The sequence below is a fragment of the Pseudomonas sp. FFUP_PS_473 genome (genome assembly GCF_002858665.1).
GTDB lineage: Bacteria > Pseudomonadota > Gammaproteobacteria > Pseudomonadales > Pseudomonadaceae > Aquipseudomonas > Aquipseudomonas defluvii.
In genome coordinates this window covers 57672-115342 of the sequence record NZ_PJQQ01000014.1, presented here as the reverse complement: position 1 = coordinate 115342, position 57671 = coordinate 57672, and the positions used below count along the sequence as shown (strand labels likewise).

The window sequence follows — 57671 nt, the reverse complement described above, 5'->3', positions numbered from 1 at the left end:
TGAATCCAGACGCAGTCACCACTGGTCATCCTGAACCGGTCGTCGTACTCTGCCGACATGTTCGATTTCGCCCGTCTACTGACAGCGCTGTTTCTAGCTTGCCTGAGCACTTTCGCCCTGGGCGAAAAGCTGCGTATTGTTACCGACCCTTGGCCACCCTATGCCTACCAGGAAGGAGAGGAGATCAAGGGGATCGACTACGAGGTGACGGCCGAAGTCTTCAGGCGCCTGGGTGTCGAGGTGGAGTGGCAGTTCCTGCCCTGGAAGCGCTGCCTGAACATGCTGGAACAGGGGCAGGCAGACGGCGTGCTGGATATTTTCCAGACCCGTCAGCGTGACAGCCTGCTGTTTTACCCCAGCGAACCGCTGTCGACCGTAGAGTTCGCGCTGTTCTATGCCAAGGCTCGCCCGCACGTGGTGAACAGCCTGGACGACCTCAAGGGGCTTACTGTCGGCACTTCGCCCGGCTACACCTACGACCCGACCTTCACGGAGTCAACCGCGTTCAACCGCGAGCCCGCCCCCAGCCACGAGGCCAACTTCGGCAAACTGCAACTTGGCCGTATTGACCTGCTGATCACTGATCGTCGGGTCGGCCGCTACCTGATTGCCACCCTGGGCCTGGAGCAGGAGGTCGGTGAGCTGCCCTTGGTCGTCAGCCAACAGCATCAGTACCTCGCCGTACGTCGAAATGTCGGCATGGACCTTCTGGCGCAACGCTTCGCGGCTGAGCTACGGCGCTTCAAGAAGGAGCCTGCCTATGCCGCGCTGTCAGCCCGTTATGACAGTGCCGCAATAAAAAATCAGCCCGCCGTTGAGCAGCAGGAACGCAGCACTCACTGAATGCTCTGTTATACTCGGGCATTCCCGCCAGGCTTACGCCCGGACGCTCGACCTTGAAACAGCCATCCTGACCGGTAGAACCGCGCGTTTAGACACCCGCTCGCCGCTCCCGGATGCACATTGAAGGCCAAGCAGGACCGGACGCGATAGCATCTGCAGATGCCCGTCGCGCCAGGCAAGATCATCCCAATGGGCTCAGCCCCCACTAGAACAGGATTTCTCATGTCCTTTGCTTCCCTCGGTCTCTCCGAGGCTCTAGTCCGCGCTATCGAGGCTGCGGGCTATACCCAGCCCACTCCGGTGCAACAGCGGGCGATTCCCGCCGTGTTGCAAGGTCGCGACCTGATGGTGGCGGCGCAGACAGGTACTGGCAAAACCGGCGGTTTCGCACTGCCAATCCTTGAACGCCTGTTTCCCGGCGGCCACCCCGACAAATCCCAGCGTCACGGCCCGCGCCAACCACGTGTTCTGGTGCTGACGCCAACCCGTGAACTGGCCGCACAGGTACACGACAGCTTCAAAACCTATGCCCGTGACCTGAATTTCATCAGCGCGTGCATCTTCGGTGGTGTTGGCATGAACCCGCAGGTGCAAGCCATGGCCCGCGGTGTCGATGTACTGGTGGCCTGCCCTGGCCGCCTGCTGGACCTCGCCGGTCAAGGCAGCGTCGACCTGTCGCACGTCGAAACCCTGGTGTTGGACGAAGCCGACCGCATGCTCGACATGGGCTTCATCCACGATGTGAAGAAGGTCCTGGCCCGTTTGCCGGCCAAGCGCCAGAACCTGCTGTTCTCGGCCACCTTCTCCAAAGACATCACCGACCTCGCCGACAAGCTCCTGCACAACCCGGAGCGTATCGAGGTCACCCCACCGAACACTACCGTCGAGCGGATCGAGCAGCGGGTCTATCGCCTGCCGGCCGGCCACAAGCGTGCGCTGCTGGCCCACTTGATCACCGTCGGCGCCTGGGAACAGGTACTGGTCTTCACCCGCACCAAGCATGGCGCCAACCGCCTGGCCGAGTACCTGGAGAAGCACGGCCTGACCGCCGCCGCCATCCATGGCAACAAGAGCCAGAATGCCCGCACCAAAGCCTTGGCCGACTTCAAGGCCGGCACTGTACGGGTCATGGTTGCCACCGACATCGCCGCGCGCGGCCTGGACATCGATCAACTGCCTCACGTAGTCAACTTCGAGCTGCCGAACGTTGAAGAGGACTACGTACACCGCATCGGCCGTACCGGTCGTGCTGGTCGCTCGGGCGAGGCCATCTCGCTGGTCGCACCCGACGAAGAGAAACTGCTCAAGAGCATCGAACGCGTTACCCGCCAGAAAATCGCCGACGGCGACCTGATGGGCTTTGATGCTTCGGCCATTGAGGCCGAGAAACCCGAAACCCGCGAGCGTCCACAAAACACCCCACGCACTGGCCGTGGCCAGCGTGCCGATGGCACCAACACCGGCAGCGGTGGCCGCAAGGACAAGGGTAAGGATAAAGGCAAGGAAAAGGACAAGGCCGGCGAGAAGTCCGCTGAAAAGGCCGCTGGTGGACGCCAGGAACGCAAGCCACGCGACAAGAAACCGCGCCCGGCTCAAGCCGCTGGCCAATCGGCTATTCCTCCAGTGCCCGCCAACCGCGATCCGGAAGAATTCCTGGACGACGAAGTCGATAATTTTGGCAACCGTGCCGACTACGTCAGCCCTTACCAGAACAAGGGTGGCCAGGGCCGCAACCGTCGCCCAGGCGCTCCAGCCAACAGCAACGGCGGGGCTGCCCAGCCACGCGGTGGCCAGGGCCGTAGCAACAACCCTCGTAGCGGTGGTGCAGCCAATGCAGGCGCCAACGGCGAGAAGCGTGGCGGTGCACGTAACGGTGCGGGCTCGGGTGGCCGTGACGGCCAGCCACGCCGTGACGGTGCCAACCGCAACCGTCGCCCTGCCCGCGAAGAGTCTTCGCGCCAGGAACCGGCCGTACGCAACCCTCGTGAAGGTCAGCCGCAACCGAAGATCATCCACAAGGAATCCAAAGTGGATCGCTTCCCGACCGCCGAGCAGTTGGAACAACTGCCAAGCCGTCCACGTGGCGAAAAACCGGCGCTGCTGACGCGTAACCGCTGATTCAGACGCCAACAAAAACGCCGCCCCATGGGGCGGCGTTTTTGTTGGTGCAGTAACCCGATTACTTCTGCTTCACGCCTTCCAGCGAGATGTCCAGGTCCAGAGTCTGCGAAGCTGGGCCCGGGCCCTTGATGCCGAAATCGTTCAGGTTCAGCGTAGTGGTGGCATTGAAGCCAGCACGCTCGCCGCCCCATGGGTCTTTGCCTTCACCGTTGAAGGTTGCCTTGAACACTACCGGCTTGGTCACGCCGTGCAGGGTCAGGTCACCCGCGACATCAGCGGTTTTCTCACCGGTCGACTTGACGCTGGTAGAGACGAACTTGGCATCAGGGAATTTGCTGACGTCGAGGAAGTCCTTGCTGCGGATGTGCTTGTCACGCTCGGCATGGTTGCTGTCGAGGCTGGCGGTTTTCAGGTCAACGGCAATTTTGCTGGCTTCTGGCTTGGCGCTGTCCCAGCTGAAGGTACCGTCAAAGTCCTTGAAGGTGCCATGGATGAAACTGTAGCCAAGGTGGCTGATTTTCCAGTCGACGAAAGCGTGCTGGCCTTCTTTGTCGATTTTGTAATCAGCAGCCATGGCCTGACCAGCCGACAGCAGTGCAGTACCAAGCGCCAGTGCGGCAAAAGTCTTTTTCAACATGCGTCTGTATCCTTTTTGCAGGTTAGGTTGAACATCAAGCTTTGCGGCCCAGCATGCGGACAAGGGTCGCGTCACGGTCTATAAAGTGGTGTTTAAACGCCGCCAGGGCATGCAAACCGGCAAAGATCACCACGCCCCATGCCACGTAGAAGTGGATTTCGCCGGCAAGGTCCGCCTGATCAGGCAGATTGCTGAGCAATGCAGGGACCTCAAACAGGCCGAATACCGGAATGCCCACGCCATCCGCGGTGGAGATCAGGTAGCCACTGATCAGAACAGCGAACAGGCCCAGATAGAGGAGACTGTGGCCAGCCTTGGCAGAAACCCGGGTAAATGTGCTGTAACTGGCCAACGTCGGCGGTGGCGGGCTGACAAAGCGCCAAATGACCCTTAGCAACATGATCGCCAACACAGTCAAGCCGATACTCTTGTGCAGATCGGGCGCGGTGTGACGCCAGGCGCTGTAGTAATCAAGGCCGACCATCCATAGGCCCAGGCCGAACAGGCCGAACACTGCCAATGCCACGCCCCAGTGCATGACAACACTGACCAAGCCATAGCGAGAAGATGAGTTTCGCAACTGCATTGCCGAATTTCCCTGTAAGAACTGTTGCCAAGACTAACGAGTTATCTATCGAATTAAAGCGGAAAATTTCGCTTTGAAATATCGAGAAAAACGATTGTTAGCGTGGAACGCTGGCATTAAGGAAAGATTAACGCTAGGCACTAGCGCTAATGGCAACGGGCGTGGAGAGGCATCAGAACGAGGCCGGCATGGGGATTGCCGGCAAGGCCGGCTCTTGAACGAGCCGGCCGCTACATCGGTAACAGGCTACTGAGCGCTGGCCTGAGTGTTGGTGGTCTTTTTCTTCACGGGCTCAGCCTTGGCAGCGGTTTTTTTCACCGGTGCCGGCTTGGCTGCTGTCTTCTTGGCTACCGGCTTCTTCGACGGCGTAGCCTTGGCAGGGGCAGCCTTGGCGGGCGCAACCTTGGCCGGTTCCTCTTTCGCTACAGGAGCCACAGGCGGCGCCACTGGGGCAGGTGCAGCCACTGGAGCCGGCGCTGGAGCAGCCTGCACAGCCTTCACCGCAGGTGGTGCTGCCGGTTTGTCAGCGCCACCGAACAGACGCGAGAAGAAGCCTGGCTTGCTCTCCTTGGCCGCGACGGCGCCTGCCGTTGCAGCTGCAGCGCCAACGGCTGCGGCTTTAAGCGGGTCGACGGTTTTACCCGCAGCCAGGTCCTGTACCTGGTTGGCCGCGCGCTGACCGCTGCGCAGGGCACCTTCGAGCGTGCCGGGGTACAGCGCATCGGTGTGCTCACCCGCGAAGGCGATGCGCTGCATAGGGCGCTCCCACAGGCGCCAGTACTTGCTGATCTGCCCCGGACCAAACGCCAGGTAGGAGCCGCCAGTACCCGCGTCGGTGCTGTAACGACGCACCTCATAGCCGGTAAACGCTCCTCGCGCCTGTGGATAAAACGCGTGCAGGCGGATCAACACCTGATCGACCATCTGTTTGTCGCCGAACGCCTGAAGCAGGCGAGCGTTGTCACCCGACAGGTTGATCACTACGTTGGCACCGCCCTTCAGCGCAGGTTCGATCCAGAGCATGCCAAGGCCGGTGTTGCTGTAGATTTCACCGGACATCCGCGCACGGCTTTCCCAGACTGGCGTCTTGAACTTCAGCATCAGCTGATCGCGCCAGCCGTAGTTGGTGCCCTTGATCGCCGCCAGGTGCAGGTTGTCCAGGCCCGGCGTCATTTGGATCTTGGCCAACGCCCGCAATGGCACGGCCAGGACCACGTAATCCGCCTGGTAACCGACACTGCCGACCTTGACGGTAACACCGTCTTTGTCTTGGCTGATCGCCGTGACCGGCGAACTGGTCTTGATGGTTTTCAGCTGTTTGACGAACGCCTGGGCCAATACCGGGCTGCCGCCAGGCAGGCGGGCGGCACGCAGGTCACGGTCGTTGACGCCACGATAGACTCGATTCTGCTGGGCGAAATACAACAGCGACAGGCGCGATGGTTCGTCATAACGGGTACGGATCTGCTGGTTGATCAACTGCCGCGCGGTAGCGGGCAGTTGCAGCTTGTCCAGCCAGGTGGCGACGTTCATCTGATCCAGGGCGAACAGGGTGCTATTGCCCGCCGGGTTTTCCGGGTCGTTGATCGAACGGGCCAGGTCGTCGAGGGTTTTCTCATAACGCTTGATGGCCTCGGCGGTGGCCGGCTGCTTGGTTGCCAGGTCCGCAGCGCTGAAGTACTCGCCGTCGATCAGGTAGCCCGGCGTACGAACGAACTCGGGCGCCGGCAGGGTGCTGAGCTTGAAGGTGTCCAGGTACTTGTTGAGGATCGGCTGTGCCTTGCTGTTGCCAATCCACTCGCTGGTGGCCAGGCCTGAACGCCCACCCATGCTGGGTTTGGCTTCCAGCAAGGTCACCTGCCAGCCCTTGCTTTGCAATTCATAGGCAGCGGTCAGGCCCGCCAGGCCACCGCCGACGACAATCGCCGTCGGCTGCTTGGCGGCCGCCAATGCCCCCGTACTGAACAGCCCAATCATTACTAACGCGCACGCGCGCAGCCAACCAGCAGACATTTGGCGAACTCCGGATCAAAGGCAGATAAAAGTGGGGGTGAGCACCCCAAGAAAGCTGCGTGAAGGATACGCCAGCATGGTCGGCCTCGCCAGCGAGCCAGGGCAGGATCACGCACTATGGGTTGTTCTCCTCCAACGCTTTGCATAGGCTTGCGCGCATACCCGAATACGCATCGCCAGGAGAGAGCCGATGGGCCTGAATCAACAGTGGATGCAACGTGACCTCAAGGTCCTGTGGCACCCCTGCACCCAGATGAAAGACCACGAGCAACTGCCGCTGATCCCGATCAAGCGCGGCGAAGGCGTCTGGCTCGAAGATTTTGAAGGCAAACGCTACCTGGATGCGGTCAGTTCCTGGTGGGTGAATGTGTTTGGCCATGCCAACCCACGCATCAACCAGCGCATCAAGGATCAGGTCGATCAACTTGAGCACGTGATTCTGGCCGGTTTCAGTCATCAACCGGTCATCGAACTTTCAGAGCGCCTGGTCAAACTCACGCCTGACGGACTCAATCGGTGTTTTTACGCCGATAATGGGTCTTCCTGCATCGAAGTCGCACTGAAAATGAGCTTTCACTACTGGCTGAACCAAGGCCAGCCGGAGAAAAAGCGCTTCGTCACCCTGAGCAACAGCTACCACGGCGAAACCATCGCGGCCATGTCGGTCGGTGACGTCCCGCTGTTCACCGAAACCTACAAGGCGCTGTTGCTCGATACGATCAAAGTACCAAGCCCAGACTGCTATTTGCGCCCAGAAGGGGTCAGTTGGGAGGCGCATTCGCGCACGATGTTCGCGGCCATGGAACAGACCCTGGCCGAACACCATGCGACCATCGCGGCAGTCATTGTCGAGCCCTTGATTCAGGGGGCCGGTGGCATGCGCATGTACCATCCGGTGTACCTCAAGCTGTTGCGCGAAGCCTGTGACCGCTACGGGGTTCACCTGATCCACGACGAGATCGCCGTAGGCTTCGGCCGTACCGGAACGATGTTCGCGTGCGAGCAGGCCGGCATCCGGCCAGATTTCCTCTGCTTGTCCAAGGCCCTGACCGGTGGCTATCTGCCGCTGGCCGCCTGCCTGACCACCGACCAGGTGTACAACGCGTTCTACGACGATTACCCGACCCTGCGTGCGTTCCTTCATTCGCACAGCTATACCGGCAACCCGCTGGCCTGCGCGGCGGCCCTGGCGACCCTGGATATCTTCGAGCAAGACAACGTCATCGAGAACAACAAGGCCCTGGCCCAGCGCATGGCCAGCGCCACGGCACACCTGGCCGATCATCCGCATGTGGCCGAAGTGCGCCAGACGGGCATGACCCTGGCCATCGAAATGGTTCAGGACAAGGCCAGCAAGACGCCTTACCCGTGGCAGGAGCGGCGCGGCCTGAAAGTCTTCGAGCACGCGCTCAGCCGCGGCGCACTGCTGCGCCCACTGGGCAGCGTGGTGTACTTCCTGCCGCCGTATGTCATCACCCCGGAACAAATCGATTTCCTTGCCGAAGTCGCCAGTGAAGGCATCGACCTCGCCACGCGTGACAGCCTGAGCGTTGCCGTGCCCAGTAACTTCCACCCAGACTTCCGCGATCCGGGCTAGCGCACACCCTGGGGGCCGGCCCTACCGGCCTTCGGGGGTGAGCAATGCGCCAATCGCCCGTTTTGATTCAGAGACCGACATGAGACTGTCCCGTTTTTTCATTGATGCCCCGCTGAGCCTTGGCGAGCATGACCTGCCTGAAGCCCAGGCCCATTACATCGGCCGCGTACTGCGCATGGCCACTGGCGACGCTGTACAGCTGTTTGACGGCAGCGGCCAGGAATACCTCGGCGAGTTGCTGGAAGTCGGCAAGAAAAACGTGCGCGTGGTGCTCAGCGAAACCCTGCCGGGCCAAGCCGAGTCGATGCTGCACGTCCATCTGGGCCAAGGCCTGTCACGCGGCGAGCGGATGGACTGGGCAATCCAGAAGGCCACCGAGTTGGGTGCCAACGAAATCACCCCGATTGTCAGCGAGCGCTGTGAAGTCCGCCTCAAGGACGAGCGCGCCGACAAGCGCCTGGCCCACTGGCGCCAGGTAGCGATCAGCGCCTGTGAACAGTGCGGTCGCTCACGCCTGCCGGTCATTCATGCCCCTATGCTGCTGGCCGACTGGCTCAAGCAACGCGACGAAGCGCTGAAGCTGGTCCTGCACCCAGTCGCCGAGCCAATGATCAGCCACGCCAGACCCGAGCACCTGGCCTTTTTGATTGGCCCCGAAGGCGGCCTCTCGGAGGCGGAAGTCGAACAGGCCAAGAGCACCGGATTTCACGCCGCCCGCCTGGGCCCACGGGTACTGCGCACGGAAACCGCACCCGTGGTAGCACTGGCCGTTGCCCAACAACTGTGGGGTGATTTCTAAAGCACGTAGAAAAACACCGCGACAAAATGCATCAGGCTGCCGGCGATCACGAACAGATGCCAAATGCCGTGCCAATGGCGAAAGCGGCTGTCATAGGCAAAGAAGATGATCCCGATGGTGTAGAACGCCCCACCACCGGCCAGCCAGGCAAACCCCGCAGTGCCCAGGCTGGCCAGTAGCGGCTTGACCGCGACCAGCACGATCCATCCCATCACCGCGTAGATGACGATCGACATCACCCGCGCCTCGGAGCGCGGTTTGATTTCCTGCAGCATACCGATCACTGCCAGCCCCCAGACGGTGCCAAACAGGCTCCAGCCCCAGGGGCCACGCAAACTGACCAGGCAGAATGGCGTGTAACTGCCCGCAATGAGCAGGTAGATCGACAGATGATCAAGCTTGCGCATGACCGTTTTGGCCTTGCCGCGTACGCTGTGATAAAGCGTGGAGATGCTGTACAGCAACAGCAAGGTGAAGCCGTAGATCGTCAGGCTGACAATTTTCCAGGGGTCGCCTTGCAGTACCGCAATCCCTATCAGCCATGTCGCGCCGACAGCGGCCAGTAGCGCGCCGACGAGGTGGGTCCATGCATTGAAGCGTTCACCATGGTACATGTGGCGCTGCCCTCCAAGGTCCTCTTGCAGGCTCATGCTACACAGGCATTCGCCTCAAACCACCCCCGCCTCTAGTAGTAGACGCTCCAAGGCGACCAGATCCGGCACCCGCGCCACCAACTCACCGACCTGCACGGCCGCCAACTCCAGCGGGGCCAACGGCACATCAACGTAGTTGAGCTGGCTGTCCAGCTTGCAGGAGCGCGGGATGCCCTGCACCAGTAACGCCATGAAACGCAGGCGGCTGTCGCCCAGCGAGTTGAGCACGACGATCCGTGCCCGCTCGCCCACCTGTGTAGAGCCGCCACACGCGGCCTCGAAACTGATCAGAGGCAAGCGCTGATTGCGCCAGTCGATCCACCCCAGGTGCCAGTCGAAACCCTCCAACACCTGCATGCCAGGACGATAGCCAATCAGCTCGGCCACCGCGACGTTCGGCAACACCAGGCTGCGATCACTCAGCGGCAGTAGCAGACCGGTCAGGCTGCTACGCCCCCCGTTGCGGACGGGTTGTTCAAGCATTGTGCGTACTCCACTGGGCAATACTCTGCAGCAGCACCGACTCTTGATACGGCTTGCCCATGTATTCATTCACGCCAATGGCCATCGCCCGGTCACGGTGCTTTTGCCCGGTACGCGACGTGATCATGATGATCGGCAGGTCCTTGAGCCGCGGGTCCTGGCGAACCCGGGTCGCGACCTCGAAGCCATCCATGCGCGGCATTTCGATGTCGAGCAAGACCACGTCCGGGCGGTGCTCCTGCAACAACGCCATGGCATCGACGCCGTCCTTGGCGGTCAGGACGTTCATGCCGTGGCGCTCAAGCAGGCGCCCAGTGACCTTGCGCACAGTCACCGAGTCATCCACGACCAACACCAGCGGTGGGCGCATGACGGTACGCTCGGCCAACGTATGCAGTGAGCCACGCTCGGCACTTGGCAGTTGGGCGGGTCGCAACTGCTGCGCGCGCAATTGGGCGAGCAAGTCGAGAATCAGCACCACTCGCCCATCCCCCAGGATGGTCGCCCCGGACAGCCCTTGAACCGAAGCGAACTGCGGCCCCAGGCTCTTGACCACGATCTCGCGACTGGCGGACAGGGCATCGACCTGAACCGCAAACTGCTGTTCTTGAGAATGCACCAACAGCACGGGCAGGGGCAGGGTCTGGCCGAGCAAGCGAGGTGGCGGCAGATCCTCCAGAAGCCCCCCCAGGTAGTGCAGTTCATAACGGTGCCCAGCGTACTCATAACGCGGAGGATCCAGCTGGTAACAGGCTTCGAGCTCGGCCGGAGGCACCCGGACGATACCCTCGATGGTGTTCAGCGGGATCGCATACTGCTCATCGCTACTGTGCACCATCAACGCCCGGTTGACCGACACGGTAAACGGCAAGCGAATCAGAAAGCGCGCACCTTTACCCGGGATCGAGTCGATGATCATCGACCCGCCCAGTTGCTTGACCTCCTCATGCACCACATCCATCCCCAGCCCTCGCCCGGAGATCTGGGTGATTTTTTCAGCGGTGGAGAACCCTGGCTGCAAAATGAACTGCATGACCTCGTGATCACTGATCTCGGCGGCCGGGTCCAGCAGCCCGCGCTTGATGGCCTTGCGGCGCACGGCCTCCAACGACACACCGGCACCGTCGTCCGACATCTCGATGACGATATCGGCACCTTCATGCAGCAGGTTCAAGGCAATCAGCCCTTGCTCCGGCTTGCCCGCGGCAAGGCGCACCTCCCGGGGCTCCAGGCCATGGTCGACTGCGTTGCGCAGCATGTGTTCCAACGGTGCGACCATGCGCTCAAGCACACTGCGATCCAACTCGCCTTCGGCATTGCCGACCACTAGCTCGACCTGTTTGCCCAACTCGCTGGCGACCTGGCGAACCACCCGCTGCAGGCGCGGTACCATGCGCTCGAACGGCACCATGCGGGTGCTCATCAGACCTTCCTGCAGGTCGGTATTCACCCGTGCCTGCTGCTGCAACAGGGTCTGCGCCTCTTGGGCGCGGATACTCAAGGTCTCTTTCAGGTCGAGCAGGTCCGAAGCCGACTCAAACAACGCACGGGACAACTGCTGCAATTGCGAGTGACGGTCCATTTCCAGCGGGTCGAACTCTTCATAACCCAGCGGCTCACCTTCGCTCGGCTGCGCACCGAGCGCGCGGCCCTGGGTTTCGCTGTCGAGCCGACGCAACAGGTCACGCATCCGCTCCAGCGTGGTTTCCATTTCACCCAGGGCCGTTTGCGCATCATTCACCTGCTGCTCGATACGCCCGCGAATGATTGAATTCTCACCGGCGAGGTTGCCCAGGTCGTCGAGCAGCTCAGCAGCCACTTTCACCTGGTCGGCCGCCGGTCGTTCAGGCGTCGGGGCAGGCGCCTCGGCTACCACGCTGTCGCTTTGTGGTTGGCTTTCGCTGACCGCAGCACTGGTGAAATTACGGATGTAGTCGATCAGTGCGGTGGGGGCAGGCAGCGGTTGCTGCAGGCGCACGGCATCGAGCATGTGTGCCAGGCGGTCATGGCAATTCTGCAGCAGGCTGAACAGCGCCGCACTGGGCTGAAGATGACCGGCGGCCAACTGCTCAAACAGAAACTCCAGTTCATGGGCGAGGTCGCCAATCGGTGCGATCTCGACCATCCGCGCGCCCCCTTTCAGGGTGTGCAGATCGCGTAACAGGTTCTCCACTTCCAGCGTATTGCGTGGCTCAGCCTGCCAGCGCAACAAGGCTGCCCCAGAGCTTTCGACGATATCGAAACCTTCCTCCAGGAAAATCTCCAGCAGCTCCTTGTCGCCCTCTTCTGCCGGCTTCTGTGTCACCGGCTGAACCGGCGCAGGCCCGGCGTCCTCCTGACGGAACTCACGCAATGCCGTGAGCGCGTCAAGCGCCGATAACGGCATCTGGCCCTGTTGTAACTGGTCGAGCATCCGGGCCAACAATGCGTGACTGTCGAGCAGCAGTTCAAACAGCGCTGGCGATGCATTGAAACGCCGATCCACCAGGCCCTCATAGAAGCTTTCCAGTGCCTGGGCCAGTTCGGCTACGGCACTGACGCCAGCCATCTGGGCGCCACCGTTGAGGGTATGCCAATCGCGTTGCAGCGATGACAGCGCGGCGCTGTTTTCAGGCTCGACACGCCAGCGTGCCAGGGTTTGATCAGCCCCCTCGAGAATATCCACGGCCTCTTCGAGGAACAGTTGCACCAGCGTTTCGTCGGGTAACTGCTCGGCCAGGGCCGCCGTCGCCTCGCCCAACTCATGCACCTGCGACTGCCCGTCGGCGCTACGAACCAGGCCCATGGCGGCAGGGTCCAGCCCCTCCTCCAACAGTTCACGCAAGGCGTGCAGGTGCTCAGGGCTGGCCTGAACTTCCTGGCCCGCAGCGATCTGGTCGAGCATGCCGATCAGCGCCTCATGGGCATGCTGCGCCTCCTCGAAGAAACGCGGGCTGACCACAACACTGCTTTCCTCAACAGCGCCGTAGAGATCGAGCAAGGCCTCGCAGAGCTCATCCACCTGCCAGAGGTCCGCCAGGTGTGCGCTCTGCCCCAGCGTGGTCAATTCGTCGAGCAGGGCGCTCAGCTCCTGACGCTGCTCGGGGTGTTCCTGCCAACGCAGCAGCAACGACTCGGCATCAAGCAGAATGTCCATGCCCTGCGCCAGGAAGCTGGCAATCAACTGTGGGTCACGCTTGACCCGCAGGCCTGCACTAGGCGCCTCCAGCAAGGCCCGCAAACGGGTCTTCACCGCCTGATCTACCTGTTCGATCAGCAGCTCGGCACCCATGATCGGTGCCAACGGTGTGCTGTCGAGCTGCTCCAGGCCCCGGTGCAACAAGGCATCAGCGGTTTGCAGCAGGTAGATCTCGTCCAGATCAACACCCAATTGATGAGCCTTGTACTCACGTACGAGCAGGTCAAGGGCAGCCGCCAGCTCAGCAATCGGCACCACCCCCGCCATTGCCGCGCTGCCTTTGAGGGTATGCAGGGCCCGTTGCAGGTCGTCACTGACCGGCAGCGGCAGTTGCTCATCGGCACTCTGCAGGAACGCATCAAGGCTGGCCAAATGGGCCTGCGCTTCATTGCGGAAGATCTCCAGCAACTGCGGGTCAATGGCCTCGGCGTTGTCGGTCTGCGGTACATCGTTCATGGCCAAGGCATGCAAGTGCAGTGATAACTGCTCCACCGTCTCGTTCATCAGTGGCCGGCCTTCGGCGTATTCGGCCAGTAACGCTGGAAACAGCGCCAACGCCTGCTCCAGGCTTGCCAGTACCGGCTCCCCCGGCGCCACACGGCCTTCGAGCATGCGGTTAAGCAGATGTTCTGCCGACCACGCCAGTTCAGCCACGACCATTGCATGCACCATCCGCCCGCTACCCTTGAGGGTATGAAAGCCTCGACGCAGCTCGACCAACACCGGTCGCAGGCGCGTATCACTGCGCCACTGGACCCACTGCTCATTCAAGTGCTGAAGAACATCCTCGGCCTCTTCGAGAAACACCTCGCGAAGCTCGTCATCGATTGTCGCGACGTCTGCCTCGACCGGTGCCGACATCTCGACACGCGGTGACTCGAGCACATACCCCAGCACCGTGAAACTACGCTCAGCCTGCTCAAGGAAGCGCTCGACCTGCGCCTGAGGATCAGCGCTCAGGTACTGCAGGTAACATTCAAGGTTGCAGATGGCGTCGGCGAAAGGCTCCAGGGTACTGGCATCCGGCAGTTGCTCACTGCCGAGCAAGCGGCTTTCGACATAGTCGCCACAGTAGCGCAACAAGCGCGACGCACGCGGCAGCATGAGCATCGCCAGGGCACCACGAACTTGCGTGAAGAGCCCTGGCAATGGCTCCAGGCGCTGGCGCTCCCAACCGCCCTCCAAGGCATCGGCGATCAGTTCCTTGGCTTGCTGCAGCACCCCATGAGATTCATCAAAGACCACTTGGCGTACTTCAGCCAGATCGGCACCCGGCGGCTGGGCCTGCCCAGGCGAATCAATCGAACCGACCATGCCGGCCAGCGTCGCCTCGACATACAGCAACGCACCCGCCACATCCATCAATACGGCATCGTCCGGGGCGCGCTGCCCGCGTGCCAGCCCCTGCAAGACCGAAACCTGATCGATGATGACCCGGCGCGGCTGGCCAAAACCAAGCACCGCGAGGGTATCGGCCGTCTGTCGCAAGGGCGCCAGCAGCGCCTCCAGCTCATCGACCTGCTGACGGTCGCCGCGCACAAAGAGGTCCAGGCGCTCCTTGGCCCATCGCAAGTCTTCACAGACAGCGGCGACCACCGAGCGCAAGGCATCACGGTCCGAGCCGATCTGCAAGCGGTCGCGCAGCCCACTCAGGGACAACTCCAGGTTGCCTTGCCCCTGGGCAACGTCAGGCTCGCTCGGCGGCACATCATTCAACGGGGGTTGCAGCAGCGGCTCGGCACCGCGAGCCGTACGCAATGGGTTGAGCAGCGGCAGGAGCACCAACGGAAGGTCACGCCCGGCAGCACGCAGACGCTCCAGGTACAGGGGTAACTGATCCAGCCCCCGGAACAAGGCGCCCAGCGCTTCACCACGGGCAGCCACGCGCCGTTGCTGCAAGGCCAAGCTTAGTTGCTCCACCTCCTCGGCCAGCAGCACAGCCCCCTGCAATTCGAGCATCTGCAAACAACCCACAACCTGATGTATCGGCTCGACAACGTCGGCCAGTACCTCGATATCCCCCGGTTCAGCGGCAAAATGCTCCAGCGCCTTGCGCGCAGCACCCAGGCACTCGGCAATGGCGGCATTGACCCAGACCAGGGCAACAGTAGCGTGACGATCAACCATAAGCCCTCCAGTAGTCAGGGTCAGCGAGCCGGCGGTAAGGTAAAACCCGACACCGAACGCCGCATTTCACTGGCCATACGGGCCAGATTGCCAATGCTCTCGGCCGTCGCGGTCGAGCCGGACGAGGTTTGCGAGGTGATCTGCTGAATCACCGCCATGGTATGGGAGATCTGCCCAGCCGAAGACGTTTGCAACTGGGCGGCATCGGAGATGCTCAGAATCAGCTCGGCCAAGGTCTGCGACACCCCTTCGATTTCTGCCAGGGCCACCCCGGCATCCTGGGCCAGGCGCGCACCACGGACCACCTCGGCGGTGGTCTGTTCCATGGAAATCACCGCTTCGTTGGTATCGGCCTGAATCGCTCGCACCAGCGCCTCGATTTGCCGTGTCGCCGAAGACGAACGCTCAGCCAAGCGCTGCACTTCATCAGCGACCACGGCGAAACCACGTCCAGCCTCACCGGCCATGGACGCCTGAATCGCAGCGTTGAGCGCAAGAATGTTGGTCTGATCGGCAATGTCATCGATCAGGCTGACGATATCGCCGATTTCCTGAGAAGACTCGCCAAGGCGCTTGATGCGCTTGGCGGTGTCCTGAATCTGCTCACGGATGTTGTCCATGCCGTGGATGGTGTTGTGAACCACCTCGTTGCCCTTGTTGGCAATCGCCACCGCTCGCTCAGCCACTTTGGCCGACTCATAGGCGTGGGTCGAAACCCGATCGATCGACTCAGCCATGTCACCGACGGCCATCGACGCATCACTGATCTGCTGAGCCTGGTGCTCGGACGCCTTAGCCAACTGACGGGCTGTGGTCTGAGTATCCTGCACCGCGCTGGCAACTTCCTCGGCACTTTGGTTGATCGTCGCCACCAGGTCGCGAAGCTGGTCGATCGAGTAATTGATCGAGTCGGCAATAGCTCCGGTAAAGTCCTCGGTGACCGAGGCAGTGACGGTCAGGTCGCCGTCGGCCAGGTCTTCGATTTCATCCAACAGGCGCATGATTGCCTGCTGGTTGCGCTCATTTTTTTCTGCCGTCTCATGCAGTTGGCGATGGGTTTCACGCACCATCACCAGGCCGATCAGAATGATCGAGGCCAGTGCCAGCAAACCCAGCGCGTAGCCGCCAACGGTGTCCAGCGTGCGCCCTGCGGCCAGGTTCTCGAAGCCATTGGCCAGACGCGAGGCCTCATCGAGCAAGGTCTGCGACAGGTTGAAAATGTTGCTGGCCGCTTCACGCACCCGGAACAACTCGGGGGACGTCTCGAGAATTTCGTCCACGGAGCCCGCGACGAACTGGAACAGTTCAGCGATTTCAGTCAGGCGAGCACGGGCATCGGGGTCTTGAACACGGGTCAGTTGAATCGACGGGTTGCCCGCCAGCATGCCCTCAAGGACCTGACCAAAGCGCGTCGCATCGCGCCCAAAGGCATCCGCGGCCTGAACGGAGGTGTCATCGCCGGCCAGCACTGTATTGACCGAGCCGAGAATGCGTTCGGCCAACAGCGCCTGGCGCTGGGCTACCGCAACCTGGCTGGCCGGGGCGCCGTTCTTGAGGAGGATCTCCACGACCTTCTCGTATTCGACCTGCAACTGCGGAACCGTCTCGGACAGGGTTGCCGCCACCTGGTGCAGCGACAATACGGTCTGCTCACTGGCCAGGATCGTATCGGTGTATTTGCGCAGGTTTTCCCAGTCACTCAGCACGGCCTCCATTTCGCTACGCACGGCAGGCGGAGCGGAGGGCAGGCCGGTGGCGTGATCGCCCTTCTTCAAATAGCCCCAACGCTGCTCAAAGTCATTGCGTGCATCACTCAACAACTTGAAGGCCCGCGCCTTGCCCGCAGCCGCTTCAGTGGCGTTCTTGGCAATACGCTGGGACAACACGCGCAACTCGCCGGCATGCCCGATGTACTGCTTGTCGTAATTGGCCTGGGTATTGAGGTAGGCGAAATTGGCGAACAACAGGATGATCGACAGGATCAGCACGATAAACAGCACGGCAATCTGCGCGCTGCTGCGAGAGCCTTGTACCGAGGGAAAGGTCTTGGTCACGGGTTCGACATTCCTTTACAGCGCCACATCGAGAAAGCCCGTTGCCTGCGACAGGGCAAATGGACTGAAGATTCCCCAGCAACGCTCACGTTGAAAGTGGCCCTGGACAAAGGGCCCTGCCCCGGCCAACAGCGGCGACGGCACGGAGAGGTCCAGGCTGCGCAGCGGAAAGTGCTGCAGACCGGCAACTTCGTCGACCAGCAGCCCGGCAAACACCTCCTGATGATCCAGCACCAGTACGCGGCGCTGCTTGCGCAAACCGCTCTGGGCCAGGCCGAAATACCCACACAGGTCCATCACCGGCAACAACCGCCCACGCAGGTTAGCGACGCCAAGCACCCAGGGCTTGACCCCGGGGATACGGCTGAGGCGAGGCTCCTGCAGCACTTCGGCAACTTCCTGCATCGGCGCGACAAACCACTGTTCAGCAATACGAAAGCCGATCCCGCTCCAACTCTGCAGGCGGGTCTCCTGTAACGGCAGGTCGGCCGCCAACAGGCGGCAGCGGCGGTCGATGTCCAACAGCAGTTCAAATGCCGTCAGCGACTCGCCCTTGGGCCGGGTGGTCAACCCTTGAGTACGCCGTCGAGGGTCTTGATCAGGGTCTGCTCATCCACCGGTTTGGTCAGGTAGTCGCGGGCGCCCTGACGCGTGCCCCAGACCTTGTCGGTTTCCTGGTCCTTGGTGGTCACGATAATCACCGGGATACCACTGGTCTCAGGGTCCTTGCTCAGTTGGCGGGTCGCCTGGAAGCCGTTCATGCCTGGCATGACGATGTCCATCAGTACCGCGTCGGGTTTTTCCTGGCGCGCCAGCGCCACACCGTCGGCGCCATTTTCAGCCTTGAGCACCTGATGCCCGTGTTTTTCGAGCATTCCGGTCAGTTTGTACATTTCAGTCGGCGAATCATCGACGATCAGAACTCGGGCCATGCTATTCCCCATCGAAGGAAAGGATGCCGCGCCAGGTGCGCAGCATCAGGGTGCGTGTTGTGCTTCTGCGGCGAAACCCGGCACATGCGCCTTGATCGCGTCCAGCAGTTCTTCCTTGCTGAAAGGCTTGGTCAAAAACTGATCAGAGCCGACAACCCGGCCGCGGGCCTTGTCGAACAGCCCATCACGGGATGACAGCATGACCACCGGCGTATCCTTGAACATACTGTTGTGTTTGATCACTGCGCAGGTCTGGTAACCGTCCAGGCGCGGCATCAACACATCGACGAAAATGATATCGGGATGGTGGTCGACAATCTTGGCCAGGGCGTCAAAACCGTCAGTGGCGGTAATGACGGTGCAACCGGCTTCGCCGAGCAACATCTGCGCGGTACGACGAATCGTCTTCGAGTCGTCGATGACCATCACCTTCAATGCCGCTTCGGGCTGTCCCATAATTGCTCTACCATCGCCTGGAAGGGCCGTGCAGGCCACATGCCAGGCCTTTTTAGCACACTCTCAAGGTGCATTCCATCGGCCTGCGCCGGGGTCGCCCACGATGCGTTTTCCGCTTGACCGCCAGCGTCGCCGGCGCCACCCTGACGCCACTTTTCATTTGAGCCACTGCGGCCTGCTGCCGCCGAGAGGATATACCCCATGAGCGTTCGCCTCGGGATTGTCATGGACCCCATTGCGCGCATCTCCTACAAGAAGGACAGCTCGCTGGCCATGCTGCTGGCCGCCCAGGAACGCGGCTGGTCGCTGTTCTACATGGAGCAGCAGGATCTTTACCAACGCGAGGGCCAGGCCCGGGCACGGATGCGCCCACTGCGCGTGTTTGCCGACCCCGAGCATTGGTTCGACCTGGAAGCGGAAACCGACGGCGCCCTGAGCGACCTGGACGTCATCCTGATGCGCAAGGATCCGCCCTTCGACATGGAGTTCGTCTACAGCACCTACCTGCTGGAGCAGGCCGAGGCCGCGGGCGTGCTGGTGGTCAACCGCCCACAGAGCCTGCGTGACTGCAACGAAAAGCTGTTCGCCACCCTGTTCCCGCACTGCACGCCGGCGACCGTGGTCAGCCGCCGCCCGGATATCCTGCGCGACTTTGCCACCGAGCACGGTGACGTCATCCTCAAGCCGCTGGACGGCATGGGCGGTGCGTCGATTTTCCGCCACCGCGTGGGTGACCCCAACCTGTCGGTGATCCTTGAAACACTGACGGCCCATGGCACCCAGCAGATCATGGCGCAAGCCTACCTGTCGGCCATCAAGGATGGCGACAAGCGCATCCTGATGATCGACGGCGAGCCAGTGCCCTACTGCCTGGCACGGATTCCGGCCAGCGGTGAAACACGCGGCAATCTGGCTGCCGGCGGACGTGGCGAAGCCCGCGAGTTGACCGAGCGCGACCGCTGGATCGCCGCACAGGTCGGCCCAACCCTGCGCGAGAAAGGCCTGCTGTTTGTCGGCCTGGACGTGATTGGCGAGCACCTGACCGAAATCAACGTCACCAGCCCGACCTGCATCCGCGAAATCGATAACGCCTTCGGTACCCGGATTGGCGTGCAGTTGATGGACGCCATTGATCGCAAGCTCAAGGCACGCTGACAGTCGAGGCAGGGAAACTGCGCAGAGTGGGTTATGATGCCGGTCCTTTTTTCGACCTGGCCGCCCGCTTTGCCGGTTTCACCCCGGCTGCTGGATAACCCATGACGCTCCCCGCCGACATCCCCGCCGATTTTGCCCCGCCCCGCGTTCGCCCGGCGGACCGGCTCGGCTTTACCCTTTTTCTGGCGGCGCTGCTGCACTTGGCGCTGATCCTGGGCCTGAGTTTTACCTTTGCCAAACCCGAAGAAATTCGGCGGACCCTGGAAATCACCCTGGCCACGTTCAAGAGTGAAGCGCCCCCAAAGAAAGCGGACTTCCTGGCTCAGGACAACCAGAAAGGCAGCGGCACCCTGGACAAGAAAGCAGTGCCCAAGACCACTGAACTGGCGCCCTTCCAGGACAGCACGATCAACAAGGTAACGCCACCGCCTGCCGCACGGCAGGAAGTGCTGCCGCAGCCGACACCGCCCAAGGCCGTGGTCACCACCCAGGCCGCCAAACAGCAGAAAGTCGAAACCCGGCCCAAGGAAGTCAAACCGCAACCAAAACCCAAGGTGGCGGTACCGGAATTCGACAGCTCGGAACTGTCCAGCCAGATCGCCAGCCTTGAGGCCGAACTGGCCCATGAACAGCAGGCCTACGCCAAGCGCCCACGCATTCATCGGCTCAATGCCGCCTCGACCATGCGCGACAAAGGCGCTTGGTACAAAGAGGAATGGCGCAAGAAGGTCGAGCGCATCGGCAACCTCAATTACCCCGACGAAGCGCGCCGCCAGCAGATCTATGGCAGCCTGCGCCTGATGGTCTCGATCAACCGCGACGGCTCGCTCTATGAGGTGCTGGTACTGGAGTCGTCCGGGCAACCGCTGCTCGATCAGGCAGCACAGCGTATCGTGCGCCTGGCGGCGCCATTTGCGCCCTTCACCGGGGATCTTGCCGACATCGACCGGCTGGAGATCATCCGCACCTGGCGCTTCGCCCGCGGCGACCGCCTTTCGAGCAATTAAAGGGCGTGCCTCAGGCTTGTCAGTAGGGCGCCTCAACGCCACACTAAGGGTCATGAAGAACATCGCCCCGACCTACCTCAAGCACCAGTTTCTGATTGCCATGCCGCACATGGCCGATCCGAACTTTGCCCAGACCCTGACCTACATCGTTGAACACAACGAGAGCGGCGCCATGGGCCTGGTGGTCAACCGGCCACAGGAGTTGAACCTGGCCGATATCCTCGAGCAACTGCGACCGGACACCGAAACGCCGACGCGCTGCCTGCAGATACCCATCTACATGGGTGGCCCGGTACAGACCGACCGCGGTTTCGTGCTCCACAGCCGCGGCCCGACCTACCAGGCAACCATCGAGCTCGAAGGCTTGTCGCTGTCCACCTCGCAGGACGTCCTGTTCGCCATTGCCGACGGTACAGGCCCGGAAAACAGCCTTATCACCCTGGGTTATGCCGGCTGGGAAGCCGGGCAGCTTGAGGCGGAGCTCGCGGACAATGCCTGGCTCAATTGCCCATTCGATCCCGAGATCATCTTCGGCCTGACCAGCGACCTGCGCCTTGAAGCGGCCGCAGCCAGCCTGGGGATCAACCTCAGCCTGCTGACCAGCCAGGCGGGGCACGCCTGATGAGTGCACCAAGACTACTGCTGGGTTTTGACTATGGCAGCAAACAGATTGGCGTGGCCGTTGGCCAGATGATCACCGGGCAAGCCCGCGAACTGTGCACGCTGAAAGCGCAGAACGGCGTGCCGGACTGGACCCAGGTGGAAAAACTGATCAAGGAATGGCAGCCCGACGCAATTGTCGTCGGCCTGCCGTTGAACATGGACGGCACGCCCAGCGAAATGAGCGCCCGCGCCGAGAAATTCGCCCGCCGCCTGAATGGCCGCTTCAACCTGCCTGTGCACACCCACGATGAACGCCTGACCACCTTTGAAGCCAAGGGCGAGCGCATGGCCCGTGGCGGTCAGCGCGGCAGCTACCGCGACAACCCGGTCGACGCCATTGCCGCCGCCCTGCTGCTGCAAGGGTGGCTGGAAGCCAATGCCGGGCTGATGCAACCCTGATCACGGATTCAAGCCGGACCGTACTAGCGCCCGGCCTCTTGAGGAGCAAGCATGAGCCTACCCAATCCCGCCGAACTGATCCGGCAGATGGCCAGCGACCTGCAGGCGCATCTGGCCCGCCGTAACATCACCGAGCCGCGCTACATTGGCATCCGCACGGGCGGTGTATGGGTTGCCCAGGCCCTGCTTGAAGCCCTTGGCCAACAGGACGCCGCGCTCGGCACACTGGACGTATCGTTCTACCGCGACGACTTCAGCCAGAACGGCCTGCACCCGCAAGTGCGTCCGTCAGAGCTGCCCTTCGAGATCGAAGGCCAGCACCTGGTGTTGGTGGATGACGTGTTGATGAGCGGTCGTACCATCCGCGCCGCCCTCAACGAACTGTTCGATTACGGCCGTCCAGCCAGTGTCACCCTGGTCTGCCTGCTCGACCTGGACGCTGGCGAACTGCCGATCCGTCCGAATGTGGTCGGTGCAACCCTGTCCCTGGCTGCCCATGAACGGGTAAAATTGCTCGGCCCCGCCCCGCTCGCCCTAGAGCGCCAGGACCTCGCCACCGTTTCCGCACTTTAAGAGTCCCCCGCGATGACGCCAATCGACGCCAAGCGCCCGCTGCAGCTCAATGATCAGGGCCAGCTGCGCCACTTTCTCTCGCTCGACGGTTTGCCCCGCGAACTGCTGACCGAAATCCTCGATACCGCCGACTCCTTCCTGGAAGTCGGTGCCCGGGCCGTGAAAAAGGTCCCATTGCTGCGCGGTAAAACCGTGTGCAACGTGTTCTTCGAGAACTCCACCCGTACCCGTACCACCTTCGAGCTGGCTGCCCAGCGACTCTCGGCGGACGTGATCACCCTGAACGTGTCGACCTCCTCGACCAGCAAGGGCGAGACGCTGTTCGACACGCTGCGCAACCTCGAGGCCATGGCGGCCGACATGTTCGTGGTCCGTCATGCCGACTCCGGTGCTGCACACTTCATTGCCGAGCACGTGTGCCCGGACGTGGCGATCATCAACGGTGGCGACGGCCGCCACGCACACCCGACCCAGGGCATGCTCGACATGCTGACCATCCGTCGGCACAAGGGCAGCTTCGAGAACCTCTCGGTGGCTATCGTTGGCGACATCCTGCACTCGCGGGTCGCCCGCTCGAACATGCTCGCGCTGAAAACCCTGGGCTGCCCGGACATCCGCGTGATCGGCCCGAAAACCCTCCTGCCAGTGGGCATCGAGCAGTACGGCGTGAAGGTCTACACCGACCTGGAGCAAGGCCTGAAAGACGTCGACGTGGTGATCATGCTGCGCCTGCAACGTGAGCGCATGCAGGGTGGCCTGCTGCCGAGCGAGGGCGAGTTCTACCGCCTGTTCGGCCTGACCACCGCACGCCTGGCCGGCGCCAAACCGGACGCCATCGTCATGCACCCGGGGCCGATCAACCGTGGGGTCGAGATCGAATCGGCCGTGGCCGATGGTGCCCACTCGGTCATCCTCAATCAGGTCACCTACGGCATTGCCGTGCGCATGGCCGTACTGTCCATGGCCATGAGCGGCCAGACCGCACAACGTCAATTCGAGCAGGAGAACGCCCAGTGACCCTCAGCATTCTCGGCGCCCGGATCATCGACCCGGTCAGCGGCCTGGACCAGGTCAACGACCTGCACATCGACGCGGGCAAGATCGTTGCAATCGGCGCCGCCCCGGCCGGCTTCAACGCTGCGCGCAGCCTGGATGCCCAAGGCCTGGTGGCTGCGCCGGGCCTCGTCGACCTCAGCGTCGCCCTGCGTGAGCCGGGTTACAGCCGCAAAGGCACCATTGCCAGTGAAACCCGTGCTGCTGCAGCCGGTGGCGTCACCAGCCTGTGCTGCCCGCCACGGACCAAGCCAATACTGGATACCTCGGCAGTCGCCGAGCTGATTCTCGACCGCGCCCGTGAAGCCGGACATGCCAAAGTGTTCCCGATCGGCGCCTTGAGCAAAGGCCTGGAAGGCGAGCAACTGGCTGAACTGATAGCCCTGCGAGATGCGGGCTGCGTGGCCTTCGGCAATGGCCTGAGCGGCTTTGCCAACACTCGCACCCTGTGCCGCGCGCTGGAATACGCCGCCACCTTCGACCTGACGGTGATCTTCCACTCCCAGGACCGCGACCTGGCCCAGGGCGGCCTCGCCCATGAAGGCGCAATGGCCAGCTTCCTCGGCCTGCCGGGTATTCCCGAAACCGCCGAGACCGTGGCGCTGGCGCGTGACCTGCTGCTGGTTGAACAAACCGGCGTGCGCGCACACTTCAGCCAACTGACCAGTGCCCGCGGCGTCGAGCTGATTGCCCAGGCCCAGGCCCGGGGCCTGCCCGTGACCGCCGATGTCGCCCTGTACCAGTTGATCCTCACCGATGAAGCGCTGGTGGACTTCTCCAGCCTTTACCACGTCCAGCCACCGCTGCGCACCCGGGCCGACCGCGAAGGCCTGCGCGAGGCCGTGAAAGCCGGTGTAATCCAGGCCATTTCCAGCCATCACCAGCCTCACGAACGTGACGCCAAGCTGGCACCGTTCGGCGCCACCGAGCCAGGTATCAGCAGTGTCGAACTGCTGCTGCCGCTGGCCCTGACGCTGGTCGAAGACGGCCTGCTGGACCTGCCAACCCTGCTCCAGCGCCTGTCCAGCGGCCCGGCGCACGCCTTGCGCCTGCCGGTTGGTGAACTGAAGGTGGGGGCAGCAGCCGACCTGGTGCTGTTCGATCCGAAGGCCTCGACTGTCGCGGGCGAACAATGGCGCTCCAAGGGTGAAAACTGCCCGTTCATCGGCCACTGCCTGCCAGGCGCCGTACGTTACACCCTGGTCGACGGGCATATCAGCCACGAAGCCTGAGCCTGCTGACACCTCAGGCTGCTGAAGAACCCCCGCTTTTTAGCGGGGGTTCTTTTTTAAGCCAACGACAGCGTAAGACCGTAGCGCCCCCTGACCGACTCGCCTGAGACGGCACATGGGAAGCCGGCAAGACCCGCCAGCAAAACAACCGCTCATCCGTAGCAGTTGAAATACCCGTCATCACCCCCATATGAGTCTGCATCGGCATTTTCGCCCCGCTGCGTGGAGACTCTCCCCTTGACCACCATCGTTTCAGTACGTCGCCACGGCAAAGTCGTCATGGGCGGCGACGGCCAGGTTTCTCTCGGCAACACCGTGATGAAAGGCAACGCGAAGAAAGTTCGTCGCCTGTACCACGGCCAGGTGCTCGCTGGCTTCGCTGGCGCCACCGCCGATGCGTTCACCCTGTTCGAGCGTTTTGAAGGCCAGCTGGAAAAGCACCAGGGCCACTTGATCCGCGCGGCCGTCGAACTGGCCAAGGAGTGGCGTACCGACCGCTCCCTGAGCCGCCTGGAAGCCATGCTCGCGGTCGCTAACAAAGATGCCTCGCTGATCATCACCGGCAACGGTGACGTGGTTGAGCCGGAAGATGGCCTGATTGCCATGGGCTCCGGCGGCAACTTTGCCCAGGCCGCCGCACGCGCGCTGCTGATGAAGACCGACCTGTCGGCCCGCGAAATCACCGAGACGGCCCTGGGTATCGCCGGCGATATCTGCGTGTTCACCAACCACAACCTGACCATCGAGGAAGAGGACCTGGCGGAGTAACCAGCTGTTCTGGCGCCCAGCATTTCATCGCTGGGCTTTTCCACGCTGAACTCATCGTTAAAGGACCACCTATCACCATGTCCATGACCCCCCGCGAAATCGTCCACGAACTTAACCGCCATATCATCGGCCAGGACGATGCCAAGCGCGCCGTCGCCATTGCCTTGCGCAACCGCTGGCGCCGGATGCAGCTGCCTGCTGAGCTGCGCGTCGAAGTGACCCCGAAGAACATCCTGATGATCGGCCCGACCGGCGTCGGTAAAACCGAAATCGCCCGGCGCCTGGCCAAGCTGGCCAACGCACCGTTCATCAAGGTCGAAGCGACCAAGTTCACTGAAGTCGGCTATGTGGGCCGAGACGTCGAGTCGATCATCCGCGACCTGGCCGATGCCGCCATCAAGCTGCTGCGCGAACAGGAAATGGTGCGCGTACGCCATCGCGCAGAGGACGCCGCCGAAGAGCGTATCCTCGACGCCCTGCTGCCACCGGCCCGCACAGGTTTCAACGAAGACGCCGCCCCGAGCCAGGACTCCAACACCCGTCAGCTGTTCCGTAAGCGCCTGCGTGAAGGCCAACTGGACGACAAGGAAATCGAGATCGAAGTCGCCGAGGCGATGGGCGTCGACATTTCTGCGCCGCCGGGCATGGAAGAGATGACCAACCAGTTGCAGAACCTGTTCGCCAACATGGGCAAGGGCAAGCGCAAGAGCCGCAAGCTCAAGGTCAAGGAAGCCCTGAAGCTGGTGCGCGACGAAGAAGCCGGGCGCCTGGTCAACGAAGAAGAACTCAAGGCCAAGGCCCTGGAAGCCGTCGAGCAGCACGGCATCGTGTTCATCGACGAAATCGACAAAGTCGCCAAGCGTGGCAACGTCGGCGGTGCCGATGTATCCCGTGAGGGCGTGCAACGCGACCTGCTGCCGCTGATTGAAGGCTGCACGGTGAACACCAAACTGGGCATGGTCAAGACCGACCACATCCTGTTCATCGCCTCGGGTGCGTTCCACCTGAGCAAGCCAAGCGACCTGGTTCCCGAACTGCAAGGCCGCCTGCCGATTCGTGTCGAACTCAAGGCCCTGAGCCCGCAAGACTTCGAGCGCATTCTCAGTGAGCCACATGCGTCGCTGACCGAACAGTACCGCGAACTGCTGAAGACCGAAGGCCTGAACATCGAGTTCACCCCGGAAGGCATCAAGCGCCTTGCCGAGATTGCCTGGCAGGTCAACGAGAAGACCGAGAACATCGGTGCCCGTCGCCTGCACACGCTGCTGGAGCGTCTGCTGGAAGAGGTGTCGTTCAGCGCTGGCGACCTGGCCAGTGCCCACAGCGAAACACCGATCCAGATCGACGCCGACTACGTCAACAGCCATCTGGGCGAATTGGCGCAGAACGAAGACCTGTCTCGTTATATTCTGTAAGCCTCACCCTCTTACAGGCAGGGCCGTTCGCGGCCCTGATCGCTTATGACTCGACTCCCCACCGCAATCAATCTGCACAAAGCCTCCAAGACCCTGAGCCTCAGCTATGGGCCCAACGAGGTCTACCACCTGCCCGCCGAGTTCCTGCGCGTGCACTCCCCCTCCGCCGAGGTCCAGGGCCACGGCACCCCCATCCTGCAATTCGGCAAGCTCGGGGTCGGCCTGAGCGCGATCGAACCGGCCGGCCAGTACGCACTGAAACTGACCTTCGATGACGGCCACGACAGCGGTCTGTTCACCTGGGAATACCTGGAGCAACTGTGCCTGCGCCAGGAACAGCTCTGGGCCGAGTACCTGGAGGAACTGGCCAAAGCCGGCAAATCCCGCGACCCTTCCGAGTCTGTCATCAAACTGATGCTCTAATCAGGCACTCTTGCGTTTTAGAGCGCATTTTCTAATTTGATCTGCTTGAATGCCTCTGCACAGCCAATGGATGGCTGGCGTGCGCAACACCTTAACGTCGGGTTACCAATGGATCTGGCAAGTTCCCTGCATCGGTTTTTTTGCAGGCTCTAGTCGAGATGCCGAAGTCGCGAGCGAGCGCAGGCTGTCTTCTCACGCAAAGACCACCCGCACGACGCGCCTTCGTTTTCATCCAGACACGCTGTACGCAGTTCGTTATCACTGGTCACCCGAGCAGTAGTACCGGCCTCTCCTGTGCCACCGCCACAGCCAAAACCGGTACTCGTCTCAGGACAACGGAGCGTCGTAGATGAGCAACAAGAACAACGATGACCTGCAGCGCCAAGCCTCGGAAAACACCTTGGGCTTAAATCCTGTAGTGGGCTTGCGCCGTAAGGATTTGCTGACTTCTGCCCGTATGGTGCTGCGCCAGGCCATCCGCCAGCCGCTGCACAGTGCCAAGCATGTCGCGCACTTCGGCATGGAACTCAAGGATGTCCTCTTCGGGAAGTCCAGCTTGCAACCGGAGAGCGATGATCGTCGCTTCAACGACCCGGCCTGGAGCCAGAACCCGCTGTATCGCCGCTACCTGCAGACCTACCTGGCCTGGCGCAAGGAATTGCACGACTGGATCGGCGACAGCAATCTGTCGGAACAAGACATCAGCCGTGGCCACTTCGTCATCAACCTGATGACCGAAGCCATGGCCCCGACCAATACGGCTGCCAACCCGGCTGCGGTGAAGCGCTTTTTCGAAACGGGCGGCAAGAGCCTGCTGGATGGTTTGTCCCACCTGGCCAAGGATCTGGTGAACAACGGCGGCATGCCCAGCCAGGTCAACATGGACGCCTTCGAGGTTGGCAAGAACCTGGGCACCACTGAAGGCGCCGTGGTGTTCCGCAACGAAGTACTGGAACTGATCCAGTACCAGCCAACGACCGAGCAAGTGCTTGAACGCCCGCTGCTGGTGGTACCGCCGCAGATCAACAAGTTCTACGTCTTTGACCTGAGCCCGGAGAAAAGCCTGGCACGCTTCTGCCTGCGCTCCAACGTGCAGACCTTTATCGTCAGTTGGCGAAACCCGACCAAGGCTCAGCGCGAATGGGGCCTGTCGACCTACATTGATGCACTGAAAGAAGCCGTCGACGCCGTGCTGGCGATTACCGGCTGCAAAGACCTGAACATGCTCGGCGCCTGCTCCGGTGGGATTACGTGCACCGCGCTGCTCGGCCATTATGCGGCGCTGGGCGAGAACAAGGTCAATGCCCTGACCCTGCTGGTCAGCGTACTCGACACCACCCTCGACAATCAGGTCGCACTGTTCGTCGACGAGCAGACCCTGGAAGCCGCCAAGCGACATTCCTACCAGGCCGGCGTACTGGAAGGCCGCGACATGGCCAAGGTATTCGCCTGGATGCGGCCCAACGACCTGATCTGGAACTACTGGGTCAACAACTACCTGCTGGGCAATGAACCTCCCGTGTTCGACATTCTGTTCTGGAACAACGACACCACGCGCCTGCCGGCTGCCTTTCACGGCGACCTGATCGAAATGTTCAAGAACAACCCATTGACCCGCGCCGATGCACTGGAAGTGTGCGGAACCCCTATCGACCTGAAGAAGGTCACCAGCGACATCTACAACGTAGCCGGTACTGCCGACCACATCACACACCATGGCAGTCCTGCTACAGATCCGCACAGCTGTTCGGCGGCAACGTGGAGTTCGTGCTGTCCAATAGCGGCCATATCCAGAGCATCCTCAACCCGCCAGGCAACCCCAAGGCACGCTACCTGACGGGAGGTGAGCTGTTGCCACAGGCCAGCGAATGGCAGGAAAACGCCATCAAGCACCCAGACTCCTGGTGGCTGCACTGGCAAAACTGGCTGACAGAGCGCTCGGGAGAGCTGAAAAAAGCACCGACACGCCTTGGCAGCAAGGCCTATAGCGCAGGCGAAGCCGCACCGGGCACCTACGTTCACGAGCGTTGATACACCCGCCGCCGTGGCCTGCCGAGGGGCACGGCGCTTTATCCATCACAGGGGCTCGCGCATGCCGCAACCGTACGTTTTCAGAACTGTCGATCTGGATGGCCAATCCATCCGAACGGCAGTTCGCCCCGGCAAATCGCACTTGACGCCCTTGCTGATCTTCAACGGCATTGGGGCCAACCTGGAACTGGTGTTTCCATTCATCCAGGCGCTGGACCCGGACCTGGAAGTGATCGCCTTTGACGTGCCCGGTGTCGGCGGCTCCTCCACCCCGCGCCGCCCGTACCGCTTTCCAGGCCTGGCCAAACTGACCGCACGCATGCTCGATTACCTGGACTATGGCCAGGTCAATGTCATCGGGGTTTCCTGGGGTGGCGCCCTGGCGCAACAGTTCGCCCATGACTACCCGGAACGCTGCAAGAAACTGGTACTGGCGGCGACCGCTGCCGGTGCGGTCATGGTCCCCGGCAAGCCCAAGGTGCTGTGGTTGATGGCCAGCCCGAGGCGCTACATACAGCCCTCCCATGTCATCCGCATTGCCCCGGACATTTATGGCGGCGCATTTCGCCGCGACCCGGACCTGGCCTTGTCACACGCGGCCAAGGTGCGCTCTTCGGGCAAGCTGGGCTATTACTGGCAACTGTTCGCCGGCCTTGGCTGGACCAGCATCCACTGGCTGCACAAGATCCAGCAGCCAACCCTGGTGCTGGCCGGTGACGACGACCCCTTGATCCCACTGATCAATATGCGCCTGCTGGCCTGGCGAATTCCCAATGCCCAGCTACACATAATCGACGACGGCCATCTGTTCCTTGTCACCCGGGCCGAGGCCGTCGCACCGATCATCATGAATTTCCTCCAGCAGGAGCGCCAGCGGGCCGTGATGCATCCTCGGCCTGCACCTGGCGGTTGAGCGGTGCCCTGGCCTGTCGCTTGCGTGCGTGGCAGAAAGGCTACGCCAGAACCGCGAAGCGCAATTGGTGCCGCACTTGCATGGATGAGTGTGTTGATGGCTTGACGACGGAGTGTTGCCTGATGAAAGACAGACCCGCGAAGGGCGTACCACCGGCCCCCGCCACCTATATCAACGCGCAGAACGCGATCACCGGATTGCGCGGCCGCGACTTGATCTCGACCTTGCGCAGTGTCAGTCGCCATGGTTTGCGCCACCCGCTGTACACAGCCAAACACATGCTGGCCCTGGGCGGACAGTTGGGTCGGGTGCTGCTGGGCGATACGCCTCATCAACCCGGCCCTCGCGACGAGCGCTTCAACGATCCGACCTGGCGCCAAAACCCTTTTTATCGGCGTGGCCTGCAGGCCTACCTGAGCTGGCAGAAGCAGACAAGCCAGTGGATCGACGGCAGCCAACTGAGCCATGACGACCGCGCCCGTGCGCACTTCCTGTTTTCACTGATCAACGATGCCCTGGCCCCGAGCAACTCACTGCTCAACCCGCTTGCGGTGAAGGAGCTGTTTAACACCGGCGGCCTGAGCCTGCTGCGTGGCCTGAACCATCTGCTTGATGACCTGCGGCACAATGACGGGATGCCCCGGCAGGTCAACCGGGAGGCCTTTGAGGTCGGCAAGACACTGGCCACCACACCCGGCGCCGTGGTGTTTCGCAACGAACTGCTGGAGCTGATCCAGTACAAGCCGATAAGCGAGAAACAGTACGCCCGGCCCTTGCTGGTGGTGCCCCCTCAGGTCAACAAGTTCTATATCTTCGACCTCAGCCCGCACAACAGCTTCGTCCAGTACATGCTCAAGAATGGCCTGCAGGTGTTCATGATCAGCTGGCGCAACCCTGACCCGCGCCACCGTGAGTGGGGCCTGTCCAGCTATGTGCAGGCCCTGGAAGAAGCCACCAACGCCTGCCGAGCCATCAGCGGCAGCCGAGACGTGAACCTCATGGGGGCCTGCGCAGGTGGTTTGACCATGGCCGCGCTACAGGGCCATTTGCAAGCCAAGCGCCAGTTGCGTCGGGTACACAGCGCCACCTACCTGGTGAGCCTGCTCGACAGCCAATTCGACAGCCCGGCCAGCCTGTTCATCGACGAACAGACCCTGGAAGCCGCCAAACGACGCTCCTACCAGCACGGTGTGCTCGACGGGCGCGAAATGGCCCGCGTGTTCGCCTGGATGCGCCCCAACGATCTGGTCTGGAACTACTGGATCAACAATTACCTGCTGGGCAAGTCGCCACCGGCGTTCGATATCCTCTACTGGAACAACGACAGCACCCGCCTGCCCGCCGCGCTGCACGGCGACCTATTGGACTTCTACAAGCACAACCCGCTAGCCCACGCCGCCGGCCTGGAAGTGTGCGGCACCCCCATCGACTTGCAGAAGGTTACGCTCGACAGCTTCACCGTGGCCGGCGACAACGACCACATCACCCCATGGGATGCGGTCTATCGCTCGACCCTGCTGCTCGGCGGTGAACGGCGCTTCCTGCTGGCCAACAGCGGGCATATCCAGAGCATCATCAACCCGCCGGGCAATCCCAAGGCCTGGTTCATGGAAAACCCGAAACTGAGCAGTGACCCACGCGCCTGGTTCTATGACGCCAAGCAGGTCGATGGCAGCTGGTGGCCGACGTGGCTGGAATGGATACAGAAACGCTCCGGGACGCAACGCGAAACCCTGAATGTACTCGGCAACCCAAACTTTCCCCCCATGGACCCCGCACCCGGCACCTACGTGCAGGTGCGCTGAACAAGAAGAACGGATGAAAACCCGCGACCGTATCCTTGAGTGTGCCCTGCAACTGTTCAACCAACAGGGTGAACCCAACGTCTCGACTCTGGAGATCGCCAATGAAATGGGCATCAGCCCGGGCAACCTGTATTACCACTTCCATGGCAAGGAGCCCCTGGTACTCGGGCTGTTCGAGCGTTTCGAGGAAGAACTGACGCCGCTGCTCGATCCACCGGTCGACCTGCGCCTGGATGCCGAGGACTACTGGCTGTTTCTGCACCTGATCGTCGAACGCATGGCCCAGTACCGCTTCCTGTTCCAGGACCTGTCGAACCTGGCCGGACGCCTGCCACGCCTGGCACGCGGTATCCGCAACCTGCTCAACGCGCTCAAGCGCACCCTCGCCGCCCTGCTGTCCAGCCTCAAGGCGCAAGGCCAGATCAAGGGCGACACGCGCACCCTCGGCCAATTGGTCGAGCAGATCACCCTGACCCTGCTGTTCTCGATGGATTACCAGCGCATCCTGGCTCGCGACAGCCAGGTCGGCATCGTCGTCTATCAGGTGATGATGCTGGTCGCACCGCACCTTGAGCCTGCGCCACGGCATGCGGCCGAACAGCTCGCGCTGCGTTATCTGGACGATTGACAGCCTCACCGGCCAGAACTGAAAACGCCCGGCACACAGGCCGGGCGCTTGTCGACAGCCGCCTCGATCAGGCCTGGCTGGTAGATGCCGGGGTCGCCGACGGCGTACCGCTGACCGGGGCTGGCGCCGCGCTTGCTGCTGGCGTGGCGGCCGGTGTGGCGTTCACGGTTGCAGCAGGCTTGGCGGCCGGTGCCTTTTTCACGGCTGGCTTTCTTGCCACGGGCGGCTTGGCGGCAGCGGGCTTGGCCGCGGCTTTTGCAACTGCAGGCTTGGCTGCCGGTTTAGCTGCTGCAGTCTTGGCTGCAGGTTTGGCGGCAGCTTTCGGTGCGGCTTTGGCCAGTGGCTTGGCAGCCGGTTTGGCCGCCGCTGGCTTGGCCGAAACCGACTTGACCGAGGCGCCGGTGAGTTTCTCGATTTGCTTGGTCAGGGTATCGACCTGCTGATGCAGGGCCTTGACCTCATTGCGGCTAGGCACCCCCAGACGCGAAATCGCACTGTTCAGGCGCTTGTCGAAGGCTTCTTCGAGCTCGCTCCACTTGCCCAGCGCCCGCTCCTTCACATCGCCAACCCGTGATTTCGCGGACTTTGCCGAACTCTTTGCAGCATCTACCTGCTCGTCGACCCGGGTCTTGGCCTGCTTCTCGGCTTTCTCGCCATCCTTGACCAGAGTTTCGAACAACTTACTGCCATCGTTGCTGATCTTTGAGTAAGCGCCCAAGCCTGCCAGCCAGATCTGACGGGAGTACTTTTCGACCTCGCCGACCCAGGAGCTGCCTTCTTTTTCTACTTTCTTCTTGCCAGCCATCCCGCTCTCCTTAGTGTTTACGTGCAACGTGTTCGAGCAATGCTGTCAGCTCATCGAGCTTGGCAGAAAGTGTCTCCACGTCATGTTTAGACGGAATGCCGATACGATTCAAGGCGCTGGCGACGCGCGTGTCGAATGCCTTCTCGATTTTATCGAGCTGCACTTCGACCTTGCCTTTGACGCCACTGATCTCATCCTTGACCGAATCGATCTGGCTGTTGGCCGCGTCGAGCTCATGGTCGATACGCTTTTTGCCGCGTTTTTCGATACCTTCGCCCGCCTTGACCAACTCTTTCAAATAGTCGGCACCTTCCTGCCCGACCCGGGCATAGGCTCCCAGGCCTGCCAGCCAGATCTTGCGCGCGTAGCCGCGCACCTCATCCAGCGTGCCGCTCTGGGCATGCTCTTTTTGCTTCAGGGAAACCTTGGCCATGCTCTGCACCTCACGTTGATCGCGGAAATGGAGAAACTGCCCACGAGGTCGGGGCTTGTGCACAAGGTAGGGGGAAAAATTAGAATGCTCACCCTAAGGCGAGATAACCGCACTACGCCTTTCGCGGCAAAGCCAGCGCCTGTGACAATGACAGGTACCGGCGTTGCAGGCGAAGAGCACCGAGATGTCAGGCCAGGGCCTTGTCCAGCGCCCGTTCGATTTCAGCCTTGATGGTCCCGCCCATCATCGACAGCATCATCCCCAGTTTCAATTCGACGCGAATGCTGTCGTCACCGATCTGAATGCTGCCATTGGCGCCACTGCGCTTGACCTGGACAGTGTCGCCTTCCCACTGTGCCTTGAGGTCATACTCCCGGGCCAGGCGCTCCACCAGGGCTTCGGCCTTCTGCCGGGCCGCCTCGCGGCCTAGGCTGTGTCTACGTTCAACGCTGATCTGGGTCATTCAATCAATCCTGGCTAAGAAGGCATACTGGCGGCCTATATTAGCCCGCCCCCCTCCTGCGACACAGCCCGCCAAGACAAATCACGCCGCACGCCCTAGAATGGCGGTAATTTTTTCCGGTGACAGCGATATGAACGATCAGCGCAAAGGCGAAAACGCCGAAACCACCACTCACTTCGGCTACCAGAGCGTGCCGGAAAGCCAGAAGGCGGAAAAGGTCGCTGAGGTTTTCCACTCGGTGGCGGGTAAGTATGACTTGATGAACGATGTGCTTTCCGGCGGCATGCACCGCCTGTGGAAGCGCTTCACCATTGAACTGTCGGGCGTTCGCAGCGGTAACCGCGTCCTCGACATCGCCGGCGGTACCGGCGATTTGACCCGCAAGTTCTCCCACCTGGTCGGCCCGACCGGTCAGGTCGTACTGGCCGACATCAACGCCTCGATGCTCAAGGTCGGGCGTGATCGGCTGCTCGACCTGGGTGTGGCTGGCAACGTCGAGTTCGTCCAGGCCGATGCCGAAAAGCTGCCCTTCCCGGACAACCATTTCGACTGCGTCACCATCGCCTTCGGCCTGCGCAACGTCACCCACAAGGAAGACGCCCTGCGCTCCATGCTGCGAGTGCTCAAGCCCGGTGGCCGTCTGCTGGTGCTGGAGTTCTCCAAGCCGACCAACAAGGTGATGTCCAAGGTTTACGATGCCTATTCGTTCGCCTTCATGCCGCTGATGGGCAAGCTGATCACCAACGACGCCGAGAGCTACCGCTACCTGGCCGAATCGATCCGCATGCACCCGGATCAGGAAACCCTCAAGGCGATGATGGTTGAAGCCGGTTTTGACCGCGTGACCTATCACAACATGACCAGCGGCATCGTTGCCCTGCACCGCGGCATCAAACCCTGATGTTGCTGAGCGGCCTTCTCGCCAGTGTCGAACACGGGGTCAACCGTGTTTTGCGCCTGGACAGCACGGCACTGCCACGCCTGGCACGGCTCGAGGGCAAGGTAATTGCCATCGACTGCCGCCAGCCAGCGCTGCAGTTGTTCATCCTGCCCAGCGATGAAGGCCTGCTGTTCGCCGCGCATTGGGCAAACGACGCCGACTGCACCCTGCGTGCACCGGCTTCAAGCCTGATGCGCCTGGCCATGAGCAAGGACAAGACCGCCGTGCTGCACAGCCCGGAGGTCGAACTCGACGGTGACAGTGGAGCACTGCTGGACCTAGTCGCAGTGCTACAAGACCTTGAACTGGACTGGGAGTATGAAGTCTCCCGCTGGCTCGGGCCGGTGGCCACGCAACTGATCAGCGGTCACCTGCGCAGCCGCGCCCAGTGGACCCGCCAAGGCCTGTCCAGCCTCAACCAGAACATCGCCGAGTACCTGGCCGAAGAGGCCCGGACACTGGTTGGGCAGCGCGAAGCAGAGGTGCGCTTCAGCGAGCTCGACACACTCAAAGTCGATATAGAACGTCTCGAGGCGCGTATTGAGCGCCTTGCCCGATCCCTTGAATCCAGCGATAACGCATGAAGCTGCTTGCCGTCCGCCGTCTGTTGCGCATCCAGCGCGTCGTAATCCGCTACCGTCTCGATGACCTGCTGTTCGCCCTGCCGTTGCCCTGGTGGCTGATGGCGCTGCGTTTCGTCATGCCGTGGCGCTGGCTGCCACGCAAGCCCGTGGCGTTGAGCCGTGGCGCACGCCTGCGCCTGGCGTTGCAGGATCTGGGGCCGATCTTCATCAAGTTCGGTCAGTTATTGTCGACCCGCCGCGACGTGCTGCCCGAAGACATTGCCGATGAGCTGATGTTGCTGCAGGACCGCGTACCGCCGTTCGATCCGCAAAAAGCCATCGCCATGATCGAGGAACAACTCGGGGCGAAAATCAGCGAAGTGTTCAGGCGCTTCGACGTCGAGCCCTTGGCTTCGGCCTCTGTGGCCCAGGTACATGCGGCGCAGCTGAAAAGTGGCGAAGAAGTGGTGGTCAAGGTCGTACGCCCGGGCCTCAAACCCATCATTGCCCAAGACCTGGCCTGGCTGTTCCTGATTGCCCGTGCCGCCGAGCGGCTCTCATCCGACGCTCGCCTGCTGCACCCCGTGGAAGTGGTCAGCGACTACGAAAAGACCATCTACGACGAACTCGACCTGTTGCGCGAGGCAGCCAACGCCAGCCAGCTCAAGCGCAATTTCGAAGGTTCGGAAATGATGTACGTTCCGCAGGTGTACTGGGACTGGTGCCGGCCGAAAGTGCTGGTCATGGAGCGCATCTACGGCATTCAGGTTACAGACCTGGCGACCCTGGCCGATCAGCGCACCGACATGAAGATGCTCGCCGAGCGCGGCGTCGAGATCTTCTTTACCCAGGTATTTCGCGACAGTTTCTTCCATGCCGACATGCACCCCGGCAACATCTTCGTCAGTACCGTGAAGCCGTGGAGCCCGAAGTACATCGCCATCGACTGCGGCATCGTCGGCAGCCTGACCCCCGAGGACCAGGACTACCTGGCGCGCAACCTGTTCGCGTTCTTCAAGCGTGACTACCGCCGCGTCGCGCAATTGCATATCGATTCGGGCTGGGTGCCTGCGCACACCAAACTGAACGAGTTCGAGGCGGCGATCCGCACCGTGTGCGAACCGATCTTCGAGAAACCGCTGAAGGACATCTCCTTCGGCCAGGTCCTGATGCGCTTGTTCCAGACGGCCCGGCGTTTCAACATGGAAGTCCAGCCTCAGCTGGTACTGCTGCAGAAAACCCTGCTGAACATCGAGGGCCTGGGCCGTCAGCTCTACCCCGAGCTAGACCTGTGGAGCACCGCACAGCCGTTCCTGGAGCGCTGGATGCGTGATCGCGTCAGCCCGAAATCGTTGCTGCAGAACCTGCACAACCAGGTTGAACAGGTACCCCATCTGGCCGGTATGGCCCGCGACCTGCTCGAACGCCTGTCGCAACCGCATGCCAGCGAGCAATCACCGGCCCGGCGCCAGAACACCGACAGCTGGGCGCTGCGCCTGTTGGGCGCCGGCCTGCTCGCCGGTGGCGCAACCCTCGCCGCGGGTGCCATCAGCCTCAGTGCTCCCGCGGCCTGGCCGGCCTGGCTGATGCTCGCCGCCGGGCTCTACCTGATCGTGCGTCGATAGCCAGCCAGGCACCTGGCTGGCAAACTAGCGAAAACATTCGACATAAGATCGAGTGTGGTTTTGGAGTTTTTCATGAAAGACTGGCTGGACGAGATCAACTGGAACAGCGACGGTTTGGTACCGGCGATCGCCCAGGACCACAAGACCGGGCGCGTACTGATGATGGCCTGGATGAACCGCGAAGCACTGACCCTGACTGCCGCTGAGCAGCGTGCCATCTACTGGTCGCGTTCGCGTGGCAAACTGTGGCGTAAGGGTGAGGAGTCGGGGCATGTGCAAAAACTGCACGAAATGCGCCTGGACTGCGACGCCGACGTGATCATCCTGATGGTCGAGCAGTTGGGCCATATCGCCTGCCATACCGGCCGTGAAAGCTGCTTCTATCGTGTCTTCGAGAACGGCGAATGGAAAACCGTCGACCCGGTTCTGAAGGATCCACAAGCCATCTACAGCGCAGGACACTGACATGAGCGACACCCTGACCCGTCTGGCCGAAGTGCTGGAGGCGCGCAAAGGCGCAGCACCCGACAGCTCCTACGTCGCCAGCCTGTACCACAAGGGCCTGAACAAAATCCTGGAAAAGGTCGGCGAAGAATCGATCGAGACTATCATTGCTGCCAAGGATGCTGCTGCCAGTGGCGACTACAGCGATGTCATCTACGAAACCGCAGACCTGTGGTTCCATAGCTTGGTAATGCTGGCCTCGTTGGGACAGCACCCCCAAGCGGTACTGGACGAACTGGACCGTCGCTTTGGCCTGTCCGGGCACGCCGAAAAAGCTGCGCGCAAGCCAGACCTGACTGAATAAATTCGAAGGAGTGCACCATGGGTATTTTTGACTGGAAACACTGGATCGTACTGTTGGTCGTCGTGGTGCTGGTGTTCGGCACCAAGAAGCTGAAGAACTTCGGCAGCGACCTGGGCGAATCGATCAAGGGCTTTCGCAAGGCCATGAACGAGGAAGACAAGCCCGCCGACGCAGCGCCTGCCCAACCTACCCAGGCACACTCATCGCAAACCATCGACGGCCAGGCACACAAGGTCGAAGAACCCGTCCGGCAAGAACCGGTCCGGAAGGACTAACCCATGTTCGGGATCAGCTTCTCCGAGCTGCTGCTCGTCGGCCTGGTTGCCTTGCTGGTACTTGGCCCAGAACGCCTGCCCGGCGCGGCGCGCACTGCGGGCCTGTGGATCGGGCGGCTCAAGCGCAGCTTCAATTCAATCAAGCAGGAAGTGGAACGTGAGATCGGCGCCGACGAAATTCGTCGCCAGTTGCACAACGAGCACATCCTCTCGATGGAGCAAGAAGCGCGCAAGATCCTCAATCCGCAGAGCGTAGCGCCCCAGCCTTTCCAGCCACCGGCTGAAAGCAGCACCGCACAGCCAGCGCCGAGCCAGACGCCAGCTGCCACGGACGCACCCGCTGCACCTGCTGCGCCTGCGCCTCTCAACGATTCGCCACAACCGCCGCGAGCCCCATGAGCGATATCCCGGAAAACGACCAGCCAATGCCGCTGGTTTCACACCTCACTGAACTGCGCACACGCCTGTTGCGTTGTGTTGCGGCCATCTTCCTGATCTTCGCCGGGCTGTTCTCCTTCGCGCAGCAGATCTACACCCTGGTGTCGGCGCCGTTACGCGCGCACCTTCCGGCCAACGCAACGATGATCGCCACCGATGTGGCCTCGCCGTTCCTGACGCCGTTCAAGCTGACCATGATCGTCTCGCTGTTTCTGGCGATCCCGCTGATCCTGCATCAGATCTGGGGGTTTATCGCGCCGGGCCTGTATCGCCACGAAAAGCGTATCGCCGTGCCCCTGCTGGTATCGAGCATCCTGCTGTTCTATGCCGGCATGGCTTTCGCCTACTTTTTGGTATTCCCACTGATTTTCGGCTTCTTTGCCAGTGCGACACCGGAAGGCGTCTCGATGATGACGGACATCGCCAGTTATCTGGATTTCGTCATGACCCTGTTCTTCGCCTTCGGCGTTGCCTTTGAAATTCCGGTGGCAGTGGTGCTACTGGTCTGGATCGGCGTGGTCGACGTCAAGTACCTGAAGAAGATCCGCCCTTACGTGATCATCGGCTGCTTCGTCGTCGGCATGATCCTGACCCCGCCAGACATCTTCTCGCAGACACTGCTGGCAGTGCCCATGTGGCTGCTGTTCGAGATTGGCGTACTGTTCGGTGGCCTGATCCGCAAGCGCAGCGAACAACCTGATACGCCTGAGCAAGACCACAACGACCAGCCGCCAGCGACCCAAGCGTGAACCTGCTGTTACTTGAGGAAGCCGACTTCGTTGCGGCTGACCGGGTGGTGCTGGGCGACCGCCGCTTTACCCACATGCAGGAAATTCACCGGGTAGCGATCGGTGACAACCTGCGGGTTGGCCGCATTGGCGGGCAAATGGGCCAGGCTCAGGTACTGCGACTGGAAGGGCATGAGGCGGAGTTGCAGGTCACCTTCGACCAGCCGCCACCGGCCAAGCTGCCGCTCACCCTGGTGCTGGCACTGCCTCGCCCCAAGATGCTACGCCGGGTGTTCCAGACCGTTGCGACCATGGGCGTACCGAAACTGATCCTGGTCAACAGCTACCGAGTCGAAAAAAGCTTCTGGCAAACCCCGTTCCTTGAGCCCGACGCCATTCGCGAGCAGTTGATTCTCGGCCTTGAACAGGCACGCGACACCGTGCTGCCCGAAGTGATCATCGAGAAGCGCTTCAAGCCGTTTGTCGAAGATCGCCTGCCGGCCATCAGTGCCGGCACCCTCGGGCTGGTCGGTCACCCCGGTAATCACCCCCCCTGCCCACGCGGCCTGGACGAGCCGGTAACCCTGGCCATTGGCCCGGAGGGTGGCTGGATCCCCTATGAAATCGATCTACTGAACAAGGCCGGCCTGACGCCGGTACAGCTCGGTGACCGAATCCTACGCGTGGAAACGGCAGTAACCGCATTGCTCGCCAGACTTTTCTGACTTCAGGTTCAATGATCGAGGCCGATGCATTGGCATTAGAACAATGAATCGCCTCGACCGCTGGCAAGGAGTCGCACCATGTACCGTTGGTTCTCCCATCAACTCGGCAATCTCAGCGTTAACCTGAAACTCGGGATTGGCTTTGGCCTGGTGCTGCTGTTAACCCTGATCATCACCTTCACCGGCTGGCAGGGCTTGCAGGGGGTTATCGACCGCGGCGACAAGCTTGCAGCCATCTCCCGCGTGAGCCAGCAGACCCAGGAGCTACGCAATCAGCGCCTGAACTATGAAAAAGAGCGTACGGCAGAGGCAGCAGCCAATGTAGAAAAAGCCTTGGCGGCCCTGGATGACAACCTGCAACAGATGCGCAAGCGCATCAACGACAGCCAGGACAACGACCGCCTCGGGCGCCAGATCAATGCCGTAGCCGAGTACCGGCGAGCCTTTACCGACCTCAAACAGGCGGCACAAGATCGCGAGCACAGCCGCGATCAACTGGGTACGAGCGCTGACCGCGCTGCCGGCCCGCTCGAGCAGATTGAGCAGCAATTGCTCAAAAGTGAAAGCCTGAGCCAGTTCAACAGCGCAATGACCGTTGACAAGCTGCTGCAGAATGCGCGCTTTCAAGTGCGCGGCTACACCTACAGCGGCAAGCCAGAGTTTGAACAAACCGCCACCGCTGCCATCGATCAGGCCGCAGCCCAGCTCAACGCCCTGATCGACAAATTGCCGACCGAGCACTCTGAGTCACTGACCAACGCCGGCCAGGCGCTAGCCAGCTACCGAGCAGCCGTTGGCCTCTACCGTGACGCCCAATTGGCCAGCGAACACGCCCTGCAGCGCATGGCACAGCAGGGCCAGGTGTTGCTCGACCTGAGTCGCGAGCTGACGCTGTCGCAAACCCAGCAGCGCGATGACGAGTCGCAGCACGCCAAGCTGATGCTCACACTCGCCACAGGCCTGGCACTGCTGCTGGGTGTTATCGCCGCCTGGGTCATCACGCGACAAATCATCGTACCCTTGCGCCATACGCTGGCCGTGGTCGACCGTGTTGCCGACGGCGACCTGAGCCAACACCTCAACGTCGAGCGCAGCGACGAACTGGGCCAGTTGCAACGCAGCATGCAACGCATGACCCACAACCTGCGCGAACTGATCGGTGGTATCGGCGATGGGGTTACGCAGATTGCCAGCGCAGCCGAACAGCTGTCGGCTGTCACTGAGCAGACCAGCGCTGGGGTCAACAACCAGAAGGTTGAAACCGATCAGGTCGCAACGGCCATGAACGAGATGGCCGCAACCGTGCAGGAAGTGGCACGCAACGCCGAGGAAGCCTCCGAAGCGGCGGTAATGGCCGACCAGCAGGCCCGCGAAGGAGATCGGGTGGTGGGCGAGGCCATCGCCCAGATTGAGCGCCTGGCGACCGAAGTGGAACACTCCAGCGAAGCCATGAGCCAGCTCAAGACCGAAAGCGACAAGATCGGTAGTGTCCTCGACGTGATCAAGGCCGTGGCCCAGCAAACCAACCTGCTAGCCCTCAACGCAGCCATCGAGGCTGCCAGAGCAGGTGAAGCCGGGCGTGGTTTTGCCGTAGTGGCCGACGAAGTGCGCAGCCTGGCACAACGCACACAGCACTCGACCGAGGAGATCGAAGCGTTGATCGCCAGCCTGCAACACGGCACCCAGCAAGCGGCCAGCGTGATGGACAGCAGCCGCGGCCTGACCGAAAGCAGCGTCGAACTGACCCGTCGTGCCGGCACCTCGCTGGAGACGATCACCCGTACCGTGTCGTCCATCCAATCGATGAACCAGCAGATCGCAGCCGCGGCAGAACAACAGAGCGCCGTGGCAGAAGAGATCAACCGCAGCGTGATGAATGTGCGTGACGTCTCTGACCAGACCTCCGCTGCCAGTGAGGAGACCGCAGCCTCCAGCGTCGAGCTGGCGCGCCTGGGCACTCACCTGCAGACGCTTGTCGGCAAGTTTCGCCTGTAGTCATTAAACACCCTGTAAACGCGCGCCGCCCCTGGCTTTCTGGCCTCGGGCGGCGCGCGCATGTATGAATGAAAGAAAAGCCCTACAAATAACGTAAAAAACTCCAATTTCACGCAAACTTAGGCGAAATTTCCTACATCACTCACAGGTTCAGGTCCTCGTTCTCCGGCCGATGAGCACAATGGCCGCGCCTCCCCCTTCAGGTGCGAAGCCCTTCATCATTCAGGAGAACCGCCATGTTCGGACCCTTGTCCCGCCTGCTTAGCAACCTGAGCGTCAAGCTCAAACTCGCCGCCGGTTTTGCCATGGTTCTGTCGCTGACACTGGCCATAACCCTGTTCGGTTGGACCACGCTGGGTGATGCCATTGAGAGCTCAAAGCGACTGTCCAGCATTGCCCGACTCAGTGAGCTCAACAAGGATCTGCGCGCCGAGCGCATCACCTTCCGGGTGTTGGCTGACGATGAGAGCAAGGGCCAGGTACTCAAGGCCTTGAACGACATGCAGCACATGCTGGAACTCATGCTGCCGCAGTTCGACGACCCCGTAGAACTGAAATTGCTGAACGACGAGCAACAGCTCGTGCACACCTACCAGCGCGACTTCGACACCCTGCAAAAAGCCGTCACGTTGCGCATGACGCACTTTCAAGCGCTGGAGGTTCAGGAGCAGCAAGTTCTCGACACGATTGATGCCATCGAGAAGCAGCTCCTGCTCCTGCAGGATATGGAGCATAACCAGACGGCTCGCTCCAAGGCGCTGAGGTTGCTGGAGAACCTGGGCCGGCAGATCGACAATGTCAGCCAGCAACGTCAGGTGCCAGCCTACATGTCCAACCCTACCAGCGCCTTTGCCAATGTCGGCAAGCAGGCAATGACCGCTGCCGAGTCGGCACTCGGTCAGTTGGGTACGGCACTGGCTCAACTCCAGCTGACGGACACCTCGGCACTGCAGGCGAGCGGCTCAGCGCTGAGCCGCTATGGCCAGGCGCTGGATCAGTACCGTAATGCTGCCATTGCAGTCGAAAATGTACAGAATGATCTGGAAACCCTTGGCAAGCAGATGCGTGAAGTCGGCCAACGCCTGACAGACCATCAACTCAGTGTTCAAGAGCAAGAGGCAAACACCGCGCAAGCCGCCCTCAGCAGCGTCTCCGCGCTGGCACTGCTGGTCGGCATTCTGGCTGCGTGGATTATCACCCTGCAGATCACCACGCCCCTGCGACACACCCTTGAGCTGGCCGCACGGATTGCTCAGGGCGACCTGAGCGGCGATAGCGAGGTGACGCGCCGGGATGAAATGGGCCAGTTGCAACGCAGCATGCACCGCATGACCTTAAGCCTGCGCGAGTTGATCGGCGGTATTGGTCATAGCACTTCCCAGCTGTCGGACGCCGTACAGACGCTTTCGGCCGTAGCCGCTCAGACGCACGGCGGTGTCAGCAGCCAGAAGGAAGAAACCGATCAGGTGGCGACCGCCATGAACCAGATGGCCGCAACGGTACAGGAGGTGGCTCGCAATGCCGAACAGGCTTCGGCTGCAGCCTGTGATGCCGACCATCAGGCCCAACTGGGCGATCAGGTCGTCGCGGAAGCCGTCGCACAAATCGAACAGCTGGCGGATCAAGTCAACCGTTCAATCCAGGCAATGGGCAAGTTGGCGCAGGAAAGCGAGCGCATTGGCAGCATTCTGGATGTGATCAAGTCGGTCTCGGAGCAGACCAACCTGCTGGCACTCAATGCCGCCATTGAGGCTGCCCGGGCAGGTGAGGCTGGACGAGGCTTCGCCGTAGTTGCCGATGAGGTACGAGGGTTGGCACAACGCACCCAGCAGTCCACCGAGGAAATCGAGGAACTGATCGCCAACCTTCACAACGGTACCGCTCAGGTCGTTGAACTGCTCGACAGCAGCAGGAACCTGACCCAGGACAGCGTTGCCCTCAGCAGAAAAGCTGGCGCGGCCCTGGCCCAGATCGCTCACAGCGTCTCGAACATCCAAGGCATGAACCAGCAGATCGCGACAGCCAGCGAAGAGCAAAGCGCAGTCGCCGAGGAGATCAACCGCAACGTGATCAATGTGCGCGATGTTGCCGAGGAAACCGCATCGGCCAGCACACAGATCACCCGATCGAGTGTGGAGCTACAGAAACTGGGCAATCAATTGACGACGATGGTCGGCCGATTCGGCATCTGAGCCTTGCGCAAGGAATGACCCGAGCATGGGGGCTGGCGAACCAGCACCCATGACACAAGCGCTACAGCACCTGGCGCAGGAACGCCTGGGCACGCAGGTCCTTTGGCGAGGTAAAGAACGCCTCGGGTGGCGAGTCCTCCAGCAGCTTGCCGTGATCGAAGAACAGCACCCGGTCCGCGACTTCGCGGGCAAAGCCCATCTCGTGGGTGACGCAGACCATGGTCATGCCTTCCACAGCCAGGGTCTTCATGACGTCCAGCACTTCACCGACCATTTCCGGGTCGAGTGCCGAGGTCGGCTCGTCAAACAACATCACCTTCGGGTCCATCGACAGTGCCCGGGCAATCGCCACGCGCTGCTGTTGGCCACCCGAGAGCCTGGAGGGGTACTCGTTGGCCTTCTGACCGATACCGACCTTCTCCAGCAATGCCCGCGCCTTGGCCTCGCGCTCCTGCTTGCTGCGCTTGCGCACCACCTTCTGTGCCAGGCACAGGTTCTCCAGCACGGTCATGTGCGGGAACAGGTTGAAGTGCTGGAACACCATGCCGACTTCACGGCGATAGGCGTTGATGTCGGTCTTCGGGTCGTTCAACTGCAAGCCGTCAATGGCCACCGAGCCCTCATCAAAACTTTCCAGGCCATTGAGGCAGCGCAGGAAGGTCGACTTGCCCGACCCCGAAGGACCGAGCACTACCAATACTTCGCCCTTGGCTACGTCGGTGCTGACGTGGTCGACAGCTCGTACCACCTGACCACGGGTATCGAAGACTTTTACCAGATCGCGAACTTCAATCACTTTGCGCGAGCCTCCGCTCAAGCCGGCTGGCGAAATGCGACAGCGGCAGGTTGATCAGCAGGTACAGGCCGGCAACGCAGAACCAGATCTCGAAGGTCGAGAACGAGGTAGTAATTGCCTCACGGCCACTTTTGGTCAATTCGGTGATTGCAATGACCGAGACCAGCGACGTGTCTTTGACCAGGCTGATGAATTGCCCTGCCAGCGGCGGCAGGACACGTTTGAATGCCTGTGGCAGCACCACATGGCGCATCGACTGGCTCGCACTCAGCCCCAGCGAGCGGGCGGCTTCACTCTGGCCACGGGCAATCGACTGAACCCCCGCACGCACGATCTCGGCCACGTAGGCACCGGTAAACAGCGCCAAGGCTGCTACCCCGGCGAACTCTCGAGACAGGTTGAGCACCGTGCCGATGAAGAAATAGAAAATGAAGATCTGCACCAGCAACGGCGTACCACGCACCAACTCGACGTACACCGTCGACAGGTCGCGCAGGGTCGGGTTGTTCGAGAGCCGACACAAACCGGCCACCAGGCCGACCAGCAGGCCCAGCACACCGGAGGCCAGCGAAATCCATACGGTGGTCCACAGGCCCCAGGCCAGCGGCCCTGCGGTCCAGTGCCGAGTGACACCCACCAGATCGCCTTCAGCAACATCGTCGCCCTTGGACAGCTGCAGGCTGTTCTGCTCGACGTCCAGCACCTGTTCGCCGCCGTCTTCGTCGCGCAGGGTGACCTTGGCCATGCTGCCCTGCTGCACAATGGCTTCGACCTTGCCGTAGCCGGCCGCGCGCTGCGCTTCTTCAGCCTGGTAAGCGAAATACTGTGGCACCCGACTCCAGCGCCACTCGTAGGAAATCACCGAGGTCGCGTAATACAGGCTGACGGCCAGGCCGACCAACACCAATGCGGTCAGCCCGTGCCAAGGCCACTGAGCTTTCTTGTGTTTAATCACGAAAGGTAGTTCCGTAAAAGCGAACGCGCAGGGCTAGCCTGCGCGTCAGGTTTCAAGCCAGTCGAACGACGGCCTTATTCCATGTCCTTGAGCCAAGCGGTGTCTTTGAACCACTTGTCATGGATACGTTTGTAAGTGCCGTCGTTGTGGATCTGGTGCAGGTAGTTGTTGATCCAGTTGATGCTGTCGTAGTCGCCTTTCTTCAGGCCGAAGGCCAGCGGCTCATAGGTGAACGGCTCGTCCAGGAACAGCAGCTTGCCAGCACCGGCCTTGTTCACCGCAACCACGTTGTAGGGGGCATCGTAAATGAACGCATCGGCTTTGCCGTTGACCACGTCCATCACGGCTTCCTGCTCGTTGTCGTAGCCGTGATACTTGGCTTTGCCGATCAGCTTCTTGGCGACCAGTTCACCGGTAGTCCCCACCTTGGAGGTGATACGGTACTCGTCGGTGTTCAGGTCTTTGTACGACTTGACCTTGTCTGCGAGCTCCTTGCGGATCAGCAGGGTCTGGCCGACCACGATGAAGGGTTCGCTGAAGTTCAGACGCAGGTTGCGTTCCTGGGTCAGGGTCATGCCGCTGCCGATCATGTCGAACTTGTCGGTCAGAAGCGCCGGGATGATACCGTCATAGCTGGTGGACACCAGCTCCAGCTTGACGCCCATGGCCTTGGTCATGGCCTTGAGCAGGTCGACTTCGAAGCCGATGATTTCGCCACGCTTGTTGGTCATCTCGAACGGCATGTAGGTAGGGTCCATACCCACGCGCAGGGTGCCGCGCTTGACTGCGTCGTCAATTGCCCCGGCCTGGGCCGTTGCCACTGTAGCCAGTGCCGCGACGCCGGCCAGCAGCATCGACAGGTACTTTTTCATCATCACCAGATCCCCCAACAGGAAAGCTCGAATTTTATTGTGATCGCAGATCGCCCTGATGGACGACGCACTGTATCGAAGTGCGCGATGCTACCCCATGCGCCGCAAGGCACATATAGGCGATAGGCACTTTGTTATGTGTTGTCGGCAGAAACGACATCGCCGGCAAGCCCAAGCCCCATGTAGGGCACTCCGGTTTGTCGGCGATGGTTGCAGCGCAGTTCAACGATCAGGCATTAGCCAGCGATGGCAACTCCTGCGACTGCGGGTGTAACGGCAACAACGGCGAATGCGGGTTGCTGGCAATCGATTGCCGCCAGACGTCCAGCCAGGCGGCACTCTGCTCGGCCCAGACACGCTCATGCAAGCGTGACAACGCTACCGGGTCACTGAGCAGTGCCAATCGGGTACTGCCGTCGAGTGCGCCAGGGCCAACCTCCAACGCCTTGGCGATACGCTCGGCACGCAGGGCCTCGATCGGTGCGGCAACACCATGACGCGCCGTCGCCAGGGCACAGGCCAGGGCATTCTGCTGTGGATCGACCACTGCCCGGACAAAACCGTCATTCAGTGCATGCCAACGGTTTTCATGGGTGTACTGATCAGTCGCCAGCAACTCATGCGGTGTCGCGTATTCCTCAGGGATCAGGAACAGGCGTTCATCCTTGGCGCGCAGGCCCAGGTTGACCCGGCTGGAGATCACCGAAACCGGAATCGACAGCATCAGCGAACCTACAATCGGTACCAGCCACCAGAGGAAGCTCGGGTTCAGCCATGCCACCAACAGTGCCCAGGCAACGCCCAGCAGGGTTTGCGGGCCATGCCGGCGAACTGCCTCGCTCCATGGCGTGGAGTCGTCGTCACGCTGTGGCGAGTTCCAGGTTGCCGCCCAGCCCAGGAACGCGGCCAGCACGAAACGAGTGTGGAAAATCATCCGCACAGGTGCCAGCAGCATGGAGAACAGCATCTCCAGCAGCATCGACAGCGTCACCTTGAAGCGACCGCCAAATTCCTTGGCGCCCTTGGCCCAGATCAGAATGATGCTGAGCAACTTGGGCAGGAACAACAGCACAATGGTCGTCGAAAACAGCGCAATGGCTTTTTCCGGGTGCCATTGAGGCCAGAGCGGGTAGAGCTGACGTGGCTCGAGGAAGTACTGCGGCTCCATCAAGGTGTTGGTTGCCAGCAGCGCCGTCGACAGCACCAGGAAGAAGAACCACAGCGGCGCCGACAGGTAGGACATCACACCTGTGAGGAACACCGCACGGTGTACCGGGTGCATGCCCTTGACCAGGAACAGACGGAAGTTCATCAGGTTGCCGTGGCACCAGCGCCGGTCGCGCTTGAGCTCGTCGAGCAGGTTCGGCGGCAGTTCTTCGTAGCTGCCCGGAAGATCGTAGGCAATCCACACGCCCCACCCCGCACGCCGCATCAGTGCGGCCTCGACGAAGTCGTGGGAGAGGATCGCACCGGCGAAGGCACCCTTACCCGGCAACGGCGCCAAGGCGCAGTGCTCGATGAATGGCTTCATCCGGATAATTGCGTTGTGCCCCCAGTAGTGCGACTCGCCGAGCTGCCAGAAGTGCAGGCCGGCAGTGAACAGCGGGCCATAGACGCGGGTGGCGAACTGCTGCATGCGTGCATACAGCGTGTCCATGCCCGAGGCTTTTGGCGCGGTCTGGATGATACCGGCGTCCGGATTGGCTTCCATCAACCGCACCAGGCTGGTCAAGCATTCGCCACTCATTACGCTGTCGGCGTCGAGTACCACCATGTAACGGTAGTCCCCACCCCAACGGCGGCAGAAGTCGTCCAGGTTGCCACTCTTGCGCTTCACACGGCGACGGCGGCGGCGATAGAAGATCCGCCCAAAGCCTTTGGCCTCGCGGCAAACCTCCAGCCAGGCCTGTTGCTCGGCCACGGCAATATCGGTGTCGTTGGTGTCACTGAGCACAAAGAAATCGAAACGGTCGAGATCGCCCGTCGCAACCACCGACTCGAAGGTCGCCCGCAACCCTGCAAATACACGCGGGACATCTTCGTTACAAATCGGCATGACGATCGCAGTACGCGCCTGCGGCGCAATCGGCTCGTTGCCAGCGCTGCTGCCAGAGATACGGTACTTGTCGCGCCCAGTCAGCAGCTCAAGGAAGCCCATCAAGGCCGTCCAGAAACCCGCGGATACCCAGCAGAAGAGGATACCGAACAAGACCAGGATGCTGGTCTGCAATGCATACGGCCAGACCTGTTGGACGGTGGTCAGCAGCGGCTGGTTCAGGACCTCGTCGAGGTCGACGAATGACCAGCCCTGATAAGGCAAGATGCCTTTCATGTACCAACCGGCAACGATGGTCTGCCCCAGCATCAGCGTTAGCAGGATGTAGCGGCGCACCGAACCAACCCAGCGCCAGCGTGCAGCCGGTAGCTCGCGCTTTTCGGGCGCAGGGGCGTTTGTCCGGCCGGTCAAACGACGCCAGGCGCGAATCAGGATATTGGTCCGCCACGGCTCAGGAACCACCCGAGTGCGACGAATTGGCGGGGTAGCCTTCAGGCACAACCGACCGCTGGCATCGAGGCCGAGCATCTCGGCCTCCTCCAGCTCCTCAGCCGTACCCAAGGTAAGGCGACCTGCAACCGACGCCTGGGCGGCCTCGGCCTCCCCGGCAGACGGTTGTGCGGACAAGCGTTGATGCAGCTCGCTGAACGAGGTGCAGCTGGCCAGTTCGGCCCGCTGCTCGTCGCTCAGTGGCAGGTGTTCCAGGTATTCGCTCAGCGACCCTGGTTGTGCAGAGTGTTTACTCATCGGCAGGCAACTGATAACTCCAGGTCTCGGTCAGGACTTGTTCGGTCGTGGCCGGAGCCGTGGTGGTGGATGCCGCATCGGCGGCTGGCTGTGCGGCCGCTTTCTCGGCCTTGTCTTTGGCCTGCTTGGCAGCGGCTTTTTCCTGCTTGGTCGGCTTGGCCGGCTCAACAGGAACGTCACGTACCAGCGCAGCACGCATTTCAGTGGACTTGTTCGGGTCCTTGACCTTGAACCGCAAGGTCAGGCGCCAGCCCTGGATTTCCGGGTTGTAGCGCAGGCTGTTCTCGACCAACTCACCGTTGTCGCCAAGGCTGACCTGGCTACGTACAGCGGTGTCTTCCGGCAACGCCTTGAGCACCGGGCCTTCAAAGTCGACCAGGAAGGCCACGCTACCATCAGGCTGACGGATCAGGTTGGATTGCTTGACATCACCGGTCGAACGCAGGGTCTGCTTGACCCAACCCAGCTTCGGCGAATGCAGTTCGGACTCATCCATGGTCCAGTGCAGACGGTACTCGAACTCGGCAGCAGTGCCAGGCTCAGGCAGTTTTTCCGGGCTCCAGAACGCAACGATGTTGTCGTTGGTTTCGTCGGCAGTTGGAATTTCCACCAGGTCGACCGTGCCCTTGCCCCAGTCGCCAACAGGCTCGATCCAGGCGCTTGGGCGCTTATGGTAGTTGTCATCCAGGTCTTCGAACTGGCTGAACTCGCGCTGACGCTGCAACAGGCCAAAACCACGTGGGTTTTCCACGCTGAAGTTGCTGACGGCCAAGTGTTTCGGGTTGTTCAGCGGGCGCCACAGCCATTCGCCGTTGCCGGCATGAATCGACAGGCCTTCAGAGTCGTGCAGGGCAGGACGGTAGTTGAGCACCTTCGATGGCTGGTTGCCACCGAACAGGAACATGCTGGTCAGCGGGGCAATGCCCAGGCGGCTGACACGGTCACGCAGGAACACCTTGGACTTGACGTCAACGATGGTGTCGCTACCCGGACGCAGGGTCAGACGGTAAGCACCGGTGGAACGTGGCGAGTCAAGCAACGCATAGATGACCAGTTGCTTGTCGGTCGCCTTTGGACGCTCGATCCAGAACTCAGTAAAGCGTGGGAACTCTTCGCCAGAAGGCAGTGCCGTGTCGATAGCCAGACCACGGGCAGACAGGCCATAGGCTTGCCCCTTGCCGACCACGCGGAAATAGCTGGCGCCCAGCAAGGTCATGATTTCGTCTTGCTTGTCAGCCTTGTTGATCGGGTACAGCACGCGGAAGCCGGCGTAACCGAGCTTTTCAGTGGCCTTGCTGTCAAAGCTCAGGTCACCGAAGTCAAAGCGGCTGGCGTCGTACTTGATTTCGTGGACTTTGCTGCCGACAACCTCGTTGATCGTCACAGGGGTGTCGAAGTGCATGCCCTGGTGATAGAAGGACAGCTTGAACGGCGTCTTGGCCTTGGCCCATTCGGCCTTGTCTTCACGGAAGCGAATTTTCTGGTAGTCCGCGAATTTCATTTCGCGGAACACTGCGGGCAGGTTGCTCTTCGGCGCCTCGTACTTCTGCCCGGCAAGATCCTTCGCCTTGGCCGCTACATCGTCAAGGTTGAACGCCCAGAGCTGGCCTGCGCCGAGCAGGCAGACGAGCGCCGAGCCGGCTGCCAGAGCCTTGCGCAGCCGATTGCCAGAAGTTCTTGGTGCATTACAGGGACTTACAATCACGAGCAACCCTCGCCGAAAACAGATCAAAGAACCAACTGCCAGCCATCGCTTGCCGGGTTGGCGAGCACTGTTCGGACTCCGAAAGGGCGTAATGATTCCCTAAACGGCGTCAGACAGTTCTCAAGTTAAAGTAAAACAAATCGGCGAACGCCGATCTTGGTAGCGCGCGATTATCTAGCAGGCGGCGCTACAACGCATCAGGGCAACACAACTATTTCTGCTAGAACCCTCCTTTTTTCCTGCAAAAAAGGAGGTTTTCAGCCTTATATTTGTAACATAAATGTTACGGGGCCATCATTGACCAGATGTACCTGCATGTCGGCACCGAAACGCCCGCTTTCAACTGTAGCGTGCAACGCCCTCGCCTGCCCCAGCAAGTACTCGAAAAGCTCCGCGCCCAGCGCAGGTGGTGCAGCGCTGGAGAAGCTCGGGCGCAATCCGCTCTGTGTATCAGCCGCCAGGGTGAACTGCGAGACCAGCAGCAAGCCGCCCTGAATGTCCTTGAGCGACAGGTTCATCTTGCCCCGCTCATCACTGAACACGCGGTAATTGAGCAGTTTGTGCAGCAGCTTGTCGGCATGGGCGCGGGTATCGCCCGGCTCGACTGCAACCAGCACCAGCAATCCCTGGTCGACCGCCCCGACAATCTCTGCGTCCACCTCAACGCGTGCGCTACGCACGCGCTGCAACAGGCCCTTCACGCTTCTTCCAGTGGCAAGTCCAGCAAACGCCGGGCCATTTGGTCGGCAGCACGCACCAGCGCATCGGTGATACCCGGCTCAGACGCCGCATGCCCTGCATCGCGAATCACCTTCAGCTCGCTGTTTGGCCAGGCCTGATGGAGCTCCCAGGCATTATCCAATGGGCAGATGACATCATAACGACCATGCACGATCACTGCAGGCAGGTGGGCGATCTTCGGCATGTCGCGAATCAGTTGGTCGGGCTCAAGGAATGCATTGTTCATGAAATAATGGCATTCGATCCGCGCAATAGACAACGCGCGCTGAGGCTCGGAGAAGCGGTCGACGACCAACGGGTTGGGCCGCAGGGTAGCGGTACGCCCTTCCCAGGTCGACCAGGCCTTGGCGGCATGCATCTGGGCAATTTGATCATTGCCGGTCAGGCGCTTGTGGAAAGCCTGGACCAGGTTGCCGCGTTCCTCGGCCGGAATCGGCGCGATGTAGTCCTGCCAGTAGTCAGGGAACAAGCGGCTGGCGCCACTCTGGTAGAACCACTCGATTTCCTGTGGGCGGCACAGAAAGATACCGCGCAGGATCAAACCCTGTACGCGTTCGGGGTGAGTCTGGGCATAGGCCAAGGCCAGGGTCGACCCCCAGGAGCCACCGAACACCACCCACTTGTCGATACCCAGGTGCTTGCGAATGCGCTCAAGGTCCTCGACCAAATGCCAGGTGGTGTTGTTCTCAAGGCTGGCATGCGGTGTCGAGCGCCCGCAGCCGCGCTGATCGAAGGTAATGATGCGGTACAGGTTCGGGTCGAAATAGCAGCGACTCTGTGCATCACACCCTGCTCCCGGCCCACCGTGGATAAACACCACCGGCAACCCCTCGGGCGAACCGCTCTCGTCAACATACAGCACATGCGGCGCCTCCACGGCCAGATCGTGTCGGGCGTAGGGTTTGATCTGCGGGTACAAGGTCTGCATTACGCACTCCGTGTGGGGGAATTATTCTGCCGTTGGGCATCATAAACCCGAATTGCGCTTTGAGCATGCCCCCCGCAACATCTGACACCGCATAAAACCGTTCACACTGCGTAGTGCGCCTTGCCCCAGGTCACTGCTGCGTTGAGCAGGCGTTCCAGCACCTGCTGGGTGGGTTGCGCCAGATCCTCGCGATAATGGAACGGCTCGACTTCCTCCATATAGGTAGTCTGCGCCAACTCCAGCTGTACCGCATGAATGTGCCTGGCCGGGTCACCATAGTGACGGGTGATATGCCCACCCTTGAAGCGCCCGTTCAGCACATGGCTGTAACCCTCGGCGCAAGCGCACACCGCTTGCAACTGCTCGGCGAGTTGCGGGTCGCAGCTGGCCCCATTGAACGTGCCCAGGTTGAAGTCCGGCAGCGTGCCGTCGAACAGGTGCGGGACGTGCGAGCGGATCGAGTGGGCATCCCACAGCAGCGCGTAGCCGAACTGCTCACGCAGACGCGCCAGTTCCTGGCGCAACGTGTCGTGATACGGCCGCCAGATACGCTCAAGATAGTCAGCTCGCTCGCGGGCCGATGGCGTCAGCCCGTCCTTGAACAACGGCGTACCGTCGAACAGGGTGGCCGGGTACAGCCCGGTGGTGGCACCGGTATACAGCGGCTGGTCATCGTCTGGACGGTTGAGGTCGATGACAAACCGCGAATATTCGGCGGAAACAATGCTGGCGCCCATGCTCACCGCAAAGTCATACAACCGTGGAATGTGCCAATCGGTATCCGGCAGGCTGCGTGCCGGTTCGATCAGGCCGGCCTCGACTGCCGGTGTCAAACGCACGCCGGCATGGGGCATGCTGATCAATAGCGGCAAGGTGCCTTGGTGAAAGTTCAGAACCTTATCCATAAAGACGCTCTTCAAAAATGGGTTTCAAGGCCATGGCGAATGACCCGCTTGGGTAAGTCGCCGCCCAACCAATAGGACAGGTCGGCAGGACGCTCGATGTCCCAGGCAATGAAATCGGCGACCTTGCCCACTTCCAGCGACCCGTGACTGTCGCCCAGCCCAAGGGCGCGGGCAGCATGCAGGGTCACCCCGGCCAGGGCTTCTTCCGGCGTCATGCGGAACAGCGTACAGGCCATGTTCATCATTAGACGCAACGACAGCCCTGGCGAGGTCCCGGGGTTGAGGTCGGTGGCGATGGCGATCTTCACACCGTGCTTGCGCAAAGCGTCCATCGGCGGCAGCTGGGTTTCACGCAGGAAGTAGAAAGCGCCGGGCAACAGCACCGCAACGGTGCCGGCTGCCGCCATGGCGATGGCGTCCTCCTCGGTCATGAACTCCAGGTGATCCGCCGACAATGCCTGATAGCGCGCCGCCAAGCTGGAGCCGTGCAGCGACGACAGTTGTTCGGCATGCAATTTGACCGGCAGGCCCAATTCACGGGCTTTTATAAACACCCGCTCGACCTGGGCCGGGGAAAACGCCAGGTATTCACAGAACGCATCCACGGCGTCGACCAGCCCCTCAGCGGCCAGAGCCGGGAGCATTTCAGTGCAGATGTGTTCAATGTAGTCGTCTGCCCGACCGGCGAACTCCGGCGGCATGGCGTGCGCCGCCAGGCAGGTACCGCGCACCGTCACCGGCAACTCAGCGCCCAGCCGACGAATGACCCGGAGCAACTTGCGCTCACTGGCCAGGTCCAGGCCATACCCGGACTTGATTTCGACGGTGGTCACGCCATCGCGCAACAAGGCCTGCAGGCGTTGCCGAGCGCTGGCGTACAACTGTTCTTCCGTAGCGGCGCGCGTAGCGCGCACGGTGCTGGCGATACCACCACCCTGGGCGGCGATATCGGCATAGCTGACACCTTGCAAGCGTTGCTCGAACTCGCCACTGCGGTTACCGCCGAACACGGTATGGGTGTGGCAGTCGATCAGGCCCGGGGTTACCCAGGCACCGTTAAGCTCGACCACCCTGGCATCTGCCGTGACCGGCAGGGACTGGCGCGGGCCGATCCACTCGATCCGCTCGCCGGACGTCAAAATTGCCGCATCCTCGATGATCGAGTAAACACCTTGCGCCATGCTTGCCACATGGCAGTGCTGCCAGAGGGTTTTCATGCACCGTCTCCGTGACTATCGTTGAGTGTTGGACAATACCTGAGCAGGCGCCACAGCCACGCGCGGCTTGCACCAGAGCAGGTAAGAGGCAACCAGGAACACCACCCAGACCACGCCGACGAGCAGCGCTGCCTGTGTATCCGGGAAATAACCCAGCACACCGAAGATGAACACCATGAAGGCGATCGCTGCCGCTGGACCATAGGGCCAGAACGGTACCGGGAACTTCAGTTGTGCGGCTTCTTCACGGCTCATGCTGCGACGCATGGCGACCTGGGTCACCAGAATCATCAGCCAGACCCATACCGTGGCGAACGTGGCAATGGAGGCGATCAGCAGGAAGACGTTTTCCGGGATCAGGTAGTTCAGCACGACGCCGCTCAGCAGTGCCACACCCATGACCAGTACGGTCATCCATGGCACACCTTGACGGGAAACCTTGGCGAACCCCTTCGGTGCCTGACCTTGCTGAGCCAAGCCGTACATCATGCGCCCAGCGGCAAAAATATCGCTGTTGATCGCCGATACCGCCGCCGAGATCACCACAATGTTCAGCACGGCCGCAGCCGAACCGATCCCCAGATTGCTGAAAATCTGTACGAACGGGCTACCTTGGGTACCGATCTGCGGCCACGGGTAGAGGCACATCAGGACGAACAGGGTCAGCACATAGAACAGCAGTATCCGCAGCGGAACAGCATTGATCGCCTTGGGCAGCACGCGCTGAGGGTCTTTCGCTTCGCCTGCAGTGATACCGATGATCTCGATACCGCCAAAGGCAAACATCACCACGGCAAACGAGGCGATCAGGCCGCTCACGCCATTGGGCATGAAGCCGCCGTGGGCCGTCAGGTTGACGATACCACTGACCGTGTCGCCATTGGCGCTGCCCAGCCCGAAGAGCATGATGCCGAAGCCGGCCAGGATCATCGCGACGATGGCAACGACCTTGAGCAGCGACAGCCAGAACTCCATCTCGCCATAGACCTTGACGTTGCACAGGTTCAGCCCGCCGATCAGGAAGACAATACCCAGCACCCAGATCCAGCGCGCGACTTCGGGGAACCAGAAGCCCATGTAAATGCCGAAGGCCGTCACGTCGGCCAAACAGACAATGACCATTTCAAATGCGTAGGTCCAGCCGAGCACAAACCCGGCCATCGGCCCCAGATAGGTGGAGGCATATTGACCGAACGAGCCCGAAACCGGGTTGTGTACGGCCATTTCCCCCAGGGCGCGCATGACCATGAAGACGGCAGCACCGCCGATCAGGTAGGCCAGCAGCACTGCCGGGCCCGCCATCTGGATCGCCGAAGCAGAGCCGTAGAACAGGCCCGTACCAATGGCCGAGCCCAGGGCCATGAAACGAATATGGCGAGCCGTTAGCCCGCGTTTGAGTCCTTGCGATTGAGATTGCATTTCGCGGTCCTGATTATTTTTGTAGGCGAAAAGCGGTACGAGCCCTTTCGGGCCCGTACGGCAAAGGCGATATCAGCCCAACGGATCAGAGGCTCGGCAGAACGCCAGCCGGCAGCAGACCGTTCAAGTGCCCTTCAGCCAGCAAGGCGCTGGCCGCCTCGATGTCCGGCGCGAAGAACCGGTCCTTTTCGTAATAAGCGACCTTGCTGCGCAGCAGTTGACGAGCCGTTTCCAGCTTCGGCGAGGTCTTCAGCCCTTCACGCAGGTCCAGGCCCTGGCAGGCGGCCAGCCATTCCACGGCGAGGATGCCGCGAACGTTGTCAGCCATTTCCCAGAGGCGCTTGCCAGCAGCCGGCGCCATCGACACGTGGTCTTCCTGGTTGGCCGAGGTCGGCAGGCTGTCGACACTGTGCGGGTGAGCCAGGGCCTTGTTCTCGCTGGCCAGCGCTGCTGCCGTGACCTGCGCGATCATGAAGCCGGAGTTGACCCCACCATTGGCCACCAGGAACGGTGGCAGCTGCGACATGTGCTTGTCCATCATCAGCGAGATACGGCGCTCGCTCAGCGAGCCGATCTCGGCAATGGCCAAGGCCATGTTGTCGGCAGCCATGGCCACCGGTTCGGCGTGGAAGTTGCCGCCGGAAATCACGTCGCCCTCTTTGGCGAATACCAGTGGGTTGTCCGATACGGCGTTGGCTTCGATGACCAGTACTTCGGCCGCCTGACGGAACTGGGTCAGGCAAGCCCCCATGACCTGAGGCTGGCAACGCAGCGAGTATGGGTCCTGGACCTTGCC

Annotated in this window: 52 protein-coding genes and 4 pseudogenes (2 of these 56 cut by a window edge); 32 read left to right on the top strand and 24 right to left on the bottom strand. The window is 61.4% G+C overall.

Annotation, left to right across the window (positions count from 1 at the left end):
• The 3 genes from CYD26_RS12035 to CYD26_RS12025 all read left to right on the top strand — a co-directional run.
• On the top strand, positions 1-3 hold the final stretch of the coding sequence (locus CYD26_RS12035) for a hypothetical protein (RefSeq protein ID WP_102052701.1). Its footprint begins 1074 nt before the window's first position; only the last 3 of its 1077 coding nucleotides appear in the window; its start codon lies off the left edge, out of view; its stop codon occupies positions 1-3.
• Positions 4-57: 54 nt separating this feature from the next.
• On the top strand, positions 58-843 hold the full coding sequence (locus CYD26_RS12030; protein ID WP_102052700.1) for an ABC transporter substrate-binding protein: 786 nt from the start codon (positions 58-60) through the stop codon (positions 841-843).
• A gap of 222 nt (positions 844-1065) precedes the next feature.
• A complete protein-coding gene (locus CYD26_RS12025) occupies positions 1066-2961 on the top strand; it encodes a DEAD/DEAH box helicase (protein WP_102052699.1) in 1896 nt (631 codons plus the stop codon).
• Between the two features lie 61 nt (positions 2962-3022).
• Here the strand turns inward: CYD26_RS12025 and CYD26_RS12020 are convergent, their stop codons facing one another.
• From CYD26_RS12020 to CYD26_RS12010, 3 genes are all read right to left on the bottom strand, one after another.
• Entirely contained in the window at positions 3023-3601 is a 579-nt protein-coding gene (locus CYD26_RS12020) for a YceI family protein (protein ID WP_099773375.1), read from the bottom strand.
• A 34-nt stretch (positions 3602-3635) separates the two neighbouring features.
• Positions 3636-4187, bottom strand: coding sequence for a cytochrome b (locus tag CYD26_RS12015; protein ID WP_102052698.1), 552 nt, complete (start codon positions 4185-4187; stop codon positions 3636-3638).
• 246 nt (positions 4188-4433) lie between these two features.
• Positions 4434-6200: a flavin monoamine oxidase family protein gene (locus tag CYD26_RS12010; RefSeq protein ID WP_102052697.1), complete on the bottom strand. Its 1767-nt coding sequence runs from the start codon at positions 6198-6200 to the stop codon at positions 4434-4436.
• A gap of 190 nt (positions 6201-6390) precedes the next feature.
• Between CYD26_RS12010 and CYD26_RS12005 the strand changes: the two genes are divergently transcribed.
• A complete protein-coding gene (locus CYD26_RS12005) occupies positions 6391-7797 on the top strand; it encodes an adenosylmethionine--8-amino-7-oxononanoate transaminase (RefSeq protein WP_065761324.1) in 1407 nt (468 codons plus the stop codon).
• A gap of 79 nt (positions 7798-7876) precedes the next feature.
• On the top strand, positions 7877-8596 hold the full coding sequence (locus CYD26_RS12000; protein WP_099773372.1) for a 16S rRNA (uracil(1498)-N(3))-methyltransferase: 720 nt from the start codon (positions 7877-7879) through the stop codon (positions 8594-8596).
• Here the strand turns inward: CYD26_RS12000 and CYD26_RS11995 are convergent.
• The 7 genes from CYD26_RS11995 to pilG are packed head-to-tail and all read right to left on the bottom strand — an operon-like array spanning position 8593 to position 18479.
• A complete protein-coding gene (locus CYD26_RS11995) occupies positions 8593-9210 on the bottom strand; it encodes a hemolysin III family protein (protein WP_065761334.1) in 618 nt (205 codons plus the stop codon). The two genes, CYD26_RS12000 and CYD26_RS11995, sit on opposite strands and share 4 nt — an antisense overlap.
• A gap of 54 nt (positions 9211-9264) precedes the next feature.
• Positions 9265-9732 carry a chemotaxis protein CheW gene (locus CYD26_RS11990; protein WP_065761326.1) on the bottom strand — a complete coding sequence of 156 codons (468 nt, stop codon included), beginning with the start codon at positions 9730-9732 and terminating at the stop codon, positions 9265-9267.
• Entirely contained in the window at positions 9725-15037 is a 5313-nt protein-coding gene (locus CYD26_RS11985) for an Hpt domain-containing protein (protein WP_102052696.1), read from the bottom strand. Before CYD26_RS11985 ends, CYD26_RS11990 begins: the two co-directional genes overlap by 8 nt.
• Positions 15038-15057: 20 nt before the next feature.
• Positions 15058-17091 carry a methyl-accepting chemotaxis protein gene (locus CYD26_RS11980; RefSeq protein ID WP_065761328.1) on the bottom strand — a complete coding sequence of 678 codons (2034 nt, stop codon included), beginning with the start codon at positions 17089-17091 and terminating at the stop codon, positions 15058-15060.
• A gap of 15 nt (positions 17092-17106) precedes the next feature.
• On the bottom strand, positions 17107-17661 hold the full coding sequence (locus tag CYD26_RS11975; RefSeq protein ID WP_065761329.1) for a chemotaxis protein CheW: 555 nt from the start codon (positions 17659-17661) through the stop codon (positions 17107-17109).
• The gene (pilH, locus tag CYD26_RS11970) at positions 17658-18023 is read right to left on the bottom strand and encodes a twitching motility response regulator PilH (protein WP_065761330.1); all 366 of its coding nucleotides are present in this window, start codon (positions 18021-18023) and stop codon (positions 17658-17660) included. The genes CYD26_RS11975 and pilH overlap by 4 nt, the downstream gene beginning before the upstream one ends.
• A 45-nt stretch (positions 18024-18068) precedes the next feature.
• Positions 18069-18479 carry a twitching motility response regulator PilG gene (gene pilG / locus CYD26_RS11965; protein WP_065761331.1) on the bottom strand — a complete coding sequence of 137 codons (411 nt, stop codon included), beginning with the start codon at positions 18477-18479 and terminating at the stop codon, positions 18069-18071.
• 201 nt (positions 18480-18680) lie between these two features.
• Here pilG and gshB point away from each other — a divergent pair, with 201 nt between their 5' ends.
• The 14 genes and pseudogenes from gshB (at position 18681) to CYD26_RS11890 (ending at position 32544) form a co-directional block, all read left to right on the top strand.
• Positions 18681-19634: a glutathione synthase gene (gene gshB, locus CYD26_RS11955; protein ID WP_102052695.1), complete on the top strand. Its 954-nt coding sequence runs from the start codon at positions 18681-18683 to the stop codon at positions 19632-19634.
• 101 nt (positions 19635-19735) lie between these two features.
• A complete protein-coding gene (locus CYD26_RS11950) occupies positions 19736-20641 on the top strand; it encodes an energy transducer TonB (RefSeq protein WP_102052694.1) in 906 nt (301 codons plus the stop codon).
• 52 nt (positions 20642-20693) lie between these two features.
• Positions 20694-21263 carry a YqgE/AlgH family protein gene (locus CYD26_RS11945; protein WP_065761899.1) on the top strand — a complete coding sequence of 190 codons (570 nt, stop codon included), beginning with the start codon at positions 20694-20696 and terminating at the stop codon, positions 21261-21263.
• Positions 21263-21703 (top strand): Holliday junction resolvase RuvX, encoded by a 441-nt coding sequence (gene ruvX, locus CYD26_RS11940; RefSeq protein WP_065761898.1) that lies wholly within the window; start codon positions 21263-21265, stop codon positions 21701-21703. Before CYD26_RS11945 ends, ruvX begins: the two co-directional genes overlap by 1 nt.
• Positions 21704-21754: 51 nt before the next feature.
• Positions 21755-22276 carry a bifunctional pyr operon transcriptional regulator/uracil phosphoribosyltransferase PyrR gene (gene pyrR / locus CYD26_RS11935; RefSeq protein ID WP_065761897.1) on the top strand — a complete coding sequence of 174 codons (522 nt, stop codon included), beginning with the start codon at positions 21755-21757 and terminating at the stop codon, positions 22274-22276.
• A 12-nt stretch (positions 22277-22288) separates the two neighbouring features.
• Positions 22289-23293: an aspartate carbamoyltransferase catalytic subunit gene (locus CYD26_RS11930; protein ID WP_065761896.1), complete on the top strand. Its 1005-nt coding sequence runs from the start codon at positions 22289-22291 to the stop codon at positions 23291-23293.
• Positions 23290-24561: a dihydroorotase gene (locus tag CYD26_RS11925; RefSeq protein ID WP_065761895.1), complete on the top strand. Its 1272-nt coding sequence runs from the start codon at positions 23290-23292 to the stop codon at positions 24559-24561. The genes CYD26_RS11930 and CYD26_RS11925 overlap by 4 nt, the downstream gene beginning before the upstream one ends.
• Positions 24562-24798: 237 nt before the next feature.
• Positions 24799-25329 (top strand): ATP-dependent protease subunit HslV, encoded by a 531-nt coding sequence (gene hslV / locus CYD26_RS11920; protein WP_065761255.1) that lies wholly within the window; start codon positions 24799-24801, stop codon positions 25327-25329.
• Between the two features lie 77 nt (positions 25330-25406).
• Positions 25407-26744 carry an ATP-dependent protease ATPase subunit HslU gene (gene hslU / locus CYD26_RS11915; protein ID WP_099773368.1) on the top strand — a complete coding sequence of 446 codons (1338 nt, stop codon included), beginning with the start codon at positions 25407-25409 and terminating at the stop codon, positions 26742-26744.
• Positions 26745-26789: 45 nt separating this feature from the next.
• Positions 26790-27167, top strand: coding sequence for a gamma-butyrobetaine hydroxylase-like domain-containing protein (locus CYD26_RS11910; protein ID WP_065761257.1), 378 nt, complete (start codon positions 26790-26792; stop codon positions 27165-27167).
• A 349-nt stretch (positions 27168-27516) separates the two neighbouring features.
• Positions 27517-29198, top strand: a pseudogene (gene phaC, locus CYD26_RS11905) (class II poly(R)-hydroxyalkanoic acid synthase).
• Between the two features lie 61 nt (positions 29199-29259).
• Positions 29260-30111 carry a poly(3-hydroxyalkanoate) depolymerase gene (gene phaZ / locus CYD26_RS11900; RefSeq protein WP_065761259.1) on the top strand — a complete coding sequence of 284 codons (852 nt, stop codon included), beginning with the start codon at positions 29260-29262 and terminating at the stop codon, positions 30109-30111.
• Positions 30112-30233: 122 nt separating this feature from the next.
• The gene (phaC, locus tag CYD26_RS11895) at positions 30234-31916 is read left to right on the top strand and encodes a class II poly(R)-hydroxyalkanoic acid synthase (RefSeq protein ID WP_099773367.1); all 1683 of its coding nucleotides are present in this window, start codon (positions 30234-30236) and stop codon (positions 31914-31916) included.
• Between the two features lie 13 nt (positions 31917-31929).
• Positions 31930-32544, top strand: a complete 615-nt coding sequence (locus tag CYD26_RS11890; protein ID WP_065761261.1) for a TetR/AcrR family transcriptional regulator — start codon at positions 31930-31932, stop codon at positions 32542-32544.
• 67 nt (positions 32545-32611) lie between these two features.
• Here the strand turns inward: CYD26_RS11890 and CYD26_RS11885 are convergent, their stop codons facing one another.
• The 3 genes from CYD26_RS11885 to CYD26_RS11875 all read right to left on the bottom strand — a co-directional run bounded on the left by CYD26_RS11885 (position 32612) and on the right by CYD26_RS11875 (position 34245).
• Entirely contained in the window at positions 32612-33349 is a 738-nt protein-coding gene (locus tag CYD26_RS11885) for a phasin family protein (protein ID WP_065761262.1), read from the bottom strand.
• Positions 33350-33359: 10 nt separating this feature from the next.
• Positions 33360-33782, bottom strand: coding sequence for a phasin family protein (locus tag CYD26_RS11880; protein ID WP_102052693.1), 423 nt, complete (start codon positions 33780-33782; stop codon positions 33360-33362).
• A gap of 187 nt (positions 33783-33969) precedes the next feature.
• On the bottom strand, positions 33970-34245 hold the full coding sequence (locus CYD26_RS11875) for a polyhydroxyalkanoic acid system family protein (RefSeq protein ID WP_065761264.1): 276 nt from the start codon (positions 34243-34245) through the stop codon (positions 33970-33972).
• A 130-nt stretch (positions 34246-34375) separates the two neighbouring features.
• Between CYD26_RS11875 and ubiE the strand changes: the two genes are divergently transcribed.
• The 13 genes and pseudogenes from ubiE to CYD26_RS25910 all read left to right on the top strand — a co-directional run.
• Positions 34376-35146 carry a bifunctional demethylmenaquinone methyltransferase/2-methoxy-6-polyprenyl-1,4-benzoquinol methylase UbiE gene (gene ubiE, locus CYD26_RS11870; RefSeq protein WP_065761274.1) on the top strand — a complete coding sequence of 257 codons (771 nt, stop codon included), beginning with the start codon at positions 34376-34378 and terminating at the stop codon, positions 35144-35146.
• On the top strand, positions 35146-35769 hold the full coding sequence (locus CYD26_RS11865; RefSeq protein WP_065761265.1) for an SCP2 domain-containing protein: 624 nt from the start codon (positions 35146-35148) through the stop codon (positions 35767-35769). The genes ubiE and CYD26_RS11865 overlap by 1 nt, the downstream gene beginning before the upstream one ends.
• The gene (gene ubiB, locus CYD26_RS11860) at positions 35766-37373 is read left to right on the top strand and encodes a ubiquinone biosynthesis regulatory protein kinase UbiB (RefSeq protein WP_102052692.1); all 1608 of its coding nucleotides are present in this window, start codon (positions 35766-35768) and stop codon (positions 37371-37373) included. Before CYD26_RS11865 ends, ubiB begins: the two co-directional genes overlap by 4 nt.
• A gap of 72 nt (positions 37374-37445) precedes the next feature.
• Positions 37446-37838 carry a phosphoribosyl-AMP cyclohydrolase gene (gene hisI / locus CYD26_RS11855; RefSeq protein WP_065761267.1) on the top strand — a complete coding sequence of 131 codons (393 nt, stop codon included), beginning with the start codon at positions 37446-37448 and terminating at the stop codon, positions 37836-37838.
• 1 nt (position 37839) lies between these two features.
• Positions 37840-38181 (top strand): phosphoribosyl-ATP diphosphatase, encoded by a 342-nt coding sequence (locus tag CYD26_RS11850; RefSeq protein WP_065761268.1) that lies wholly within the window; start codon positions 37840-37842, stop codon positions 38179-38181.
• 17 nt (positions 38182-38198) lie between these two features.
• Complete coding sequence (locus CYD26_RS11845; RefSeq protein ID WP_065761269.1) at positions 38199-38456, top strand: twin-arginine translocase TatA/TatE family subunit; 258 nt, start codon at positions 38199-38201, stop codon at positions 38454-38456.
• Positions 38457-38459: 3 nt separating this feature from the next.
• Entirely contained in the window at positions 38460-38855 is a 396-nt protein-coding gene (gene tatB / locus CYD26_RS11840; RefSeq protein WP_065761270.1) for a Sec-independent protein translocase protein TatB, read from the top strand.
• Entirely contained in the window at positions 38852-39643 is a 792-nt protein-coding gene (gene tatC / locus CYD26_RS11835; protein WP_102052691.1) for a twin-arginine translocase subunit TatC, read from the top strand. Before tatB ends, tatC begins: the two co-directional genes overlap by 4 nt.
• Positions 39640-40347 carry a 16S rRNA (uracil(1498)-N(3))-methyltransferase gene (locus CYD26_RS11830; RefSeq protein ID WP_102052690.1) on the top strand — a complete coding sequence of 236 codons (708 nt, stop codon included), beginning with the start codon at positions 39640-39642 and terminating at the stop codon, positions 40345-40347. The genes tatC and CYD26_RS11830 overlap by 4 nt, the downstream gene beginning before the upstream one ends.
• A 78-nt stretch (positions 40348-40425) precedes the next feature.
• A pseudogene (locus CYD26_RS25925) lies at positions 40426-41487 on the top strand (methyl-accepting chemotaxis protein); the annotation flags it as partial.
• A complete protein-coding gene (locus CYD26_RS25920) occupies positions 41470-42342 on the top strand; it encodes a methyl-accepting chemotaxis protein (RefSeq protein WP_371917220.1) in 873 nt (290 codons plus the stop codon). The pseudogene CYD26_RS25925 and the gene CYD26_RS25920, both read left to right, overlap by 18 nt.
• A gap of 236 nt (positions 42343-42578) precedes the next feature.
• Positions 42579-43679, top strand: a pseudogene (locus CYD26_RS25915) (methyl-accepting chemotaxis protein); the annotation flags it as partial.
• Positions 43662-44412, top strand: a pseudogene (locus CYD26_RS25910) (methyl-accepting chemotaxis protein); the annotation flags it as partial. The pseudogenes CYD26_RS25915 and CYD26_RS25910, both read left to right, overlap by 18 nt.
• Before the next feature lie 183 nt (positions 44413-44595).
• Here the strand turns inward: CYD26_RS25910 and CYD26_RS11815 are convergent.
• The 11 genes from CYD26_RS11815 to hutH all read right to left on the bottom strand — a co-directional run.
• Entirely contained in the window at positions 44596-45330 is a 735-nt protein-coding gene (locus tag CYD26_RS11815; protein ID WP_065760652.1) for an amino acid ABC transporter ATP-binding protein, read from the bottom strand.
• On the bottom strand, positions 45323-46285 hold the full coding sequence (locus CYD26_RS11810; RefSeq protein ID WP_065760651.1) for an amino acid ABC transporter permease: 963 nt from the start codon (positions 46283-46285) through the stop codon (positions 45323-45325). The genes CYD26_RS11815 and CYD26_RS11810 overlap by 8 nt, the downstream gene beginning before the upstream one ends.
• A 74-nt stretch (positions 46286-46359) precedes the next feature.
• Positions 46360-47157: a transporter substrate-binding domain-containing protein gene (locus CYD26_RS11805; protein WP_176717448.1), complete on the bottom strand. Its 798-nt coding sequence runs from the start codon at positions 47155-47157 to the stop codon at positions 46360-46362.
• Between the two features lie 229 nt (positions 47158-47386).
• On the bottom strand, positions 47387-49960 hold the full coding sequence (gene mdoH, locus CYD26_RS11800) for a glucans biosynthesis glucosyltransferase MdoH (protein WP_099773362.1): 2574 nt from the start codon (positions 49958-49960) through the stop codon (positions 47387-47389).
• Complete coding sequence (locus CYD26_RS11795; protein WP_065760648.1) at positions 49953-51665, bottom strand: glucan biosynthesis protein G; 1713 nt, start codon at positions 51663-51665, stop codon at positions 49953-49955. The genes mdoH and CYD26_RS11795 overlap by 8 nt, the downstream gene beginning before the upstream one ends.
• 263 nt (positions 51666-51928) lie before the next feature.
• Positions 51929-52366: a D-aminoacyl-tRNA deacylase gene (gene dtd / locus CYD26_RS11790; protein ID WP_102052687.1), complete on the bottom strand. Its 438-nt coding sequence runs from the start codon at positions 52364-52366 to the stop codon at positions 51929-51931.
• Positions 52363-53334: a prolyl aminopeptidase gene (gene pip / locus CYD26_RS11785; protein ID WP_102052686.1), complete on the bottom strand. Its 972-nt coding sequence runs from the start codon at positions 53332-53334 to the stop codon at positions 52363-52365. Before pip ends, dtd begins: the two co-directional genes overlap by 4 nt.
• Before the next feature lie 101 nt (positions 53335-53435).
• Positions 53436-54239, bottom strand: a complete 804-nt coding sequence (gene hutG, locus CYD26_RS11780; protein WP_102052685.1) for an N-formylglutamate deformylase — start codon at positions 54237-54239, stop codon at positions 53436-53438.
• 11 nt (positions 54240-54250) lie between these two features.
• Complete coding sequence (hutI, locus tag CYD26_RS11775; RefSeq protein WP_099773360.1) at positions 54251-55456, bottom strand: imidazolonepropionase; 1206 nt, start codon at positions 55454-55456, stop codon at positions 54251-54253.
• 15 nt (positions 55457-55471) lie between these two features.
• Positions 55472-56875 (bottom strand): amino acid permease, encoded by a 1404-nt coding sequence (locus CYD26_RS11770; protein ID WP_102052684.1) that lies wholly within the window; start codon positions 56873-56875, stop codon positions 55472-55474.
• An 85-nt stretch (positions 56876-56960) separates the two neighbouring features.
• On the bottom strand, positions 56961-57671 hold the end of the coding sequence (hutH, locus tag CYD26_RS11765) for a histidine ammonia-lyase (protein WP_065760642.1). The gene runs 822 nt beyond the window's last position; 711 of the gene's 1533 nt are visible here — the last part of the coding sequence; its start codon lies beyond the right edge, outside the window; the stop codon is at positions 56961-56963.

Coding starts and splice junctions, on each gene's coding strand:
- pip (WP_102052686.1), bottom strand. CDS start 53,334: ATGCAGACCTTGTACCCGCAGATCAAACCCTACGCCCGACACGATCTG.
- CYD26_RS11910 (WP_065761257.1), top strand. CDS start 26,790: ATGACTCGACTCCCCACCGCAATCAATCTGCACAAAGCCTCCAAGACC.
- CYD26_RS11990 (WP_065761326.1), bottom strand. CDS start 9,732: ATGCTTGAACAACCCGTCCGCAACGGGGGGCGTAGCAGCCTGACCGGT.
- tatB (WP_065761270.1), top strand. CDS start 38,460: ATGTTCGGGATCAGCTTCTCCGAGCTGCTGCTCGTCGGCCTGGTTGCC.
- ubiE (WP_065761274.1), top strand. CDS start 34,376: ATGAACGATCAGCGCAAAGGCGAAAACGCCGAAACCACCACTCACTTC.
- CYD26_RS25920 (WP_371917220.1), top strand. CDS start 41,470: ATGCAACGCATGACCCACAACCTGCGCGAACTGATCGGTGGTATCGGC.
- gshB (WP_102052695.1), top strand. CDS start 18,681: ATGAGCGTTCGCCTCGGGATTGTCATGGACCCCATTGCGCGCATCTCC.
- pyrR (WP_065761897.1), top strand. CDS start 21,755: ATGAGCCTACCCAATCCCGCCGAACTGATCCGGCAGATGGCCAGCGAC.
- hutI (WP_099773360.1), bottom strand. CDS start 55,456: ATGAAAACCCTCTGGCAGCACTGCCATGTGGCAAGCATGGCGCAAGGT.
- pilG (WP_065761331.1), bottom strand. CDS start 18,479: ATGGGACAGCCCGAAGCGGCATTGAAGGTGATGGTCATCGACGACTCG.
- phaZ (WP_065761259.1), top strand. CDS start 29,260: ATGCCGCAACCGTACGTTTTCAGAACTGTCGATCTGGATGGCCAATCC.
- CYD26_RS11805 (WP_176717448.1), bottom strand. CDS start 47,157: ATGAAAAAGTACCTGTCGATGCTGCTGGCCGGCGTCGCGGCACTGGCT.
- phaC (WP_099773367.1), top strand. CDS start 30,234: ATGAAAGACAGACCCGCGAAGGGCGTACCACCGGCCCCCGCCACCTAT.
- hisI (WP_065761267.1), top strand. CDS start 37,446: ATGAAAGACTGGCTGGACGAGATCAACTGGAACAGCGACGGTTTGGTA.
- CYD26_RS11875 (WP_065761264.1), bottom strand. CDS start 34,245: ATGACCCAGATCAGCGTTGAACGTAGACACAGCCTAGGCCGCGAGGCG.
- hutG (WP_102052685.1), bottom strand. CDS start 54,239: ATGGATAAGGTTCTGAACTTTCACCAAGGCACCTTGCCGCTATTGATC.
- CYD26_RS11995 (WP_065761334.1), bottom strand. CDS start 9,210: ATGTACCATGGTGAACGCTTCAATGCATGGACCCACCTCGTCGGCGCG.
- pilH (WP_065761330.1), bottom strand. CDS start 18,023: ATGGCCCGAGTTCTGATCGTCGATGATTCGCCGACTGAAATGTACAAA.
- hslU (WP_099773368.1), top strand. CDS start 25,407: ATGTCCATGACCCCCCGCGAAATCGTCCACGAACTTAACCGCCATATC.
- CYD26_RS12020 (WP_099773375.1), bottom strand. CDS start 3,601: ATGTTGAAAAAGACTTTTGCCGCACTGGCGCTTGGTACTGCACTGCTG.
- tatC (WP_102052691.1), top strand. CDS start 38,852: ATGAGCGATATCCCGGAAAACGACCAGCCAATGCCGCTGGTTTCACAC.
- CYD26_RS11930 (WP_065761896.1), top strand. CDS start 22,289: ATGACGCCAATCGACGCCAAGCGCCCGCTGCAGCTCAATGATCAGGGC.
- CYD26_RS12005 (WP_065761324.1), top strand. CDS start 6,391: ATGGGCCTGAATCAACAGTGGATGCAACGTGACCTCAAGGTCCTGTGG.
- CYD26_RS12025 (WP_102052699.1), top strand. CDS start 1,066: ATGTCCTTTGCTTCCCTCGGTCTCTCCGAGGCTCTAGTCCGCGCTATC.
- CYD26_RS11945 (WP_065761899.1), top strand. CDS start 20,694: ATGAAGAACATCGCCCCGACCTACCTCAAGCACCAGTTTCTGATTGCC.
- ruvX (WP_065761898.1), top strand. CDS start 21,263: ATGAGTGCACCAAGACTACTGCTGGGTTTTGACTATGGCAGCAAACAG.
- ubiB (WP_102052692.1), top strand. CDS start 35,766: ATGAAGCTGCTTGCCGTCCGCCGTCTGTTGCGCATCCAGCGCGTCGTA.
- CYD26_RS11950 (WP_102052694.1), top strand. CDS start 19,736: ATGACGCTCCCCGCCGACATCCCCGCCGATTTTGCCCCGCCCCGCGTT.
- CYD26_RS12000 (WP_099773372.1), top strand. CDS start 7,877: ATGAGACTGTCCCGTTTTTTCATTGATGCCCCGCTGAGCCTTGGCGAG.
- mdoH (WP_099773362.1), bottom strand. CDS start 49,960: ATGAGTAAACACTCTGCACAACCAGGGTCGCTGAGCGAATACCTGGAA.
- CYD26_RS12015 (WP_102052698.1), bottom strand. CDS start 4,187: ATGCAGTTGCGAAACTCATCTTCTCGCTATGGCTTGGTCAGTGTTGTC.
- CYD26_RS11985 (WP_102052696.1), bottom strand. CDS start 15,037: ATGGTTGATCGTCACGCTACTGTTGCCCTGGTCTGGGTCAATGCCGCC.
- CYD26_RS11890 (WP_065761261.1), top strand. CDS start 31,930: ATGAAAACCCGCGACCGTATCCTTGAGTGTGCCCTGCAACTGTTCAAC.
- CYD26_RS11850 (WP_065761268.1), top strand. CDS start 37,840: ATGAGCGACACCCTGACCCGTCTGGCCGAAGTGCTGGAGGCGCGCAAA.
- CYD26_RS11865 (WP_065761265.1), top strand. CDS start 35,146: ATGTTGCTGAGCGGCCTTCTCGCCAGTGTCGAACACGGGGTCAACCGT.
- CYD26_RS11885 (WP_065761262.1), bottom strand. CDS start 33,349: ATGGCTGGCAAGAAGAAAGTAGAAAAAGAAGGCAGCTCCTGGGTCGGC.
- CYD26_RS12010 (WP_102052697.1), bottom strand. CDS start 6,200: ATGTCTGCTGGTTGGCTGCGCGCGTGCGCGTTAGTAATGATTGGGCTG.
- CYD26_RS12030 (WP_102052700.1), top strand. CDS start 58: ATGTTCGATTTCGCCCGTCTACTGACAGCGCTGTTTCTAGCTTGCCTG.
- CYD26_RS11880 (WP_102052693.1), bottom strand. CDS start 33,782: ATGGCCAAGGTTTCCCTGAAGCAAAAAGAGCATGCCCAGAGCGGCACG.
- CYD26_RS11770 (WP_102052684.1), bottom strand. CDS start 56,875: ATGCAATCTCAATCGCAAGGACTCAAACGCGGGCTAACGGCTCGCCAT.
- CYD26_RS11845 (WP_065761269.1), top strand. CDS start 38,199: ATGGGTATTTTTGACTGGAAACACTGGATCGTACTGTTGGTCGTCGTG.